General features: G+C 71.4%; 49 protein-coding genes and 1 pseudogene. 20 read left to right on the forward strand and 30 right to left on the reverse strand.

Features of this window, described 5'->3' with window-relative positions:
* Positions 1-4 precede the first annotated feature (4 nt).
* Entirely contained in the window at positions 5-5,419 is a 5,415-nt protein-coding gene (locus tag ABEA43_RS47265; protein WP_345572769.1) for an amino acid adenylation domain-containing protein, read from the forward strand.
* Between the two features lie 58 nt (positions 5,420-5,477).
* Here the strand turns inward: ABEA43_RS47265 and sbnB are convergent, their stop codons facing one another.
* Both sbnB and sbnA read right to left on the reverse strand, forming a co-directional pair.
* Positions 5,478-6,503: a 2,3-diaminopropionate biosynthesis protein SbnB gene (gene sbnB, locus ABEA43_RS47270; protein ID WP_345572642.1), complete on the reverse strand. Its 1,026-nt coding sequence runs from the start codon at positions 6,501-6,503 to the stop codon at positions 5,478-5,480.
* The gene (gene sbnA, locus ABEA43_RS47275; RefSeq protein ID WP_345572643.1) at positions 6,500-7,483 is read right to left on the reverse strand and encodes a 2,3-diaminopropionate biosynthesis protein SbnA; all 984 of its coding nucleotides are present in this window, start codon (positions 7,481-7,483) and stop codon (positions 6,500-6,502) included. The genes sbnB and sbnA overlap by 4 nt, the downstream gene beginning before the upstream one ends.
* A gap of 184 nt (positions 7,484-7,667) precedes the next feature.
* On the opposite strand from sbnA, the gene ABEA43_RS47280 reads away from it, so the two are divergent.
* Complete coding sequence (locus tag ABEA43_RS47280; RefSeq protein WP_345572644.1) at positions 7,668-9,143, forward strand: amino acid adenylation domain-containing protein; 1,476 nt, start codon at positions 7,668-7,670, stop codon at positions 9,141-9,143.
* A gap of 45 nt (positions 9,144-9,188) precedes the next feature.
* Here the strand turns inward: ABEA43_RS47280 and ABEA43_RS47285 are convergent, their stop codons facing one another.
* Together ABEA43_RS47285 and ABEA43_RS47290 are read right to left on the reverse strand one after the other, a co-directional pair.
* Complete coding sequence (locus tag ABEA43_RS47285; RefSeq protein ID WP_345572645.1) at positions 9,189-9,650, reverse strand: cold shock domain-containing protein; 462 nt, start codon at positions 9,648-9,650, stop codon at positions 9,189-9,191.
* A 45-nt stretch (positions 9,651-9,695) separates the two neighbouring features.
* Positions 9,696-11,570 carry an ABC transporter ATP-binding protein gene (locus tag ABEA43_RS47290; protein ID WP_345572646.1) on the reverse strand — a complete coding sequence of 625 codons (1,875 nt, stop codon included), beginning with the start codon at positions 11,568-11,570 and terminating at the stop codon, positions 9,696-9,698.
* A 272-nt stretch (positions 11,571-11,842) separates the two neighbouring features.
* Between ABEA43_RS47290 and ABEA43_RS47295 the strand changes: the two genes are divergently transcribed.
* Positions 11,843-12,055 (forward strand): MbtH family protein, encoded by a 213-nt coding sequence (locus tag ABEA43_RS47295; protein WP_345572647.1) that lies wholly within the window; start codon positions 11,843-11,845, stop codon positions 12,053-12,055.
* A gap of 94 nt (positions 12,056-12,149) precedes the next feature.
* Here the strand turns inward: ABEA43_RS47295 and ABEA43_RS47300 are convergent, their stop codons facing one another.
* Complete coding sequence (locus tag ABEA43_RS47300; protein ID WP_345572648.1) at positions 12,150-12,869, reverse strand: hypothetical protein; 720 nt, start codon at positions 12,867-12,869, stop codon at positions 12,150-12,152.
* A gap of 9 nt (positions 12,870-12,878) precedes the next feature.
* Here ABEA43_RS47300 and ABEA43_RS68715 point away from each other — a divergent pair, with 9 nt between their 5' ends.
* From ABEA43_RS68715 to ABEA43_RS47315, 3 genes are all read left to right on the forward strand, one after another.
* Positions 12,879-13,313: a hypothetical protein gene (locus ABEA43_RS68715; protein WP_345572649.1), complete on the forward strand. Its 435-nt coding sequence runs from the start codon at positions 12,879-12,881 to the stop codon at positions 13,311-13,313.
* A gap of 628 nt (positions 13,314-13,941) precedes the next feature.
* Positions 13,942-15,612 (forward strand): IS1634 family transposase, encoded by a 1,671-nt coding sequence (locus tag ABEA43_RS47310; protein WP_425570525.1) that lies wholly within the window; start codon positions 13,942-13,944, stop codon positions 15,610-15,612.
* A gap of 175 nt (positions 15,613-15,787) precedes the next feature.
* Positions 15,788-16,693 carry a lipase family alpha/beta hydrolase gene (locus ABEA43_RS47315; protein WP_345572651.1) on the forward strand — a complete coding sequence of 302 codons (906 nt, stop codon included), beginning with the start codon at positions 15,788-15,790 and terminating at the stop codon, positions 16,691-16,693.
* Positions 16,694-16,798: 105 nt separating this feature from the next.
* Here ABEA43_RS47315 and ABEA43_RS47320 read toward each other — a convergent pair whose 3' ends face one another.
* From ABEA43_RS47320 to ABEA43_RS47330, 3 genes are all read right to left on the reverse strand, one after another.
* Positions 16,799-21,643 (reverse strand): DUF4132 domain-containing protein, encoded by a 4,845-nt coding sequence (locus ABEA43_RS47320; RefSeq protein ID WP_345572652.1) that lies wholly within the window; start codon positions 21,641-21,643, stop codon positions 16,799-16,801.
* A gap of 241 nt (positions 21,644-21,884) precedes the next feature.
* Positions 21,885-22,385: a hypothetical protein gene (locus tag ABEA43_RS47325; RefSeq protein ID WP_345572653.1), complete on the reverse strand. Its 501-nt coding sequence runs from the start codon at positions 22,383-22,385 to the stop codon at positions 21,885-21,887.
* 137 nt (positions 22,386-22,522) lie between these two features.
* Positions 22,523-23,089, reverse strand: coding sequence for an EF-hand domain-containing protein (locus ABEA43_RS47330; RefSeq protein ID WP_345572654.1), 567 nt, complete (start codon positions 23,087-23,089; stop codon positions 22,523-22,525).
* A 153-nt stretch (positions 23,090-23,242) separates the two neighbouring features.
* Here ABEA43_RS47330 and ABEA43_RS47335 point away from each other — a divergent pair, with 153 nt between their 5' ends.
* Entirely contained in the window at positions 23,243-24,058 is an 816-nt protein-coding gene (locus tag ABEA43_RS47335) for a methyltransferase domain-containing protein (protein ID WP_345572655.1), read from the forward strand.
* A gap of 227 nt (positions 24,059-24,285) precedes the next feature.
* Positions 24,286-24,735, forward strand: coding sequence for a lamin tail domain-containing protein (locus ABEA43_RS47340; protein WP_345572656.1), 450 nt, complete (start codon positions 24,286-24,288; stop codon positions 24,733-24,735).
* A 109-nt stretch (positions 24,736-24,844) separates the two neighbouring features.
* Here the strand turns inward: ABEA43_RS47340 and ABEA43_RS47345 are convergent, their stop codons facing one another.
* A complete protein-coding gene (locus ABEA43_RS47345; RefSeq protein ID WP_345572657.1) occupies positions 24,845-25,987 on the reverse strand; it encodes a sensor histidine kinase in 1,143 nt (380 codons plus the stop codon).
* 3 nt (positions 25,988-25,990) lie between these two features.
* Positions 25,991-26,644, reverse strand: a complete 654-nt coding sequence (locus ABEA43_RS47350) for a response regulator transcription factor (protein WP_345572658.1) — start codon at positions 26,642-26,644, stop codon at positions 25,991-25,993.
* 145 nt (positions 26,645-26,789) lie between these two features.
* Here ABEA43_RS47350 and ABEA43_RS47355 point away from each other — a divergent pair, with 145 nt between their 5' ends.
* The 3 genes from ABEA43_RS47355 (at position 26,790) to ABEA43_RS47365 (ending at position 30,281) form a co-directional block, all read left to right on the forward strand.
* Complete coding sequence (locus ABEA43_RS47355; protein WP_345572659.1) at positions 26,790-28,013, forward strand: serine hydrolase domain-containing protein; 1,224 nt, start codon at positions 26,790-26,792, stop codon at positions 28,011-28,013.
* A gap of 272 nt (positions 28,014-28,285) precedes the next feature.
* A complete protein-coding gene (locus ABEA43_RS47360; protein WP_345572660.1) occupies positions 28,286-28,990 on the forward strand; it encodes a GNAT family N-acetyltransferase in 705 nt (234 codons plus the stop codon).
* 61 nt (positions 28,991-29,051) lie between these two features.
* Positions 29,052-30,281 carry a cysteine desulfurase family protein gene (locus ABEA43_RS47365; protein WP_345572661.1) on the forward strand — a complete coding sequence of 410 codons (1,230 nt, stop codon included), beginning with the start codon at positions 29,052-29,054 and terminating at the stop codon, positions 30,279-30,281.
* A 61-nt stretch (positions 30,282-30,342) separates the two neighbouring features.
* Here the strand turns inward: ABEA43_RS47365 and yicI are convergent, their stop codons facing one another.
* Entirely contained in the window at positions 30,343-32,658 is a 2,316-nt protein-coding gene (gene yicI, locus ABEA43_RS47370; protein WP_345572662.1) for an alpha-xylosidase, read from the reverse strand.
* Between the two features lie 263 nt (positions 32,659-32,921).
* Here yicI and ABEA43_RS47375 point away from each other — a divergent pair, with 263 nt between their 5' ends.
* Together ABEA43_RS47375 and ABEA43_RS47380 are read left to right on the forward strand one after the other, a co-directional pair.
* On the forward strand, positions 32,922-34,013 hold the full coding sequence (locus ABEA43_RS47375; RefSeq protein ID WP_345572663.1) for a HesA/MoeB/ThiF family protein: 1,092 nt from the start codon (positions 32,922-32,924) through the stop codon (positions 34,011-34,013).
* Positions 34,010-35,287 carry a glycosyltransferase gene (locus ABEA43_RS47380; protein WP_345572664.1) on the forward strand — a complete coding sequence of 426 codons (1,278 nt, stop codon included), beginning with the start codon at positions 34,010-34,012 and terminating at the stop codon, positions 35,285-35,287. The genes ABEA43_RS47375 and ABEA43_RS47380 overlap by 4 nt, the downstream gene beginning before the upstream one ends.
* Here ABEA43_RS47380 and ABEA43_RS47385 read toward each other — a convergent pair.
* Positions 35,263-36,039 carry an AfsR/SARP family transcriptional regulator gene (locus ABEA43_RS47385; protein WP_345572665.1) on the reverse strand — a complete coding sequence of 259 codons (777 nt, stop codon included), beginning with the start codon at positions 36,037-36,039 and terminating at the stop codon, positions 35,263-35,265. The genes ABEA43_RS47380 and ABEA43_RS47385 overlap by 25 nt on opposite strands.
* A 153-nt stretch (positions 36,040-36,192) precedes the next feature.
* Here ABEA43_RS47385 and ABEA43_RS47390 point away from each other — a divergent pair, with 153 nt between their 5' ends.
* A complete protein-coding gene (locus ABEA43_RS47390; protein WP_345572666.1) occupies positions 36,193-37,395 on the forward strand; it encodes an MFS transporter in 1,203 nt (400 codons plus the stop codon).
* Positions 37,396-37,407: 12 nt separating this feature from the next.
* On the opposite strand, the gene ABEA43_RS47395 is transcribed toward ABEA43_RS47390, so the two are convergent.
* The 8 genes from ABEA43_RS47395 to ABEA43_RS47430 all read right to left on the reverse strand — a co-directional run bounded on the left by ABEA43_RS47395 (position 37,408) and on the right by ABEA43_RS47430 (position 42,880).
* On the reverse strand, positions 37,408-37,647 hold the full coding sequence (locus ABEA43_RS47395) for a hypothetical protein (RefSeq protein WP_345572667.1): 240 nt from the start codon (positions 37,645-37,647) through the stop codon (positions 37,408-37,410).
* A gap of 168 nt (positions 37,648-37,815) precedes the next feature.
* Complete coding sequence (locus ABEA43_RS47400; protein ID WP_345572668.1) at positions 37,816-38,013, reverse strand: hypothetical protein; 198 nt, start codon at positions 38,011-38,013, stop codon at positions 37,816-37,818.
* Positions 38,014-38,015: 2 nt separating this feature from the next.
* On the reverse strand, positions 38,016-38,600 hold the full coding sequence (locus tag ABEA43_RS47405) for a carboxymuconolactone decarboxylase family protein (RefSeq protein WP_345572669.1): 585 nt from the start codon (positions 38,598-38,600) through the stop codon (positions 38,016-38,018).
* Positions 38,601-38,905: 305 nt separating this feature from the next.
* On the reverse strand, positions 38,906-39,532 hold the full coding sequence (locus tag ABEA43_RS47410) for a hypothetical protein (RefSeq protein WP_345572670.1): 627 nt from the start codon (positions 39,530-39,532) through the stop codon (positions 38,906-38,908).
* Positions 39,529-40,101 carry an RNA polymerase sigma factor gene (locus ABEA43_RS47415; protein ID WP_345572671.1) on the reverse strand — a complete coding sequence of 191 codons (573 nt, stop codon included), beginning with the start codon at positions 40,099-40,101 and terminating at the stop codon, positions 39,529-39,531. Before ABEA43_RS47415 ends, ABEA43_RS47410 begins: the two co-directional genes overlap by 4 nt.
* Positions 40,102-40,226: 125 nt before the next feature.
* Positions 40,227-41,153, reverse strand: coding sequence for a hypothetical protein (locus ABEA43_RS47420; protein WP_345572672.1), 927 nt, complete (start codon positions 41,151-41,153; stop codon positions 40,227-40,229).
* Between the two features lie 59 nt (positions 41,154-41,212).
* Positions 41,213-42,175: an NAD(P)H-dependent flavin oxidoreductase gene (locus ABEA43_RS47425; RefSeq protein ID WP_345572673.1), complete on the reverse strand. Its 963-nt coding sequence runs from the start codon at positions 42,173-42,175 to the stop codon at positions 41,213-41,215.
* 18 nt (positions 42,176-42,193) lie between these two features.
* Entirely contained in the window at positions 42,194-42,880 is a 687-nt protein-coding gene (locus ABEA43_RS47430; RefSeq protein ID WP_345572674.1) for a class I SAM-dependent methyltransferase, read from the reverse strand.
* A 160-nt stretch (positions 42,881-43,040) separates the two neighbouring features.
* Between ABEA43_RS47430 and ABEA43_RS47435 the strand changes: the two genes are divergently transcribed.
* The 4 genes from ABEA43_RS47435 (at position 43,041) to ABEA43_RS47450 (ending at position 44,735) form a co-directional block, all read left to right on the forward strand.
* Positions 43,041-43,313 carry an SDR family NAD(P)-dependent oxidoreductase gene (locus tag ABEA43_RS47435; protein ID WP_345572675.1) on the forward strand — a complete coding sequence of 91 codons (273 nt, stop codon included), beginning with the start codon at positions 43,041-43,043 and terminating at the stop codon, positions 43,311-43,313.
* Positions 43,314-43,369: 56 nt separating this feature from the next.
* Entirely contained in the window at positions 43,370-43,612 is a 243-nt protein-coding gene (locus tag ABEA43_RS47440) for a DUF2188 domain-containing protein (RefSeq protein WP_345572676.1), read from the forward strand.
* Positions 43,613-43,707: 95 nt separating this feature from the next.
* Positions 43,708-44,109 (forward strand): VOC family protein, encoded by a 402-nt coding sequence (locus ABEA43_RS47445; RefSeq protein WP_345572677.1) that lies wholly within the window; start codon positions 43,708-43,710, stop codon positions 44,107-44,109.
* Positions 44,110-44,258: 149 nt separating this feature from the next.
* Entirely contained in the window at positions 44,259-44,735 is a 477-nt protein-coding gene (locus ABEA43_RS47450; RefSeq protein ID WP_345572678.1) for a potassium channel family protein, read from the forward strand.
* A gap of 311 nt (positions 44,736-45,046) precedes the next feature.
* Here the strand turns inward: ABEA43_RS47450 and ABEA43_RS68345 are convergent.
* From ABEA43_RS68345 to ABEA43_RS47475, 5 genes and pseudogenes are all read right to left on the reverse strand, one after another.
* A pseudogene (locus ABEA43_RS68345) lies at positions 45,047-45,286 on the reverse strand (alcohol dehydrogenase catalytic domain-containing protein); the annotation flags it as partial.
* Positions 45,287-45,321: 35 nt separating this feature from the next.
* The gene (locus ABEA43_RS47460; protein WP_345572680.1) at positions 45,322-46,752 is read right to left on the reverse strand and encodes an aldehyde dehydrogenase; all 1,431 of its coding nucleotides are present in this window, start codon (positions 46,750-46,752) and stop codon (positions 45,322-45,324) included.
* Position 46,753: 1 nt separating this feature from the next.
* Positions 46,754-46,954 (reverse strand): tautomerase family protein, encoded by a 201-nt coding sequence (locus ABEA43_RS47465; RefSeq protein WP_345572681.1) that lies wholly within the window; start codon positions 46,952-46,954, stop codon positions 46,754-46,756.
* A 42-nt stretch (positions 46,955-46,996) separates the two neighbouring features.
* Positions 46,997-47,893 carry a VOC family protein gene (locus tag ABEA43_RS47470; RefSeq protein ID WP_345572682.1) on the reverse strand — a complete coding sequence of 299 codons (897 nt, stop codon included), beginning with the start codon at positions 47,891-47,893 and terminating at the stop codon, positions 46,997-46,999.
* Positions 47,890-48,534, reverse strand: coding sequence for a class II aldolase/adducin family protein (locus ABEA43_RS47475; RefSeq protein WP_345572683.1), 645 nt, complete (start codon positions 48,532-48,534; stop codon positions 47,890-47,892). Before ABEA43_RS47475 ends, ABEA43_RS47470 begins: the two co-directional genes overlap by 4 nt.
* A 101-nt stretch (positions 48,535-48,635) precedes the next feature.
* On the opposite strand from ABEA43_RS47475, the gene ABEA43_RS47480 reads away from it, so the two are divergent.
* Positions 48,636-49,214, forward strand: a complete 579-nt coding sequence (locus ABEA43_RS47480) for a PadR family transcriptional regulator (protein WP_345572684.1) — start codon at positions 48,636-48,638, stop codon at positions 49,212-49,214.
* 74 nt (positions 49,215-49,288) lie between these two features.
* On the opposite strand, the gene ABEA43_RS47485 is transcribed toward ABEA43_RS47480, so the two are convergent.
* Genes ABEA43_RS47485 through boxC form a run of 4 tightly spaced genes read right to left on the reverse strand, consistent with a single transcriptional unit; the run spans position 49,289 to position 53,971 of the window.
* Positions 49,289-49,816: a gamma carbonic anhydrase family protein gene (locus tag ABEA43_RS47485; RefSeq protein WP_345572685.1), complete on the reverse strand. Its 528-nt coding sequence runs from the start codon at positions 49,814-49,816 to the stop codon at positions 49,289-49,291.
* 3 nt (positions 49,817-49,819) lie between these two features.
* Positions 49,820-50,680, reverse strand: coding sequence for an amidohydrolase family protein (locus ABEA43_RS47490; protein ID WP_345572686.1), 861 nt, complete (start codon positions 50,678-50,680; stop codon positions 49,820-49,822).
* 40 nt (positions 50,681-50,720) lie between these two features.
* Positions 50,721-52,298 carry a benzoate-CoA ligase family protein gene (locus ABEA43_RS47495; RefSeq protein WP_345572687.1) on the reverse strand — a complete coding sequence of 526 codons (1,578 nt, stop codon included), beginning with the start codon at positions 52,296-52,298 and terminating at the stop codon, positions 50,721-50,723.
* A gap of 2 nt (positions 52,299-52,300) precedes the next feature.
* Positions 52,301-53,971: a 2,3-epoxybenzoyl-CoA dihydrolase gene (gene boxC / locus ABEA43_RS47500; RefSeq protein ID WP_345572688.1), complete on the reverse strand. Its 1,671-nt coding sequence runs from the start codon at positions 53,969-53,971 to the stop codon at positions 52,301-52,303.
* A 117-nt stretch (positions 53,972-54,088) separates the two neighbouring features.
* Between boxC and ABEA43_RS47505 the strand changes: the two genes are divergently transcribed.
* Positions 54,089-55,021, forward strand: coding sequence for a PaaX family transcriptional regulator (locus ABEA43_RS47505; RefSeq protein ID WP_345572689.1), 933 nt, complete (start codon positions 54,089-54,091; stop codon positions 55,019-55,021).
* Here the strand turns inward: ABEA43_RS47505 and boxB are convergent.
* Positions 55,018-56,496 carry a benzoyl-CoA 2,3-epoxidase subunit BoxB gene (gene boxB, locus ABEA43_RS47510; RefSeq protein ID WP_345572690.1) on the reverse strand — a complete coding sequence of 493 codons (1,479 nt, stop codon included), beginning with the start codon at positions 56,494-56,496 and terminating at the stop codon, positions 55,018-55,020. The two genes, ABEA43_RS47505 and boxB, sit on opposite strands and share 4 nt — an antisense overlap.
* Positions 56,497-56,524: the final 28 nt, after the last annotated feature.

The raw sequence follows: 56,524 nt of genomic DNA on the forward strand, positions 1-56,524 counted from the left end.
CCTGCTGGCTGACAGTCGTGCGGTGCTGACGGTTACGAGTGAGGAGATCGCGGAGGAGTTGCCGTCGGGGCGGGCGCGGATGCTGGTGCTGGATGACACGTTCACCAAGCTGCGCCTGTCGGCCGCCCCCGCGATCCGGCCGGAGCGGGTGGTGCATGGCGGTCAGGCGGCGTATGTCATCTACACCTCTGGTTCGACGGGTCGGCCGAAGGGTGTGGTGGTGACGCAGGCGGCGCTGGCCAATTATGTGGCTTCGGTGCCTGGTCGGCTTGGTATGGATGGTGGCCGGTATGCGCTGGTGCAGGGGCAGGCGACCGATCTGGGGAACACGGTGGTGTTCGCCAGCCTGACCACGGGTGGGCAGTTGTACGTGGTGGGTGAGGAGGCGGCCACCGATCCCGTCGCGCTCGCCGGGTTGTTGAGAGATCGGCGCATCGACTTCGTGAAGATGGTTCCTTCGCATCTGGCGGCTTTGGGTGCGTCGGCTGAGTTGCTGCCTGGCCGGTCGTTGGTGCTGGGTGGGGAGGCTGCCGCGCCGGGCTGGGTGGATGAGCTGCTGGCGGTGGCCGAGCAACGCGGCTGTGCGGTGTTCAACCACTACGGCCCGACGGAGACGACGATCGGCGTGGCCACCACCCGCCTGCACGGAGGACAGGTCCCGGTCGGCACACCGGTCGCCAACACCAGCCTCTACATCCTCGACGACCACCTCACCCCCGTGCCGCCGGGTGTCACCGGAGAGCTCTACGTTGCCGGGGCGCAACTGGCCCGTGGTTACCTCGGCCGTGCGGCTCTCACCGCCGAACGGTTCGTGGCGTGTCCGTTCGAGGACGGGCGGATGTATCGCACCGGCGACCGCGCCCGCTGGACGGGTGACGGCCAGGTGGTGTTCGCGGGCCGGGTGGACGATCAGGTGAAGATCCGTGGGTTCCGGGTGGAACCGGGTGAGGTCACCGCCGCGCTGGCCGGCTGCCCAGGCGTCGGCCAGGCCGTTGTGGTGGCCCGCGAGGACACCCCCGGCGACGTACGCCTCGTCGCCTACCTGGTGGCCGACGACCCCGACGACGCCCGCGAACTCCCCGCGCAGGCTCGCCGGTTCGCCGCCGACCGCCTCCCCGACCACCTGGTCCCCTCCGCCTGGGTGGTGCTGGACGCGCTGCCGCTGACCGGCAACGGCAAACTCGACCGCCACGCCCTCCCCGCCCCCGACTACGCCTCCGCCCAGGCGGCGGGCAGCCGGCAGCCGGCCACGGCGCAGGAGGAGATCCTGTGCCTGGCCTTCGCCGAGGTCCTCGGCCTCGGCAGCGTCGGCGTGGACGACGACTTCTTCGCGTTGGGCGGCCACTCCCTGCTCGCCGTCCGCCTGGTCAGCCGCATCCGCGCCCTGCTCGGCGTCGAGATCGAGATCCGCGCCCTGTTCGACACCCCCACGGTGGCCGGGCTGGCGGCGGGGTTGAACGGCGCCGCCAGGGCCCGCGAACCCCTGACCGCAGGCGTCCGCCCCGGCCACATCCCCTTGTCCTACGGCCAGCGGCGCATGTGGATCATCGCGCAGCTCGAAGGCCCGAGCGCCACCTACAACATCCCCGTCGCGGTACGCCTGTCCGGCCGCGTGGACGCCCGGGCCATGGCCGCGGCCTTCCGCGACGTCCTCGACCGGCACGAGGTCCTGCGTACGGTGTTCCCCGCCACCGCCGACGGAGAGCCGTACCAGCGGATCGTCCCCATCGACGACCTCGGCTGGAAGCTCACCACGAGAGAGCTGGCCCCCGCGGACCTGGCGGCGGCGATGGACGAGGCCCGGGCGCACACCTTCGACCTGTCCGCCGAGGCGCCCATCCGGGCCTGGCTGTTCACCACCGGCCCCGAGGAGCACGTGCTCGTCGTGGTGGTCCACCACATCGCCGGCGACGGCTGGTCGTGGGCACCGCTGGCCCGCGACGTCTCCGACGCCTACACCGCCCGCCGCGAAGGCGGCGCGCCACGGTGGGAGCCGCTGCCCGTCCAGTACGCCGACTACGCGCTCTGGCAGCGCGACGTGCTGGGCGACAGCGAGGACCCCGGCAGCCTGATCTCCAGCCAGGTCGCCTACTGGCGCGAGACGCTGGCCGGCCTGCCCGAGGAGCTGGAGCTGCCGTTCGACCGCTCGCGGCCCGAGGTGGCCGGGCACCTGGGACGACGGGTGCCGCTGGAGATCCCGGCCGACGTGCACGCGCGGATCCGGGAGGTCGCCCGCGCCGAGGGCGTGACCATGTTCATGATGGTGCACGGCGCTCTGGCCGTGCTCCTGTCGCGGCTCGGCGGCGGCACCGACATCCCCGTCGGCTCGGCGCTGGCCGGACGTACCGACGAGGCGCTCGACGATCTGGTGGGCTACTTCGTCAACACCTTCGTGCTGCGGACCGACCTGTCCGGCGACCCCACGTTCCGCGAGGTGCTGGCCAGGGTCAGGGAGGCCGGGCTCGGTGCGTTCGCACACCCGGACGTGCCGTTCGAGCGCCTGGTCGAGGAGCTGTCCCCGGCCAGATCACTGGCCAGGCACCCGCTGTTCCAGGTGATGCTGCTGCTGCAGAACACCGCGGGCGCAACCCTCGACCTGCCCGGGCTCGGCGCCGGGCGGCGGGCCGCGTCGGGGGAGCCGGCGGCGGAGGACACGTCGGTGGTCAAGTTCGACCTGGACGTGAGCGTGGGCGAGACGTTCGACGCCGACGGCGCTCCGGCCGGCCTGCGCGGCGCGGTCATCGGCGCGGCGGACCTGTTCGACCGCGCATCGGTCGAGCGCCTCGCCGAACGCCTGGCGCGCGTGCTCGCCGCCCTGGCCGCCGACCCGGACCTGCGGCTCAGCGCGGTGGACGTACTCGAACCCGGTGAACGGCGGCGCGTGCTCACCGGCTGGAACGACACCGCCGTCCCCATGCCGGACACGACGGTCGTGGAGCTGTTCGAGGCGCAGGTCACCCGCACGCCCGGCGCGACGGCCCTGACCTCCGGCGAGGTGGAGCTCACCTACGCCGAGCTGGACGCCCGCGCCAACCAGGTGGCCAGGCACCTGATCGGCAGGGGCGTCGGGCCCGAGTCGGTCGTGGCCGTCGTCTTCGAACGCGGGGCCGACCTGGTGGTGGCGCTCCTCGGTGTGATCAAGGCCGGGGCCGCCTACCTGCCGATCGACCCGGCCTACCCGGCGGCCCGCATCGCGTACGTGATCGCCGACTCCGGCGCGGTGTGCCTGCTGACGGGCCAGGACATGCGCGAACGGCTGCCCGCGTTCGAGATCGGCGACGGCGTGCCCGTCGTCCTGGTCGACGACCCGGCGGTGCGGGCGGAGCCGGGCACGAGACCCGGGGTGGCCCTGCGGCCCGAGCACCCGATGTGGGTGATCTACACCTCCGGCTCCACCGGCCGCCCCAAGGGCGTGCTCGTCGAGCACCGTGCCATCGTCAACTTCCTCGGGGCGATGCGCGGCCTGTTCGCGCCGGCCGCGGACGACCGCCTCCTGGCGGTCAGCACCCACGGCTGTGACATGGCGGGTTTCGAGTTCTACGTGCCGCTGGTGAACGGCGCCCGCGTCGTCCTGGCCGCGCAGGAGCAGGTGCTCGACCCGTGGGCCCTGCGGGCGTTGATCCGGTCCAGCGGCGCCACGATGGTCCACGCGACGCCGAGCCTCTGGCGCGGCCTGCTCGCCGACGCCGGCGACGAGGTGGACTGGACGCGCATCCGCGCGATGATCGGCGCCGAGGCGCTCCCCGCCGACCTGGCGCGCACGCTGCTCGGCAGGACGCCGGCTCTGACGAACCTGTACGGCCCGACCGAGACCACGGTCTGGTCGACCGCCAAGGACCTCGCGGGAGCCGGGGCCGACGTGTCCTCGATCGGCGTCCCCGTCGCCAACACGCAGGTGTACGTGCTGGACGACGCCCTGCAGCCGGTCGCGCCCGGGGTGGCGGGCGAGCTGTACATCGCGGGCGACGGCATGGCCCGCGGCTACCTCGGCCGCCCCGGCCTGACGGCGGGACGCTTCGTGGCCTGCCCGTTCGCCGCGGACGGCACGCGCATGTACCGCACCGGCGACGTGGTGCGCTGGACCGCCGGCGGTGAGCTCCAATATGTCGGCCGCTCCGACGACCAGGTCAAGATCCGCGGCTTCCGGGTGGAGCTGGGCGAGATCGAGACGGTCCTGGCGGCGCTCCCGCACGTGGCGCAGGCCGTCACGCTGGTGCGGGAGGACGTCCCCGGCGACCCGCGGCTGGTGGCCTACGTGGTCCCGGGCGCCGGCGCCGGCGACGGGCTCGCCCAGGCCGTACGCGCCGCCGCCCAGGAACGCCTGCCCGGCTACATGGTGCCCGCGGCCGTCGTGGTGCTCGGCAGGCTGCCGCTGATGCCGAACGGCAAGCTCGACCGCAAGGCGCTCCCGGCCCCCGACGTCACGGTGGAAGAACGCACCACCCACTGGGACGTCTCCTCGATCGCCGCCGGCATGTGCGAGGCGTTCGCCGAGGTCCTCGGCCTCGGCAGCGTCGGCGTGGACGACGACTTCTTCGCCCTCGGCGGCCACTCGCTGCTCGCCGTCCGGCTCGTGGAGCGGCTGCGGCGGCGCGGCGTGACGATCGCGGTCCGCGACCTGTTCGTCGCCCCGACGGTGGCCGAGCTGATGAAGCGGATGACGCTGTCCTCCGTGAGCGACGCGCTCGACGTGCTGCTGCCGATCCGCATCGAGGGCGACCGCGCACCCTTCTTCTGCGTCCACGCCGCCGGCGGCCTGAGCTGGTGCTACATGCCGCTGGCCCGCCACGTCCAGCCCGGTATCCCGCTGTACGGGCTGCAGGCCCGCGGACTGGACGGCACCACGGAGTTCGCCGGGTCCATCAGGGAGATGGCGGCCGACTACATCGAGCAGATCCGCTCCGTGCAGCCGCAGGGCCCGTACCACCTGCTCGGCTGGTCGTACGGAGGAGGCGTCGCGCACGAGATCGCCGTCCAGCTCCGCGCCGCGGGCGCGGACGTCGCCGCCCTGGTCCTGCTCGACCAGTACCCGTGGCAGCCCGACGAGGACGGCGCCGGCGAGCACGCCGACGATCCCGACGCCGTGCTGGACCGCCAGATGGACATCGTGCGCTGGCAGGCGGGCAACGGCTTCGGCGCGGCCACGGAGGAGGAGGTCCGCACGTTCGCCCGCCTCCTGCAGAACCATCGCCGGCTGCGCCGCGGCTTCGTGCACGGGCGGTTCGACGGCGACGTCCTGCTGATCGTCGCCGAGGACGGCAGGGCGGGGGAGGTGCCCGACCCCGAGCTCTGGCGGCCGTACGTGACGGGCGAGATCGCGCTCGCGAGCATCGCCTGCACCCACTACGAGATAGCCAAGCCCGACACCCTGGCCGAGGTGTGGTCCGCGGTGACCGGCTGGCTGCAGCTGGACGCCTGACATAGGAAGGAGCCCGCCCCCGGAGGGGCGGGCTCAGCGTGAGAAGGAGGCGGGCCGGTCAGCCGTGGCGCTTCAGCTCGTGGAAGAAGCCGGGCACCGTCCTGAGATCGCCCGACGCGTTCACCTCGTCGTAGACGTAGCTCGCCACGGCGAGGTCGAGCACCCCCAGGCCGAACGGTGAGAACACGACGGGCCGGCCGGCCGGGGGAGTGACCCTGCCATCGAGCACGTCGCAGAGGGTGCCGTCGACGAATGACCGGCCGCCGCTGAGCTGCTCGGCCAGGTGCGGCGACGTGCCGGCCTTCAAGCAGTGCTCGACGTCGTCGAGGATGTTGCAGGACGACAGGATGATCTCCGGCGAGAGGTCGCGCAGCGAGACGTGCAGCACCAGCGGATTGTGCGCCAGCAGCTCGGGGGCATGGAGATGCGGCTCGCCCGCGATCGTGGCCAGCACGACCAGATCCGACGCGGCGATCAGCGACTCGGCGTCGTCGTGGATCGTGACCCGGTCCTCCCCGGCGAGCGCCAGATAGCCGCCGAAGCCCTCGGCATGCCCCCGGTCCAGGTCGAACACGCCGACGTCGTCGAAAGACAGGCCGTTGGCCGCCAGGTAGGTGTGGATGTAACGGGCGATCAGGCCGGTGCCCACGAAACCGGCGCGGCGCGGGGTGACGCCGCGGGCGGCGGCGAGCGTCGTGGCCGCGAGCGCGGCGGAGGCGGCGGTGCGGGCCGCGCTGATGATGGAGCTCTCCAGGCAGGCCAGCGGGTATCCGTTCGTGGTGTCGTTGAGAATCAGCACGGCCGAGGCCCGCGGGAGGCCGGCCGCCACGTTCTCGGGGAACGACGAGATCCACTTGATGCCGTGGACGTCGACCGGCTGCCCGATCGACGCGGGCAGCGCGATGATGCGCGCGGACGGCCGGTCGGGGAAACGCAGGAAATAGGAGTCCGGGTTGATCGTGCGGCCTTCGCCGTGCAGCCGGTAGGCCGCCTCGACCACGCCCGTGACCTGCTTCTCCTTGCCGTGCAGGACGCCGGCGACCTGCTCTCCTGAGACGACGGCGAACGACGGGACCTGAGTCATGGGTGTGCGCTCCAGTGGAGTCGGTCGGGCGGGTCCGGAGGGCCGAAGTGCTCACGCAGCCAGCCCTCCTCGTAGATCGAGTCGAGGTAGCGCTCGCCGAGGTCGGGGGAGACCGCCACCGCGACCGGCTCCTCGCCCGGGTACTTCTCCTCCAGCCAGCGCGTGGCGCCGCTCACGACGGTGCCCGTCGAGCCGCCGAACAGGAAACCCCGGGCGGCCAGGTCGTGGCAGGCGCGGATCGTGTCCGTCTCCGGCACATGGACGACGTCGTCCACCCAGGACTCGTCGACCAGCTCGGGCCGTACGCTCGTGCCCAGCCCCGGCACCATGCGGCGCTCCGGAAGGCCGCCGAACGTCACCGACCCGACGGCGTCGACGGCCACGACGGTCACCGGCGCGCCGCGTTCCTTGAAGTAGCGGGCGCAGCCCATCAGCGTGCCCGTGGTGCCCGCGCCGACGAACAGCACCTCCAGGCCGGGGAAGCCGCGGGCGATGGCGGGGGCGGTGTGCCGGTAGTGGGCCCGCCAGTTGCCCGGGTTGGCGTACTGGTTGAGCCACACGTGACGGCTGTCGGAAGCGCACAGGTCGCGAACGAACCGGATGCGGTTCTCGAGATAGCCGCCGTTGGGGTCCTGCGCCTCGATCACCGTGACCTCGGCGCCCAGCGCGCGCATCAGCCGCAGCGAGGTGGTGTTGCAGCGTGGATCGGTCACGCACAGGAATCGCAGCCCCTTGTCGGCCGCGACCATCGCCAGCGCGATGCCCAGATTGCCCGACGATGACTCCACCAGCACCGAGTCCGGCCGGAGCAGGCCGTCCCGCTCGGCGGCGGCGACCATTTCCGTGGCCGCCTTCAACTTGACGGAACCCGCGAAGTTGAACCCCTCGCATTTCAAATAGAGCGGCGCCCCCGTCACCGTCCGCAGATCTAGGAAAAGGTCTTCGACATTGAACTCTTGCGGAGTTTTGATAACTGGCACTTCGCCGAATCCCCCAGTTGGACGGGAATGGACGCGACAGAAACGTGTAAGGGGTCCGAAATGAGCCACCGTCTTCTGTCCCCGGCTCTGCACAACCTTGATCGCGGTAGCTCGGATTACCATACTTGAGGGCATCCGGGACCGGCAAGGCGCGGCTATTCCGCGCATTAATCGGAGCGTGTAAATGACATTCGCGGACGGACTGCTCGGCCTCGCCGAGTTGCCTCGGCTTCCCATCTCGCCGCCGGAGATCGAACGGGCCCGCGAGCTGGCGATGAGCCGCCCCCACGAGGTGGACCTCTCCGACGCCGTGATCACGCTGGTGGAACGCACGGCCGTCGCCGGCGACCGGCCCGCGGTCGCGGACGAGCTGCGTCGCCTCACCTACGCCGAGCTCGCCGTGGAGGCGCGTCGCCTCGCCACTCTGCTGGAACACGAGGGCGCGGGGCCCGGCACGGTCGTCGCGGTGGGCGGCGAACGGAACGTCGCGGTCGTGGCGGCGTTCCTGGCGATCGAGCTCATCGGCGCGATCTACGTGCCGGCGGACGGCACCTGGCCGGCCGCGCGGGTGGCGGAGGTCCTCGCGCGGGCCGGCGCCGTGCTGCTGCTGGACACCGCCCGCGAGACGGCGACGCCCGCACTCGCCGAGGGCGCGCGGTCCGCCGGCGTGCGCCTCGTGCGCGCGGCCGAGGCCGGCCGGCACGAGCCGTGGCGGGGTGCGGTCCGGCTCGACGGTCCTGACCAGCCGCGGTACCTGCTGTTCACCTCCGGCTCCACCGGCCGGCCGAAGGGCGCGGTGGTCGAGCACCAGGGCATGCTCAACCATCTCCACGCCAAGGTCGTCGATCTGGGCCTGACCGAGCGCGACGTGGTGGCGCAGACCGCGCCGCTCGGGTTCGACATCTCCATCTGGCAGCTGCTCTGCCCGCTCATCGTCGGCGGCCAGGTCAGCGTCGTCAGTGACGCGACGGCGTACGACTCGGTGGCGTTCGCGCGGCTCGTCCGCAGTCAGGGCGTCACGATCGTCGAGCTGGTCCCCACGATGGTGCGCCTGCTGCTCGACGACCTGGCCGCCGCCCCCGAGACGGGCCCGCTGGACGGCCTGCGGTGGATGCTCGCCACCGGCGAGGAGCTGCCCACGGAGGTGGCGCGCCGCTGGTTGCGCGAGATGCCGCACGCCGGGCTGGTCAACGCCTATGGGCCGACCGAATGCTCCGACGACGTCACCCACCACACGGTCACGGCGGCCGACCTCGGCCTGCTGCGCCTGCCGATCGGCACCCCGATCATCAACGCCCGGCTGTACGTCCTGCGCCACCAGGACGACGGCTGGCACGCCTGCGAGCCGGGCGAGACCGGCGAGCTGTTCGTCGGCGGCGTCTGCGTGGGCCGCGGCTACGCCGGCGACCACGATCGCACCCGCGAGGCCTTCTTCGGCGATCCCTTCGAGGCCGGGCCCACCGGCCGCCTCTACCGGACCGGTGACGCGGTGCGGGCCCTGCCGCAGGGCGCGTTGCAATACCTCGGCCGGGTCGACCGGCAGGTCAAGATCGCGGGTGTGCGGATGGAGCTGGGCGAGATCGAGGCCGTCTTCCAGCGCCATCCCAGCGTCGGCGCGGTGGCCGTCGTCGTGCACGACTTCGCCCGCCCGGCCGGGTGAACGTGAAGAGGGCGGACGCCGGCGTCCGCCCTCTTCACGCGTGTGTCAGCCTTCAGCCCAGCCGTGGTTCTTGGCGGACTGGAGCAGCCCGGCACGAACCTGCAGGATCTGGTCGCCGGTGAGCGACGGAGCCTCCGCGAGCAGGATCTCTGTGACCTCTCTGAGGTACTCGTCCGCGTCGAGCACATCGCACATGGAATCTTCGTCCGCCGCCGAGGCCAGGCCCACGGTCGTGGGAGCGACGGCCACGGCCGCCGCGGTGACGCCCTCGGGCAGCCGCACCCGCGACGCCTTCGGCCCTCTGTCGCCCTCTTCTACCTCGAACACGACCGTCAGCCCCGCCCGCACCTGGGACTCCGGCAACAGCATGTCATTGACGTGCAGGAACACGTCCTCTCCACCATCATCGGGTGCGATGAACCCATAGCCTCTCGCCCCGTCGAACTTCACCACTCGACCAGAAACCACTACAACCCCCAAACGACTCCGGGCCCCTTGCCCGGACACCTCGATGCCGAAGATAGATCCGCCTCCGCCCTCAGGGCGAGTCCGTCATCGGCTGCCGGCCGCCTGCTGAGCGAACTGCGTGCGGTAGAGATCGGCGTACAGGCCGCCGTTCAGCAGCAACTCCTCGTGAGTGCCGCGTTCGCGGACGCGGCCCGCGTCCACCACGAGGATATGGTCCGCGCCGCGGATCGTGGACAGCCGATGAGCGATCACCAGCGAGGTCCGCCCGGCCAGCGCGGTCTCCAGCGCCCGCTGGATCGCCGCCTCCGACTCCGAGTCCAGGTGCGCGGTCGCCTCGTCCAGCACGACGATCGGCGGCGCCTTGAGCAGCAGCCTGGCCAGAGCCACCCGCTGCTTCTCGCCGCCGGACAGGCGGTGGCCGCGCTCGCCGACCACGGTGTCCAGGCCGTCCGGCAGCGCCCGGATCGTGTCCCAGATCAGCGCCGCCTCGCACGCCTCGATCAGCTCCCGTTCGCTCGCGCCGCGCCTGGCGTGCTCCAGGTTGGCCCGCAGGGTGTCGTGGAACAGGTGCGCGTCCTGGGTGACCACGCCGACCGCGTCGCGCAGCGACTGCAGCGCCAGGTCGCGGACGTCCTGGCCGCCGATGCGCACGCTGCCCTCGGTGGCGTCGTAGAGGCGGGGGACGAGCTGGGTGATCGTCGTCTTCCCCGCGCCCGACGGTCCGACCAGCGCCGTCAGCTTCCCGGCCGGGGCCCGGAAACTGACCTCGCGCAGCGTCCACGCCTCGCTCGCCCGATCCGGTACGCGCGCCGCGGCGGCCTCCAGCGAGGCGAGCGACACCTCGTCCGCGCCCGGGTAGCGGAAGCCGACCCGGTCGAAGAGGATGTCCGGTGCCACGGGGCCCGACTCCTCCGGCCCGTCCAGGGGCCGCGCGCCGGGACTCTCGGTGATGTGCGGCTCCAGGTCGAGCACCTCGAGTACCCGGTCGAAGCTCACCAATGCCGTCAGAGCCGTCGCCTGCATCGAGGCCAGCAGGTTGATCGGGCCGTAGAGCCGCATCAGCAGGGCCACCATGGCCACCAGGGAGCCGAGTTCGAGCGAGCCGCCGATGGTCAGCACCCCGCCCAGGCCGTAGACGACGGCCGTGGTGAGCGCCGTGAGCACGGTGACGACGATGCCGAAGATCCGCCCGTACACGACGCGCAGGATGGAGACGTCGCGTACGCGGGCGGTCTTCCTGGCGAACGTGTCCAGGTCGTCGTCCGGGTGGCCGTACAGCTTCGACAGCAGCGCCCCCGAGACGTTGAAGCGCTCGTGCATCATCGAGCTCATGCCGGCGTCCAGCTCCATCGACTCCCGCGCGAGCCGCTCCTGCCGCCGCGCGATCAGCCGGGCCGGCAGCAGGAAGAACGGGATCATCAGCAGCGCCGCAAGGGTGATCTGCCAGGACAGGTACAGCATCGCCACGATGATGAGCACGAGCGTGAGCAGGGTCGACACCGACTGCGAGAGCAGGGTCGTCACCGCCTGCCGGGCCCCGATCACGTCGGTGTTGAGCCTGCTGACCAGCGCCCCGGTCTGCGTGCGGGTGAAGAACGCCAGAGGCTGGCGCTGGATGTGGGCGAACACCTTGGTCCGCAGATCGTAGACCAGGCCCTCGCCGATCCGGCCCGAGCACCACGCCCCCACGTACGCCGCCGCCGCCTCGACCAGGGAGAGCCCGGCCACCAGCAGGCACAGCCACACCACCGTGCCGATCCGCCGGGGCAGGATGCCGTCATCGATGATCGCCTTGAGGATCAGCGGGCCGGTGGCCGTGATGACCGCGACCATGATGGTGGCCAGCATCAGCAGGACCAGGAACCAGCGGTAACGCAGGGCGTACGGGAGGATCCGCCGTACCGTGCCGGGCTTCACCCGCTGCCGGGTGATGGAGTCGTCGAACCGCAGTCCCGTCACCCTCTTCGCCGCTCGTCTCGCCGCCAAAGGACACCTGCCTCGCTGTCGATGGGAAACCCTCGGGTGATCGGCGCCGGCTCAGGGCGCGCGGCCAACTGCCGCATCGGCGCAGTTGAACGGGGGAGCGCCGAAGTTGACTGGCGCACGGCGCCTGCGTTCATAGTTGATCCCAGCGGGGCCGAGCGACGCATCACGCGGCCACCGAACGCCGGACCGGAGTCGTGCGGACGTCCGTTCCCCGGCGCCACCCACACCCGAGAAAGGACAACGTGGTGACGAATCCGTTCGACGACCCGGATGCCCAGTACCTGGTTCTGGTGAACGACGAGGGACAACACTCCCTCTGGCCCATCTTCGTGGCGGTGCCGGAGGGCTGGAAGACGGTCTTCGGGCAGGCCGGACGCCAGGAGTGCCTCGACTACATCGAGAAGTCCTGGACCGACATGCGTCCCAAGAGCCTGATCGAAGCGATGGAAAAGAAGTAACGACCCGCTCCGCGACGTCGCCGACGCCCTTGAGGTGGTCGGCGACGTCGGCGTTTGCCGGCGCGCTCTGTTCACCGACGGCGCCCGGCCGCCGTTACTGGCCGACCGCCTTCCAGGCCAGAGACTGATCACGCTCGTCGAGCTGCTCCGCGAACTCCTGCCAGGTGACGGAGTACTGGCGGGCCAGCTCGACCACCAGCGCCTCCCAGTGGGGCGGGACCGCGGCGATGAGCTCGGACCAGCACTCCATCGCCATCGCGGTCTGCTGCAGCAGCCGCAGCAACTGGCGGCCCTCCTCCTTCAGGCGCAGGGAGGGGTCGCGCAGCAGCTTGTCCAGGATCAGAGAGGGCTCCGCCCGGACCGGATGCGCCACCGTGCCCTGCTCCGAGCGCCGCCGCCCGACCTGGTCGGACACGGGGCCGCCGTGGGAGGGCGCCGGGGGGACGCCCATCGGCTCGGCGCTCGCCAGCCGCGCCATCGTGGGCGGCTCGTTCGACAGCATACGTTTACGGACGTCGCTCGCCGTGGCCGGAGAGATCCCGGCGAGCCGTGCCACCTCACGCAACGAGGCGTCGGGATTGCGGGCGATGACCTCGGCCGCGCGTAACCGGCCGCTGTCGCCGCTGAGCGGGCGGACCCTGCCGTCGCGCCCGATGCGGGCGTTCAACTGCGGCAGCGAGTCGGTTGAACGGCGCCGGATGGAGGCCACGGCCTTCGCCCCGAGCCCCGAGGCGCGGGCGATGGCGCGGTCGGACATGTGCGGATGGGAGGCGACGATACGGGTCGCGGCGGCGCGCCGGTCGGTCTGGGACAACGGAAGACCGTGGGCGATGTTCGCCTGCACAGCGCGGAGAAAGGCCTCTTCCTCGGTGCCGTCGAAGAATTCGACGTCAATGGTCTCCTGCCCCCGTATCAGGGCGGCGAGCAGGCGGTGCATTCCGTCGATAACGCGCCTGCCGGAGCGGCGGACGAGGATGGGGGGAAGAGGGCCGTCGATTTCGGCCAGCCGTGCGACGTGCTCTTGATCCTGCCCCTGCAAACGGGGCGACTCGCCAGGCATGAGCGAAGCGATGGGAACGGAAACGATCTTCGGCTCACGGGATTCGGGAAGCGCGGCCATCCCGGATGGGCGGGCGCTTATGGGGTCCAGAATCGGGCCAACTCCGACTTCGTCCAATTGCAAAACTTTCACCCCGTCACTGAAACAAAGCTTTCCCCGCGAATTTTCCGCTGCAGGATGGGACGCATTTCCACATGACCGTGCTGTCGCCTTTTAAAGGAGTGATGCCGGCCTGATGTCGTTTGACATCGGAGATGGAGCGAGGCTTCCCGTTCGCCACTCTCACCTGCGTTTTCAACGGGATGCGACCGATCGATCACACGCAGGAGGGGTGAAGTGGCCGGCCAGAAGGACCGCCGGAAAGGGCCGAGTGCTCATGGTCTACCATCATCCACATAGTGGGTCAGTATGCCAAGTCTGATGAGTTGAGATCCCTGTCAAATGATTCGGTGCGGTATATAGGCGGTTCATTTCTCTGGTAAGACCGCGTCCCGGATCGCCGTCAAGGCGATCGATGCGGCTCGGGCGCCGGTGAATCCCCTGATCAACCGCTCTCCGGCGGGTCCGGCGAGAGCTCTGCCTAGATACACGCTGGTTGACTCTTGATCTATCAGGTTCGATCGAGTCGCTGACCTGCGGTTGCGTCTGTATCGGCATTTCGGGGTGGCGTGCTCGCGCCGGGGCGCCCAGGGCTCCGCATGGTGTCCGGCTGAAGAAAGGACGCCTGACGTTGGATCGTTCCTGGACCGGTCACAGCTAATGGGACAAATCGGTCACGCGAGGACTTTATATTAATTCTATGCGGGGCAGCATTAGGTTCTGACCCATGTACTTACGGTCGACCCCTCGGCGGAATAAGGACGGTTCTGTAGTCCGCTACCTGCAGTTGGCGCACAACGCGTGGGACCCGGCGACGAAGCGCTCGAAGGTGCAGGTCATCTACAACTTCGGCCGGGATGACGCCTCCAGCCGGGAGGCGCTGGTACGGCTCGTCGCCTCGGCGATCAAGTCCCTCGACCCCGACCAGATCCTCGCGGCGGCGGCCGACGGGCTGGAGTTCGTGGACTCGCGCCCGCTCGGCGGGGTCTGGGTGCTCGACGGGTTGTGGCGGGAGCTGGAGATTGACAAGACGTTCCAGCGGATGCGGGTGGACGGTGGGCTGGACGCCTCGGCGGAGCGAGTGTTGTTCGCCTTGGTCGCCAACCGGGCGCTGGCGAGCTCGCCGGACCTCTCAGCCGCTCGATGGGTGAACGAGGACGTCTTCATCGAAGATCTGCCGGCCACCACCGAGGACGCCTGCCACCGGGTGGCCGGCTGGTTGTGCGAGGTGTCGCACAAGCTGGAGGAAGAGGTCTTCCACCGGGTCGTCGATCGCCTTGACCTGGAGGTCGACCTGCTGTTCTTCGAGTCCTCCCGCGAAGGTCCCCGGCCCGCTCGCGGCTCCTCCCAGGATGCGGGCGGCTCCGAGAAGCTCAAGGGCGCGGGGAAGTCCGGCTTCTCGTGCGTCGGCCCGCCCCGTACCGGTCACGAACCCCGCGAGAGCGTCATCGGCATGGCCGCCACCCGCACGGGCGTCCCGCTGCGGGTCTGGTCCTGGCCCGGCTGCACGGACGACGCGGAGATGATCCGGCAGGCCAAGGACGAGATGAAGGGCTGGACCCTGTCCAGGGTCATCTGGACGGCCGACCGAGCATGCCCGGCCGCCGCCAACCGGTTCGCGCTGCATCAGGACGACGACCACCACTACATCATCGGCGAGAAACTGCGCTCCGGCACGGCCGAGGCCGATGCCGCCCTGTCCCGTCAGGGCCGTTACCAGCGCGTCGCGGCGAATCTGCGGGTCAAGGAGGTTCACATCGCGGTGGACGAACGCTTCGTGATCTGCTGCGACGCCAAGACCGCGCAGCAGGACGCGGAGACGCGCGCAGGTCTGGTGGAGGAGCTCGCCGAGCTGATCGACGACACCGACAGGCTGTCGTTCGCCGAACGCACCGACCTGCACATGGAGATTTCGGCCAGGCCCGAGATGTACCGCTATTTGCGTGTAACGACGAGTGGGTTGCTGCGCATCGACGTCAAGGCCGTCAAAACCGAGGAGAACCTCGACGGCAAATACCTGGTCCGCACCACTGACCTGGAGCTGCCGGCCGAGGAGATCGCGCTCGGCTACATGCATCTCCGCACGCTCGAGAGCGGCTGGCGCGATCTGCTCGCCGACCTGCGGCCGATCTGGAGCCGGGGCGAGACGAGCGTCCGCGCCCACCTGATGCTCACGTGGCTCGCCACCCTTCTCGTCCGCATCGCCGAGAACCGTACCGGCCTGCCGTGGCCGCGGCTGCAGCGCGAGCTCGACCGCATCAAGCTCGGCACCTTCGCCGCCCGCGCCGGCATCCTGCGGCAACGTACCGAGATCACCGAGGAACAGCGCGATCTCCTCGCGGCGCTGGCCCTCACCCCACCGCCGCGCATCCTGCAGATCATCCCCGCGAGCCGCTGACTCCGCACGAGGGCCGCTCCCGCCGCCGGCGGGAGCGGCCCCCTTCCGTTGAGTCGGCGGGACCCCGAATGGTGGTCGATTCACAGATGATCGTCTGCGCGCTAGCCTGCGTTCGACCTCACGGAAACGGAGAGCGTGGATGCGCAGATTAGCCAGATCCGGTTTAGCTCTGTCCATGGTCGGAGCCGCAGTCGCGGCCGTTCTGATCGCCACCGCACCGGCCGCGTCGGCCGCGCCCGCGCGTGGCGACGGGCACCGGGTCACCGTCATGGTCCACGGGTTCGACCGTGAGGCCGACATCAGTTGCTCCGGCGCCTGGAACAGCGCCGAGAAGCTGCTGAACGCGAACGGCTGGGGCGACGTGGTCACCTTCGGCTACTACAACAAGGCCACCAACTGCGACCTCAGACTCCGAGGGACCACCGACACGCGCATCCAGGAGGTCGGCCGCCAGCTCGCGTGGACCGTCTACTACCTGTACTCCAGCCACGACGTGGCCATCGACGTCGTGACGCACTCCATGGGCGGCCTGGTCGCGAAGGCGGCCATCGAAGGCGTCAACCGGTACGGCGTGGGCAAGCCGCCGCCCGACATGAGCGGGCTGACGGTCGACCGGGACAACCTCGGCGCGACCGTGTGGCCCAGGGACTGGCCCCCATTCCTGTACATCGAGGACATGGTCACGTTCGCCACGCCCCACCGGGGCATCGGCAGCGCGGTGGTGACCGCGTGCGCCCTCACCCACGAGCAGTGCAGCGACATGCGTCCGGGCAGCGGCTTCATCAGCTGGCTGGGAAAGCAGCCGCCCTCCCAGATGGGCACGGACTACACCTTCCTCGGCTCAAGCAACGACGACACGGTCAGCTCCGACTCCGCGACGAACAACCGCACCGCCCACCACTGGGCGCTCTACGGCTCGAACGCGGACGGTGGCACCCTGAGTCACACCTCCATCCGCAACACCTCGACCGGCGACTGGCAGGCGTCGTACGGCGGGGAGTTCAGCGACGAGGGTGAGGGCTCGTACCCGGCGCCGCTCCCGCGGATGTTGGACGGCCTGTTCGACCAGCGGGCCAAGTAGCGCAGAACGGCGATCGGCTCGCCTCGGCGAGCGGTTCGCCGCCCTGCGGAGTCGGCCGAGTTTCCTGCTGGATCGCCTGCCACCACCCGCACACCTCCGGGAACGTCACTCCAGCCGGGCCGCGGCCTCCAGCGGCTCGGGCGAACGGAGGAAGCGCAGGTCCGCCATGACCAGGGCGGCATCGGTGGCGCCGCCGCGGCGCAGGGCCGGGGCCAGCGCGTCCAGGTCGGACCAGCGGGACGGGCGGAGGCGGACGCGGTAGCCGTCTCCGTCGGGCTCCAGGATGAGGGCTTCGCCGATGGCGAGCCCGCTCTCCGGGAGGTGGGCCGCGGTCGCCCCGGCGGCTCGTTCCAGGGCGGTGACCGAGGTGACCCTGGCGGCGACGGGCAGGGTCGTGTCCGGGCCGGTGACGTGTCCGTGCAGGTCACGCAGGCGGGCGGCGGCGGTCGTACGGGCGGGGTGGTCCTTGGGCAGGCGGTCGGCCAGGAGCCTCGCGGCGCGGGCGACGTGACCCAGCGGCGGCACGGACGGACGCTCGCCGAGCAGGGCGATCAGCGCCTCCAGGGCGTCCTCGGCGCCGGAGGCGAGGGTGACCCACTGCCCGGTGGTGAGCGGGGTGAGCCTGGGGTGGCGTTCCGTCCAGTACGCGACCGCCCGGTCCAGGCCGGGGCCCGTACGCCAGAGGTCGGCGGGGTCGTCGGGCATGAGCAGCTCGACGACTTCGAGGGCCTCGTCGGTGGTGGTGAGCGCCTCCAGGGAGAGCGCGGCGATGTGCAGCTCGATCTCGGTCAGGCCGAGGTCGCGGGCGCGGGCGGCGTCGCCGTCGCGGAAGGCGGCGACGCGGCCCCGCGCCCAGCCGTCCGGCCAGGAGAGCGTGCGAGCCGACGTGGACAGCAGGATCAGGCACTGGGCCGGTGACAGGCCGCTGGCCGCGGCGAACGCCCGTACGGTCGACTCGCGGTCGACGGCTGGCGGGCCGTTCTCGGCGATCAGGCCGAGCGCCCGCCGGAGCCGGTCCTGGTCGCCCCAGCCGCGGCAGGTCCGCAGCTCGACGACGCGGTTGCGGGTGAACAGCAGCGGGTCGGGGCCGTCCGGGGTGCAGAGGAGCGCCGTGACCGCGTACCCGTGCCCCACCTGCTCGTGGTCGGCGACGGTGGCGGCCATGATGGGGCCGCGGCCCCCGCGGATCTGCCCGAGGTCGTACTCAGGGCGCAGCCGGGCGACGTGCCAGGTGCCGTCGGTACGGAGGAGCTCGGGGACGGCGGCCAGCTCCAGAAGTCGCGCGCGCCCGCCGCCGTCGCCCCACGCGGCCTCCAGGACGGCGGCGCCGAGGCGGCCCAGCGTGTTCTCGATCTCCTTGACGGCGGGGGCGTCGAACATCGCGATCTTCTTGTCGTACGGCACATCGACGGCGGTGCGGGCGAAGTGGGCGATCCTCTCGTACGCGGACTCAGGCCCCGGATCGTCCGGCTCGGGGGACTTCTCGGACGGGACGGCGGGCGCCGCGGAGTCGGGCGCCGGACGCAGGTGGGGCGGCGGGGTCAGCGCCAGGCGTTCCAGCAGGGCGAACGCGCGCTCGCGGCATTCGACGGCCGTCCACACCAGGAACGTGACGCCCTTCATGAGCGACTCGTCGGTGATCTCCGGCAGGAGCGGGCGGAGCCGTCCCGCCAGCTCGTCGCGGGCGGCGGCCCTCTCCCGGTACTCGCTCTCGGGGTTCAGCACCCGCATGATGCCGGCGGCGAGCGCGGCGTCCGCGACGTCGATCAGGGCCTGCGCCTTCTTCTCGTCCACGGCGCGCAGCGCCCTGGATCCTTCGGGGTCGCGCGGCCGCAGCGCCGACCACCGGCCGGGCGGCGCGACCAGGCGGGTCCCGGACGCGTAGCGGTGGTGCTCGACCGTGCCGATGTTCTCGGCGCCGTGGTGCTCGGGCACCCTGCCCCAGCCGCGGACGTAGCGGCCGATGGTCCGCCCGGCCGGGTCCCGCAGCTCGATGATCCGGCCCCGGCCGCGCCACACGGTGGCCTCGGCGCCACCGGGGAAGACGACCCGTTCGCCGTCGGCCGGTACGACGTGGCGGGCGGCGGGGTGCGCGCTGCCGTGCGGGCAGTGCGGGCCGCCGTGGTCCAGCACCGTCACCCGGCCGTTCACGGCGATCAGGCAGCGGTCGTAGAGGTCGCGCGCCTCGGTCCGTTCGTGGGACCGGCTGGAGATGTGCTCGTACGTGCCGAAGCCATGGGACGGGCCGGCTCCGTCCGGTGTGACGACGGAGGCGCGGAACTTGTGCTCCCAGAGCCGGCCGGACTCGATCAGGAGCAGGTCGGTGCCGCTCTCTTCCAGGTAGTCGACGATGGTGTTGACGTGGCCGGGGACGAAGGCGGGCAACTCCAGCTCGTCGAGGACGCCGCCGCTCAGCGTGGTGGCGAGGGCGCGGGCCGGGTCCGTCCCGGTCGCGATCGTCCGGACGCTGTCCAGGAGGGGGCCGGGGACTCCGGCGACGGTGAACCGTTCGGCGTCGCACAGGGCGGCGTGCGCGTCCGGAAGCCCTTGATCGGGGACCCGCCCGGCATGCTCGGCCAGGATGGCGGCGACCAGCCGCGCCGTTCCCGGTGTCGCGGTCAGGGCCCGTACGGTCTCGGGGGCGGTCTGTTTCGGGACGGCGGGCTCGGTGACGTTGAGCAGGTTGGTCACGTTGCCCGCGATCGCGTCGCGCAGCAGCGGAGCCCAGTCCGGGTCGGCGGCGACGGCGGCCAGGTCGGTGCCCGCTCCGGCGGCGAGCCGGTCGTACAGCTTGAACGTGTGCAGCAGCCGGGGCCGCGCGAGCGGGACGCCGCACTCCAGGAGGAGATCGAGGAGCGGGAGGTCGGCGGCGGTCTCCTCCCACCGGTTGACCTCGTCCTCGTCCACTCCCAGCACCGCCTCGTGGTCGTCGCAGGTGAGGCCCTCCGCGCGCAGCCGCGTACCGGCGTCGTGCAGGAGGTCGCCGAGACCGGCGACGGGGAGCGCGAGCCCCGCGTACCGCTTCAGGAAGCGGCCGAGCCAGTCCTTCGCCGCCGCCCCCGTGATGAACGGAGCGGTCAGGCCCGCGCCCGCGAGGTTGCCGAGCAAGAGCGACACCGCCGCGCTCTTCGCCTTCGGGGTGTCCTTGGCGGGCAGCGGCAGGATGCCGAGGAGCGCGCGGCCGATGCCCGCGTCCGCCCGTGCCATCGGGCCGAGCAACGCGAGGACGAACCTCCAGAGGGCCTGCGGCGCCGACTCCATGCAGCCGCTCTGCAGCAGGGCCCGTACGGCGCGTTCGTCCTCGGGCCCGCCGAGCGTGTGCCCGGCGGCCTTCGCCAGCGCCACCCAGCCGTCGGCCAGGGCCAGCGCGCCGTCCGCGCCGTCCGGGACTTCCTCGCACCACTCGGTGAGCAGGCTGCGGTGCCAGCGGTACGCGCCGGGGGCGGGGTGGCGGGCGGCGAGCCGCTTGCCGTGCTTCTTGAACGTGGCCGTTCCTGCGGCGTCCGGTCCCGCGGCGAGATGCGCCGCGACGAGCGCGGCCTCGTCGACCGGCAGCGCGTGCGCGACCTCGGCGGCGCGGGCCTTGTCGAAGAAGGCGGCGGCGAAGCCGGCGCTGCCCACGGCGGCCAGGATCCGCGCGCACTCCTCGTAGAACGGCGGCAGCAGCTCGGGCGCGTGCGTCTCCAGATCGTCGCCGGTACGAGTGAGCGCGGTGCGCGCGAGACCGGGCTTGCGGGCGGCCAGATCGCGGGCGGCTCGCAGGTCGTTGTGCGCGACCAGGATGCGGGCGCGGTGCGCCGGATATCCGCGCAGGGCGGAGGCGAGGAAGCCGAGCGGGCCCGCGTGCACGGTGCCGACGCCGGTCTCCGCCACCGGGTCCAGGTCGTACAGCGACTTCTCGGCCTTGTCGCCGTCGACGGCCGCGCGCCGGACGAGCTCGACGGCCGGCTCGTCCAGGACGGAGTGCTCGTAGCGGACGGCGACGCACGTGTCCTCGCCGGAGCCGGCCGGCGTGCCCGGCAGCACCGCCCCGGCGCGCAGCAGCACGTCGCGCGCCGGGCCGGTGCTGCCGGAGTGCGCCACGGTGCCGGGCTCGCCTTGGTAGGCGTCGCAGTAGTGGGAGTAAGCCTCGGCTGCCTCCACCACCGGATCCGTCTCGTCCACGGTACGGTCCGCGTACAGGGCCATGAGAATGCGGACGCCCTCGGACCAGGCGATGTCGCCGATCTCCCGGCCGCCCGCGGTGAAGCTCAGCCACGCCATGTAGGCCGGGCTCATCGGCCCGCTCCAGTCCAGGTCGATCTCGATGCCGAGCGGCTCGGGCGCGTGCACGGTGAACCGCGCCCTGTCCCCCTTGATGCGCCCGCCCAGCGCGTGCACGCGGCGCTCGAACGCGGCGCCGCTCTCGTACCGGGCGTCCAGGTAGCTGAAGGTGTCGACCACGCCGAACGTACGGTCCATGCTCGCGGGCCGCGTCCACACCTCGCGGCCTACCTGCTCGACGACCTGCGTGAGGTGCCGTCCCCGCCAGATGGGCAGCTCGTCGCCGAGCAGCAGCGGGTGCGGGATCGCGAAGGCGTCCGCGCCCGTCCACGCGCCCTCGCACAGGAGCGCGCAGCGGCCGAGGTCGGGCGCGCCATTGACAGTCGGGGCGATGACCAGGTCGGTGAGCGTTTCACGCCACACCGGGTCGTCCCACACGGCCGCGAACACCGCGGCCGGCACGGGCAGCGACCGCACCATCCAGGACTCGACCCGGTCGTGCACCGCCCGCGCGTGCTCGCCGAGCCGGTCGCAGAGTGCGGCGAGCCGTACCGCGGCCGGATCCTTCCTCACGCTGGCGGGCACCTTGGCCAGCACGTGACCCGCGGCCGTCCGGCAGGCGAGCACCGGCCGCCGCGTCCCCTCGACGGTGAGCTCGTGGCCCGTCGCGATCCCGATCCATCCCATGGCACGCCATTCTTGATCATGCCTACGACATTCTGCGGGAAACGGATGATTTACGCGCCGGCCGCGTGCGGGCCGGTCGCGTCGATGGCGCACAGCCGGACAAATGGGCCGGTCAATCCTGGTCGCCCTCGACCGTCACGGCCTCGTCGGCCAAATGACGGAAGGGCCGAGGACGGGAAGCTCGCTCACGACCTCTCCCATCGGGTCGTCCCGAGGGCGCGCCGGGCCATCGACCCGCAGGTCAGGTGGTGATGCCCGACGGGATCAGGGCAGGATTGAAGGTCTCCCAGACGAGCATGAACGGGGTGGCGGCGGCGCGGATGAGGTAGACCTTGGACGCGGCCTCAAGCCCTGTGGCGTCCCAGCGGGTCAAGCCCGTGGCGTGCAGCCGGCGGCTGTGATCGATGTCATGGGCGATGAGACCGAGCCCGACGGGCCGGACGGGATCGCTCACCACCCGTCGCAGAAGGGCGTCGTCGCTGAAGGCGATCACCTCGTTGCGGGAGACCGGCGTGTCTCGCTGATCAAGCAGGAGCGAGCGCCGGACGATGGCGGTGGCCCCGTCGGCAAGACCCAGCAGCGCCCGCGGGCCGGCGGGCAGGTGGGCGGCAGGCTGATGGGACAGACTCCGCAGGCTTGCCTTGACCGGGCCGCCGGTCAGCGCCTGGAGCAGGAGTGTGGTCGAACCGTCGCCGGCCAGAAGCACGCGGGTCAGCGCACTGGCGAACTGGCCGATCGGCACCGGCCGCATTCGCGTGGGGAGGCAGGGCGGGCCACCGTATGCCGGCAACGGGTCGCCCCATGGCTCCCGTATGGCGGAAGCATTCTCCTCGTCGGCAAGAGTGTGGCTCGTGCGAACCGGTGCCGACCGCGTCGAGGTCATGCCGACCGGTGTCCGACCAGCAGCTGTCCGGGGGTGTCCGCCGTGGCGCTGAGGTAGAAGTCTCTGATCGCCGCCTTCCAGGCTTCGGTGGCGATGGCGCCGTCGAAGCTCAGCTCGGCGTAGATCCGCTCGACGTGCGGTTCGGCGAAACCGATCGCCGTCATGCAGGCCAGGAAGTCGGCTCGTTCGACCTGGCCGTCCTCGTTCCAGTCGGCCAGGGAGGCGAGGGCGCGGACGTAGGGCTGGGCATAGTGGTCGAAATGAGCATCATCGGGGATGGCCGCCGCGTAATCCTCGAAGGTCACGACGCCGTCGCCGCTGCCCGTCATGGTGACCAGCCCTTGCCAATAGATCCGGCAGCCCTGCAGGAGATCGGTGGCCTTCGCCGAGATCAGGTGCGGGTCTGGGCGGGGGAAGCGGGCCGGACTGGCCGCAAGCGCGTCGATGACGCGTTGGGCCAGCAGGCCGAAGTCCTCCACCTGCAGGCGGCCATCGCCGTCGGAGTCCAAGAGGGAGAAACGAGTCCGCAGCCGGGCCAGGCGCGATGGATGGTCCTCGGGCATCTCTTGCCTCCCTGTGGTGCTGCAGGACAGGGCGCGTGGGCGGGGTTTGCCCACGACTCCAGGCGCACCATAAGTAAAGCTACTACTACTCTGAGTAATGGCAAACGTGGAATGGGACAAGGTTGCCACCACCGTCAAAGAGAGGGGACACGAGTGCCTCGGCCAGCGCGGACATCACCCGGCCCCGCCTACCTCCTCGGCGCGTCGGCCGGCGAACATCAGCGGCTGCTGGCCCAAGGCGCCCTCCTGCGTGACGCCGCGCGTCAGCTGCTGGACCGTCTGCCGCTGGCCGAACGGGCGCACGCCATCGACGTGGGATGCGGGCCCCTGGGCATCCTGGACCTCCTCAGCGACAAGGTCGGCCCTCGCGGCACCGTCGTCGGCCTCGACAACAACGCCCGCATGGCCGCCTGGGCCAGCGAATCCGTCGCCGCCCTCGGCCTGGCCAACGTCACCACCACGCTGGGGAGCCTCCCTTGCGAGGCGGAGCCGCGGTTCGACCTGACGCACTGCCGGCTCGTGCTCATCAACAACGCCGCCCCGGAGGCGATCGTGGCCTCGATGGCGGCCGCCACCCGCCCCGGGGGGTGGATCGCCCTTCAGGAGTTCGACTGGGCCACCTGGCACTGCGAGCCTCCCCACCCCGCCTGGGACGGGCTCAAACTCCTGCTCGCCTCCGTGTTCGGCGGCGACGTGCACATCGGAGCCCGGCTGCCGACCCTGCTCCGAGCAGCCGGCTGCCGGGAGATCCAGACCACGGCGCACGCCTTCTACTGGCGGCCGGGAGACCTTTATCAGACGCTGCTGCTGTACTTCGCCGACCTCTTCGCCGAACGGATCCGCGCCCGTGGCGTCGACCCGCACACCCTGACCAGCCTGACGCACGAGCTCGGCCGGCATCTCGCCCGCCCGACCACCACGGTGCGCGAAAGCCTGCTGGTGCAAGCCTGGGGGCGCAAAGCCGGTTGACCGGGTGCGGGCGGCGGATCCTGCCTGCCGTCTCCGCTTGCCTTTCAGCTCGGGCGGGGCGTTCGCCACGGTGGGAGGGGGTAGCCGACTGCCGGGCCGAGGCGATCAGGAAGATCATCAGCCGTCAGCCGTACCGTCGTCAGCCATTCACCCGCCGGACGGAGAGAGCTTCTACCGTGCCCACGCGCGAAGACCCACACGCGTGCACCTACTCAGAAAGTCTCCCCATGCAACTTCCAGGGTTCATCGCCGACCGGCTGCGATCGGCGCTCGTCCTCTTGACCGCACTGGCCGCCGTGGCGGCGATGCTCGTCGCCATCCAGATCTCTCCCGCGGACGCATCGGCCACCGGCCCGGATGCCGTCCGTCACGCGAACCGCGGCGGGCCGGTGGTCTGGTCGCACCGAGGCGCCTCGAAGAACGCGCCGGAGGAGACCACCGCGGCGTACGGCTACACCCTGCGCGAGTTCGGCAACGCCCTCCTGCGGGTGGGCGACGGCGCCGTCATCGAGCCGGGCAGCCTCTACAAGGTCTACGTCGGCCCTGGCACGGACCGGCCGCATGCGCACTTCAACGGGCTGACCGCGGGGGTGCTCGCCAACACGGTCACCGACCACGTCTATCTGTACGACGCCGGCCGGGTGATGCAGGACCTGTACTCCTACATCGCCTCCTGACCGAGCAGTCGTTGCCTCCGCCGGCAGCCGTGGTGCTCTGGGATCACGGCGGGGGCAACCTCATGTTCCGAGCCGGGAAGTAACCCACTACCCGGCAGTTGGAGCCGCGTCATGCCGCTCGGAAGCTGATCCGGACCCGTAGACCGCCCTCCGGGAGGGCCTGGGCGTCGAGCCGGGCGTCGTGGGCGGCGGCGATGGCTGCCACGATGGACAGCCCCAGCCCCGACCCGCCTTCCTGGCCGGTCCGCGTCGTGAGAAGTCTGCGAAAGGGCTCGAACAGGGAACCGACCTGATCGGCGGGGATGGCCGGCCCGCTGTTGCTCACCCACAGTGTCGGCCGCCCGGCGTCGAGCCCTGTCCGGACCCGCACCCAGCCTCCTTCGGCGGTGTTGTGACGTACGGCGTTGTCCACCAGGTTCGCCGCCAGCCGTTCGACGAGGATTGGATCGCCCGACATGCAGGCCTCGTCCAGGTGCGTCTCCAGCCGTAGCCCGCGCGCGGCGGCGTGCTCGCGGGCGGAGTCGAGGGCGGTGGCGGCGGCCTCGGCCAGGTCGAGGCCGTGGAGCTGATCCAGCCCTCGCTGGCTGCGGGCGAGGGTGAGGAGCGCTTCGATCACCCGCTCCTGGCTCTGGTTGCCGGCCAGGACCCGTTCGCAGACGGCCCGCAGGTCCTGGGCGCTCACGCCGGGGTCCGCGAGGGTGATCTCCAGGAGGCTTCGCTCGAAGGTCAGCGGCGTGCGCAACTCGTGAGAGGCGTTGGCCACGAACGCCCGTTGTGCTGTGAACGCGGCCTCAAGGCGGTCGAGCAGCCCGTCGATCGTGTCCGCCAGGTCCTTGATCTCGTCATCGGGCCCCCGGGCATCCAGGCGCCGATGCAGGTTGCGCGCGGTGATGTCCCGCGCGGTCGTGATGATCGTCCGCAGGGGCCGCAGCACCCGCCCCGCGACCGCCCAGCCGAGCCCGGCGGACACGAACGTCATCAGTACCAGCGCCAGCGCCGACGCCGTCAGGAACTGTCTCATGTCCTCGGCCCGCTGCTGCGCCGGCCCGTACTGAAGGTCCGGCATCGGCGGTGTGATCGTGCCTCGCAGGTCGGGCCGCGCCGGCGGTTCCACCTGAACGAAGGGCAGCACGTGGTCCATGAGCACGTAGGTGATGCCGAGCAGCAGCGCCCCCGTCCCGAGGACGAGCCCGCCGTACAGCAGCGTCAGCCGCAGCCGTACGGTCCACCGCGTGCTGAACAACGTGCGCACCCGTCAGAGCCGGTAGCCGGCGTGCGGGACCGTCTCGACCAGCGGTGGTTCGCCCAGTTTGCGGCGCAGGCGACTGACGGTCACCTTGACGGTGGCGGTGAACGGGTCCGCGGCCTCGTCCCATGCGCGTTCCAGCAGTTCCTCGGCCGAGACCACCCGGCCTTGGGCGGTCAGGAGAAGCTCCAGGACGGCGAACTCCTTGGGGCTCAGCTCCAGCCGGCGGCCGTCGCGCGTGGCGAGGCGGCGCCCGGGGTCGAGGCGGAGCTCGCCGTGCACCAGGATCGGGGGGACGGCGGGTTGCGCGCGCCTGGCGAGGGCCCGGACGCGGGCCACGAGTTCGGCGAAGGCGAAGGGTTTGGGCAGGTAGTCGTCGGCGCCGGCGCTCAACCCGTCGACCCTGTCCTCGATGGTGGCGGCCGCGGTGAGCATCAGCACCCGCGCCGGATACCGCTCCGCCATCAACGTCCGGCACACCTCGTCGCCGTGCAGAGCCGGCAGGTCACGATCGAGCACGACGACCTCGTAGCGGTTGACGGAGGTACGTTGCAACGCCTGCGCGCCGTCGTAGGCCACGTCGACCGCCATGCCCTCGCGGCGTAGCCCGCCCGCCAGCAGGTCGGCGAGCTCGCGGTGATCCTCCACCACCAGCACTCTCATCGCGCATCCCCCAAGATCAGCACCGGCTCCAGTATCCCGGGTGAGGGGTTACACCGAGGTAAAGGCGGCCGTTCCCGCCGCGTAACCGGCATTGCGGTTGAGTGCCTCCAGGTAACCGGCCATCGATCCTTTCAGGAGGGGCTCCATGCCCACCAGCAGCCGATACATAGAACGGCTTTCGGCGGTCGCGGCAGCCGCCGCAATCGTGGTGACGGCGTCCGCGGCGGCCGCCCCGCACTGCGAAGACGTCTGCCTGGCCGCGCCCGTACGGCCCGCCGAGCCGGAGGCGGACAGCGCGACCTTGGACCGGCTGCGCGACGACGTGCGAGCCGTGCGTACGACGGGAGTGGTGGGGGTGCTCGGCGAGGTGGACACGGGATCGGGACGGTTGCCCGCGCGCAGCGGGGTCGCCGGCCTGACTGCCAAGAAGGCCATGCCGCTGAACGGCTACTTCCGGATCGGCAGCACCACCAAGACCTTCGTCGCCACAGTGGTGCTGCAACTGGTGGGCGAGGGCGAATTGTCGCTGGACGACACCGTGGACACGTGGCTGCCGGGCGTCGTACGCGGCAACGGCAACGACGGACGCGAGATCACCGTGCGGCAGCTTCTGCAGCACACCAGCGGCATCCCCGAATACCTGCGGCCGGCCACGTCCGCGGAGCGATGGCGCCAGGCGCGGCTGCGGACCTGGCGGCCCGACCAGCTCGTCGCCCTGGCGATGGAGAACAAGCCGTCGTTCGAGCCCGGCGCGAGGTGGGGCTACTCCAACACCAACTACGTGCTCGCCGGCATGATCATCCGAAAGGTGACCGGGCGCACCTGGGGCGAGGAGATCGAGCGGCGCATCCTGACCCCGCTGGCCCTGCGGCACACCGGAATCCCCGGCGCCGATCCGTACCTGCCGAACCCGCACGCCAAGGCCTACACCCGGTTCACGCCGGACGGCCCGCTGACGGACGTCACCACGCACAACCAGACCCTGGGCGACGCGGCCGGGGCGATGATCAGCACCACCGGTGACCTCAACCGGTTCTTCCGCGCCCTGCTGAGCGGCAGGCTTCTGGCGCCGGCGCAGCTGGCCGCCATGAAGAAGACCGTCCCGGCCAAGGCGCTCCAGGACATGGGCGTCGCCGGCGCCGCCTACGGCCTCGGGCTCATGTACCGGCCGCTGGGCTGCGGCGGCGGCTACTGGGGCCACGGCGGTGACGAGGCCGGCTTCAGCACCAGGGTAGGTGCCGTCCCCGGTGGCGGACGCAGCGTGGCGGTCGAGGTCACCTCCCGCTCTCCCGCCGACCTCGAAGCCTTGCTGCACACCGATCGCGCCCTGACGACGCTGGTCGACCACGCCCTCTGCGGCACCAGCTGAACAACCAGGACAGGCCGGCCTTCCGCCGGGACGAGCCGCCGGTGGACTTCAACCTTGTAGCGACCGGAATGCGAATTCACTTCACGCTAAGAGTGATCGCGCGGTCGTGCTGAGCAACGGCGGCGTGCTGCTTGACCGGCGGTAGGGTCGATGAGCGAGATCACCTTGGCCTGGAGAGAGCTACCGGGCGGCTTGTTAGGATGACCGGCTGGACCTGATCGCTGTCCAGCGGGGCCAGCGTCAACCCCGTACGACACGAGAGGCACAGCACCATGGCGAGCCGGGACGCCACCGCACTCGATGATCCGGTGGGCGCATCACTGCGCGGTCACCACGCCCACCTTGCTCGCAGGCTCGGCAAGGCCGCCACCTACCAGCCGGGGGTCGCGACCTTCTCCGCGGTGACCGCCGACCCGGATCCGCAGGAGTGGGCCGACCTCGCCCGGCTGCTCGGCCGAGGCGAGTTCGCCGACATGTTCAGCTGTGCGGCGACACCGCCGCCGGACTGGGAGCCGGTCTTCGTCCTCGAAGGCCGGCAGATGATCTGGACCGGCGGCAACCGGCCCGGCCGCCTTCCCGCCGGGACCGTCACCGGCCTGGTGGAGCTGGGCGCGGACCACGTACCCGAGATGCTCGACCTCGTCGCGCGGGCCCAGCCGGGGCCGTTCTGGTCGCGTACCCGCGAACTCGGCACCTACCTCGGCGTCCGCGACAACGGCACTCTGGTCGCGATGGCGGGTGAGCGCCTGCGGCCACCGGGATGGACCGAGATCAGCGCCGTCTGCACCGCTCCTGAGGCGCGCGGGCAAGGACACGCCGCCCACCTGGTCGGCGCGCTCGTCGCGCGGATCCTGGCCCGCGGCGAACGTCCCTTCCTGCACGTGGCGGAGGCGAACACCGGTGCGATCGCCCTGTACGAGCGGCTCGGCTTCGAGACCCGCAGGCCCGTGACGTTCCGGGGCTTCCGCACGCCGTGACGGCCTGCGGCGTCCCGCGCGGGCAGCAAGAACGACAGGTGCCCGGGTGTTTCATGGATGAATGAAAGATTGGCTGATCGACGCAACCCCCGCCCAGGCCGGAGCGTCGGCGCATCCGGGACTGGCCGGCGGCCCGGTCTACCTGGACTACAACGCCACCACCCCCGTGGACCCACGGGTGGCCGAGGCGATGCTGCCGTACCTGACGAACCTGTTCGGCAACCCCTCCAGCAGCCACTCCTACGGCGAGCAGCCCGGCGCGGCAGTGGAGCGGGCCCGCGCTCAGGTCGCCGCGCTGATCGGCGCCCGCCCAAGAGAGGTCGTGTTCACCGCCTCCGGCTCGGAGGCCGACCTGCTCGCCCTGCGCGGCGCGGTCATCGCCTCCGGCCATCCGCGCCCGCACGTGATCACCCAGGCCACCGAGCATCCGGCCGTGCTGGAAACGTGCCGCGCGCTGGAGCGCCTGCACGGCGCTCGGGTGACGACGCTGCCGGTGGACGGCGCCGGGCTCCTCGACCCGGCCGTCCTGGAGGCCGCCCTCACCGACGAGACGGTGCTGGTGTCGGTGATGGCCGCCAACAACGAGACCGGCGCTCTGCAGCCCATCGCCGACCTCGCCGCCCTGGCCCGCACCCGTGGCGCGCTGTTCCACTGCGACGCCGCCCAGGCCGCCGGGAAGATCCCGCTCGACGTTCAGGCACTGGACCTGCTGACCGTGGTCGGGCACAAGATGTACGCGCCCAAGGGCATCGGCGCGCTGTACGTACGCGACGGCGTGGCCCTGGAGCCGGTCGTCTACGGCGGCGGGCAGGAGCGCGGCCTGCGCGCCGGCACCGAGAACGTCGCCCTGGCCGTCGCCCTCGGCATCGCCGCCGGCCTGGCCGCGCACGACCTCGCCACAGGCGCGCCCGCCCGCATCGCGCACCTGCGGGATGACCTGCAACGGCGCCTGACGACGGCGCTGCAGGGCCGCGTCCACCTCAACGGTCCCGCCGAGCATCGCCTGCCGAACACGCTGAACATCAGCATCGACGGCGTCCTCGGCCACGACCTGCTCGCCGCCACGCCCTCGGTGGCGGCCTCCACCGGGTCGGCCTGCCACAGCGGCACCCACACCCCGTCCCCCGTGCTGTCGGCCATGGGCCATGACGCCGCCAGAGCGCTGAGTGCGCTGCGGCTGTCGCTGGGCCGCTGGAGCACCGAAGCCGACATCGAGACGGCGGCAGCCGCACTGATCAACGCTGCCCGGATCCGGGAACAGGGGCCGGCCGCACCGGGCCCAGAAGCATGAGCGACCCCTCCGCGCGACGACCGCCCACCCGCAGCGTGCACGCCTCTGCGCAGCGAGCCGATCACCGTACGGCGGTCAAACGGTTGCCCGTCGCCTGGAGAAGCGTGCCGTGCTCGTGCGGCTCCATCGTGCCCCCGAGCACCGACGCCACCTTGCGCACACCGACGAGCAGCAGCCGCCATTCCCCGGGGGCGCCGTGGCGTTCCGCGTGGACGGCGCCGCCCCGCCGCGTCACCGTGAAGGTGCTGCAGGGCCTCCCATCGGGCGAGGGGACGGTGACCGTGACGGTGCGGCCCTCCGCCAGTTCGTACGCCCGCAGGGTGACGCCCGTCCCGTAGTCGTAGTCAGGCCGGTCGCCGATGGCTCCGACCGGGATCACCGCCCCGGGCCGGACCAGCAGCGGCACGCTGTCGAAGGCGTGGGTCTCCCGCACCCACCGGCCGCCGCGCGTCGGCTCTCCTGTGCGGAAGCTCGTCCACGTGCCCTCGGGCACGTAGTACGCCACGTGCCCGCCGTGCGTCAGCACGGGGGCGACCAGCAGGTCGGGGCCGAGCATGTACTGCCGCTCAAGGTGCGTGCAGGAGGGGTCGCCGGGGAACTCGATCGGCATGGCCCGCATCATCGGCACGCCGCCGGTGCAGGCCTCGCGCGCCACCTCGTACAGGTAGGGCATCAGCCGGCACTTCAGCTCGGTGAACGTGCGCAGCACGCGTACCGACTCCTCGTCGAACAGCCACGGCACCCGGTAGGAGTCGTGCCCGTGCAGCCGGCTGTGCGAGGACAGCAGCCCGAACGCGATCCACCGCTTGAACAGCTCGGGCTCCGGCGTGCCGATGAAGCCGCCGATGTCGTGGCTCCAGAAGCCGAACCCGGACATGCCGAGCGACAGCCCGCCGCGCAGGTTCTCCGCCATCGCCTCGAACGTGCACTCGCAGTCACCGCCCCAGTGAACAGGGAAGCGCTGTCCACCGGCGGTGGCCGCGCGCGCGAACACGACGGCCCCGCCCGCACCGAACCGGCTGCGCAGCAGCTCGAAGACGCACTCGTTGAACAGGTACGAGTAGTAGTTGTGCATCCGCTCGGGGTCGGAGCCGTCGAAGTAGGCGACGTCGGTCGGGATGCGCTCGCCGAAGTCGGTCTTGAAACAGTCGACGCCCATGTCGAGCAGCGCGTCGAGCTTGGCCGTCCACCAGTCGCGAGCGGCGGGGTTGGTGAAGTCGACCACGGCCAGCCCCGGCTGCCACAGGTCCCACTGCCACACCTCCTGGTCCGGCCTCTTGAGGAAGTAGCCCTTCGCCTTGCCCTCGGCGAACAGGGGAGAGCGCTGCGCGACGTACGGGTTGATCCACAGGCAGATCCGCAGCCCCCGCTCCTTGAGCCGGGCGAGCATGCCGCGCGGGTCAGGAAAGGTGCGCGGGTCCCACGCGAAATCGCACCACTGGAATTCCCGCATCCAGAAGCAGTCGAAATGGAACACCGACACCGGCAGGTCGCGTTCGCGCATTCCTTCCACAAACCCCGTGACGGTCTCCTCGTCGTAGGAGGTGGTGAAGGACGTGGACAGCCACAGGCCGAAGGACCAGGCGGGTGGCAGCGCCGGCCGCCCGGTGAGCGCGGTGAACTTGCGCAGGATCTCCTTCGGCGTCGGCCCATGGATGACGAAATATTGCAGCGACTGGTCGCGGACGCTGAACTGCACGCGAGAAACGGCCTCCGAGGCCACCTCGAACGACACCTTGCCCGGGTGGTTGACGAAGACTCCGTAGCCGGCGTTCGTCAGGTAGAAAGGCACGCACTTGTACGACTGCTCGGTGCTGGTGCCGCCGTCGGCATTCCAGCTGTCGACGCTCTGCCCGTTCTTCACCATGGGGCCGAAACGTTCGCCGAGCCCGTAGACGAAATGGTCGGCGCCGAGGTCGAGCTGTTCTCTTATGTAATGCGACCCGTCGCCGGTCTCGATGAAAGCCGTGGACTTCGCCCGGCTCGCGGTGAGCACCCGGTCACCGGCGCGGAATTCCACCCGCCACGGCGCGCTCCGGCTCACGTGCGCGGAGAGTGCGCCTGACGCGAGGACGGCCTTCTCCTCCGTCTCATGGACGATGCCTTTCATTCCAGCAAAGGCGGTCACCGGGAATTCGGGTCCGCGCGGGTCGCCTCCGTCCAGGTGCGTGATCGTGACGGCGATGACGTCCGCCATCGGCGCGGTGAACGTCAGCGTCACCAGCGGGCCGGCGAGCAGATCCGTGCGGTCGCGAATCGGCCACACGGTGCCATAGACGCTCAAAGAGCCGGGGCCGCTCTCCACGTCGAGCACGTCGACGGGGGACTGAGATCGGACGCCGGGCAGCATCATCCAATAGCCGTCGGTGAATTTCATCGGCCAGATCATAAGCACGATGACCAGCGACGCGGACGCCGCCGCCAGCGGCACGCCATTCGTGCGCCAGAATCGCCGCCCAGAATGGAGCCCAGAATAGGGGCCGCTGAATGCCCCTTACCACAGGGAAGGAGCGGACCGCATGGTGAAGGTCAGCGAAGAGACCCTGCGCGTCGGCAGCGTCATCGCCTCCGGCGGCGGGAACTGAGGTCAGGCCGCGCGGCCCGTTGACGCGGGCCGCGCTCGACGCGGGAAGGAGGTCAATGCCCGACGACCCGCAGTGGCGGCCGCGCGTGCGAGACAGCGTCATCGTGCAGCGTGACGGTGACGAGCTGCTGTTCATCTTCAGCGCGAGCCGGACGGTGAAACGATTCGCCGTGAACGAGGTGGCGCTGCGGCTGCTGCCGCTCCTCGACGGCAGCCGCACGCTGACCGACCTGTACGAGCTGGCTTCGCCCGAGGAGCTGCGGCCGATCCTCGACGTCCTGCGCGAGGAGCGCATTCTCAGCGGCAGCAGCGACATCGCCGCCGACGCCGCCGACGCGCTCGGATCCGCGCCGGCCGAGCGCTACGACCGCCAGCTCCGCCTTTTCCAGGACTTCTGCGACGAAGGCCTGTCGGACCTCCCCAGCGGTGTGGACCTGCAGCGGGCGCTCGGCGCGGCCACCGTCGCCGTGTGCGGCGCCGGCGGCCTGGGCGGCTGGGTCCTGCACGCGCTCGCCGCCGCTGGGGCCGGCACGATCCGCGTGTGCGACTTCGACCGCGTCGAGCCGTCCAACCTGACGCGCCAGGTGCTCTTCACGACCGCCGACGTCGGCCGGCCCAAGACCGAGGCCGCCGCCGAGCGCATGCGCGCCGTCAACCCCGGCATCGCCGTCGAGCCCGTCGAGCGGAAGATCACCTGCCCGGAGGACCTGGCGGACGTCGTCGCGGGCGCCGACCTGCTGGTCAACTGCGCCGACCAGCCCGACCCGATCGCGCTCGCCGCCATCGTCTCCGCCGCCTGTCAGCCCAGCGTCCCGCACATCATGGGCGCCTCGTACGCCTACCACGTCGGCATCCTCGGCACCACGATCATTCCCGGGCGGACGCCCTGCTGGGAATGCGTTCGCGCCGAGACCCTCGCCGACCACGGGCGGGACCGCGCGGTCACGTACATCGCCAGGCGGGAGCGGGCCGGTGTCACCGGCCCGCAGAGCGGCATGGTCGGCAACCTCCTGGCGTGGGAGGCGATCCGCGTGCTCACCGGGCTGCCGCCCGCCCTGGCCGGCCGGTGGGCCGAGTTCGACTACTGGCCGCTGAGCGTGCACGAACGCCCCATCCCCAGACGGCCTGATTGCCCGGTGTGCGGATGAGGGTCCTGATCCCCGCCGAGGGCACCCGCGGCGAGCTGCAGCCTTGCCTGGCGCTGGCCAAGGCCCTGGACGAGGCCGGGCACGAGGCCACAGTGGCGGCTTTCAGCAGGTCCAGCGAGTACGCGCGAGACTACGGCCCCTACCTGGTCGCGCTCGGGGAGCACGGGCCGATCACGCCGATGAACGACATCGGTCCCAAGATCACTCGCGGCGGGGTCCGCGGCATGCTCGCCAGAGTAGAGCTGGCCCGCGTGCTGCGGCCCGCCCTCCTCCACGTGCTCGACGAGCTGTGGGAGGTCGCCGCCAAGGGCACCGACCTGGTGCTCTGCCTGCCCGGCATCATGGGCGGACACCACCTCGCCGAACGCCTCGGCGTGCCGGGAGTCGCCATGATGCTGGCGCCCTTGTACGTGGCGCGTTCCGACCTGCCCAATCCGCTGCTGCGCCGCCGGGTGCCCAGAAGGCTCAACCGCGGCACGTACGCGTTGTCGCGGGGGCTGGCCCTGCCGTACCAGAGCACCATCGACGCCTGGCGCGAACGCACGCTCGGCCTGCCGCACCGGCCCCGGCAACGCGACCCGCTGCGCCGTCCCGACGGCGGTCCCGCTCCCGTGCTCAACGCCTACAGCCGCCACGTCGTTCCCGCCGCCCCCGACGCGGGCCCGCACGTGTGCACGACCGGCTTCTGGGTGCCCGGCGTCCCAGCGGGCTGGCGGCCGCCGCCGGACCTCGGCGCGTTCATCGCCGGCGGCGAGCCGCCGGTTTACGTCGGGTTCGGCAGCATGTACGGACATCGCCCCGACCAGGCCTGGCACACCGTGCTCACCGCCCTGCGCCGGCTACGCGTGCGCGCTGTCGTGTCGACCGGCTGGGGCGGGCTGCAGACCCGGGGAGCGGCCCAGGACGACGTCCACGTCGTCGGCGACGTACCGCACGCATGGTTGTTCCCCCGCATGGCGGCCGTCGTGCACCACGGCGGCGCGGGCACCACGGCGACCGCGCTCGCCGCCGGAGTCCCGCAGGTCGTCTGCCCGTTCTTCTTCGACCAGCCGTTCTGGGGCGAGCGCATGCACCGCCTGGGTGTCGCGCCGCGCCCGGTGCCGATGCGGTCGCTCACCGCCCCGGCCCTGGCGAACGCCATCGGCGCCGCACTCACCGCCGGCCCTGTTCAGCGGGCCGCGCACCTGGGCGAACTCGTACGGGCCGAGAACGGCGCCGCCGCCGCGGTGGCCCTGCTCGAACGCCTGGCTCAGCGCGGCGGATCCAGCACGTAACGCCCCGTCAGGATCTTCTGGTGCACCCGCTGGAGCCCCGGCCCCGGCTCCAGCCCGAACTCCCGCACGAACATCGCCCGCGCCCTCCGATACGTGGCGACCGCGTCCACTTGACGGCCTGTGACGTAGAGGGCCTGCATGAGCTGTTCCCACAGCCGCTCGCGCAGCGGATGCTGCTCCACCAGCGTGCGGAGCTCGCCGACCAGCCCTGTGTGCCGCCCCAGCCGCAAGTCGATCTCGATCCGGCTCTCCAGCGAGGCCAGGCGCAGCTCGTCGAGCCTGATCGCCTCCGCCCTGATCATCGGCGTCGGTGGAACGCTCGCGAACGCCGGTCCGCGCCACAGCGTCAGAGCCTCGCTCAGCAGCAGCGACGCCTGCTCGAGATTCCCGCCGGCCTCGGCGTCGCGGGCGCGCGCCGCCAGCGCCTCGAACCTGCTGGAATCGATCTGCTCGGCCGCGACCTGGAGGGCATAACCGGCTACCCGCCCTTCGAGCAGCCGCTTGCCGTCGCCCGACACCACCGACAGCGTCCGGCGCAGCCGCAGGATGAGCGAGTGCAGCGTGTTGCGCGCGGTCGCGGGCGCGGCCCCTTCCCACAGCTCCTCGACGAGCCGGTCCGTGGACACCTCCTGGCCGGCCCGGATCAGCATGACGGCGAGCAGCGCCCGTTGCTTGGCGGCGCGCACGACCACTGAACGGCTGTCACCCTGCGCGGCCAGCGGCCCGAGAACGCCGAAGGTTGGCGAATTCATGCTGATTCCTCAGCGGGGAGGCGGGGTTTTCTTCATCAAAGCACGCATAAACCATTCCCGCAAGATCGAACAGGTCCTTGACGATAAGTTATGTTAGTGTTAACATAAATAACTCTCGAAACGCTTCGATTTATTTAATCCTGGGCGTAGTTCGTGCGATCCGCATTAGCGCTTTTAGGCAAGCGGCAATTCTTTTTGCTCTGGGGCGGCCAGACCGTGTCCGCCCTGGGTGACGCCATGGTGATCACCGCGCTCACGTTCGCGGTGCTGGGGATGTCCGATTCTCCGGGCTCTCTCGGGCTGGTCCTGACCGTCATGCACGTGGCCAGGACCGGCAGCTATCTCGTCGGCGGGGTGCTGGGCGACCGCTTCTCCCGGCGTCTGGTCATGATCGTCTCGGACTCGGCCAGAATGCTGACACAGGCCGTCGCCGCACTGCTGCTGATCACCGGCCAGGCGACGTTGTGGTGGCTGGTTCTGCTCGGAGCGGTTTACGGAGGGCTGGCGGGGCTGTTCCGCCCGTCGTCGGCCGGGCTGGTCGCGCAGGTGGCCGAGCCCGGCCGCCTGCAGGAGGCGAACGCGCTGCTCGGCGTGTCCAGGGAGGTCGTCACCATCGCCGGTCCCGCGCTGGCGGCCGTGCTGGTGGTCACCACGGGGCCGGGATGGGTGTTCGCGGCCGACGCGGGAACCTTCGCCGTCGGCATCGCCGCGCTGTCCCGCATGCGGCTGGACGAGCTCCCGATCGAGCGAGGCGGCGGCTTCTGGCACGACGTGTCGAGCGGGCTGCGCGAAGCGTTCCGGCACAGCTGGTACCGGGTCAGCCTCTCCGTGCAGCCGCTGTGGAACTTCGCCAACGCCGTCTTCACGGTCCTCGGTCCCGCCATCGCGTTGCACAGCCTCGGCGGCGTGCTCGACTGGGGGCTCATCAACACCGCCGGCGCGGCCGGCGCCGTCGTCGGCGGGATGCTGGCGCTCAAGGTGGTGTTCCGGCGCCCGCTGGTGGCCGCGAGCGCCGGGCGGCTGGGGCTCGGCGTGCTGCTCGCCGCGATGGCCGTCCCGCTCTCGACCGGGCCGGTCGCTGCGGCGGCGCTCGTCAGCGGGCTCGGGTGGGCGGTCCACGACATCGCCTGGATGGCCACCGTGCAGCGCCGGATACCCGGCAACGCGGTGTCCAGGGCGGTGTCGTACGAGTGGACGGCCGGCCAGCTCATGACCACGGCCGGGTTCGCGCTCGCGGGCCCGCTGAGCGCCGCGTTCGGGATGTCTGGGGTGCTCCTCGCCCTGGCGGGCTTGGTGACGGCCACGTCGCTGCTGCTCCCCGCCCTTCCCGCCGTCTTCAGCGTGAAGGACGGATGACCGGTGCGGTCCTCAGGCCCCGTTGCCGCTGGTGCGGCGGAGATCGCCCGCCGGCGCCCGCGTGACGGCGGTGGCGTCGAGCGTGACGACCAGATCGGGCCCGCCGGACAGCCGCTGCGCCAGGTCCCGCAGCCACCCGTCCACCTCCGGCGTCTGTACGGCGCCCAGCTCGGCGAACACGTCGCCCATCCCGTACGGCCTGCGCGGCATCCGCTCGATCGGCGCCACCCGAGCTCGACCTGCCGCTTCCACGGCTCCTCTGCGCCGTAGCCGGGCCGCGGCACCGTAGCCGCGAGGTCGCTCCTCAGCCGATGCGAGGAAGACACGGGACCGATCCCGCTCGCCCCCGGACACAGACGGTCCCACACGGCGTCGAGGTCATCGCCGAGCGGAGTGGACCAGGCCACGCCTCGATGCCCGTCAGCCACGTGGACGGCGCCATGACCTCAAGGCCGCCTGCATCTTGTGGAGCTCTTTCGTACCGAGGAGCCTTCCGAGCGCCAGCAGCCCACCGGAGACGAGCAGCAGGCTGAATCCCCAGGCGAGCCCGCCGAGAACGGCGCTCACCACCACCCCGGCCATGGCCAGGACGACGACGACGGCGATGACGATACGCATGGCTAGTCCTCGATCGGGCGGCCGAAGGTGACGGCCTCCAGTACGGACCGCGGTGCCGAGGCGCGGAGGGCGGCGTCGGGACGTGCGCCGAGCGCGTCGTTGACGGTCGAGAACGCGATCCGCAGCGCCACGAACACGGTGACCGCGAAGATCTGGCCGTCGTCGAACCCCGCCTCCCGCAACACGCGCACGTCCGCCTGGCCGATCCCGTGGGGATCGCGTGCCACCGTCCGCGCCCAGTGCGCCAGCGCCCGCTCGCCGGGCGTCAACCCGTCGTCGTCGCCCCGCAGCACCCCCGATGCCGTACGGGCGTCGGCGACCTCGGCCAGCTTGCCTCCCCAGGCCAGCGAGCAGTACGAGTCCCCGAAGGCCGACGCGCAGGCGGTCACCAGGATGCCGCGCGTGCGCAGGTCGAGCCGGCCCGCTTCGACGGTCTGCTGCACCAGGTCGAACAGCCCCGTCTTGGTGTCCGGTTGGTAGGCCCACAGCCGGGTGAGATTCATGACGTGGCCGCGCTCGGCCAGGTCCTCGTCGAACAGCCGCTGCGCCTCCGGCGTCATCTCCGGAGGCTCAAGGAATCCGCTCATAGGTGTTCTCCCCTCTCTCGAAGGGAGCATCGTCGAGCGTGCTTGCCAAACGATTGCCAGCCGCTGATAGCCGAAGGTGGAGGGCCGCCTCCACGCGAGCACGGTGCCGCCCAGCTCCGCTGTCGCGTCCGCCGTGCCCGGGTCACGCACCACGCGTCGCACGGCGGCGTGCATGGCGCCCGCCATCAGCTCGAAAGGTCAGGTCGAGCAACGACGGGCGCGTCGAGGTGCGTTGCGACACCGTTCCCGCCTCCATCGGGCCCCGCAGTGAGGGCGTGCCCGTCACGCTCCGCGCCGGCTGACGCTCAGCCGCCGAGGCCGCCGAGGGCGGCGGGGACGCACGGTTTCACGGGCGAGCCGGCCTTGGCCAGCCAGGAGCCCATGCGCCAGAGCACCTCGGCGTTCTCGCCGTCGCTGAACTCCAGCACGAGCGTCTCGTGCGGCCTGATGTACTCCGGGAAGATCTGGAACGCGCCCGGGCCCCCCCGGATGGCCTTGAACGAACGCGCCCTGGCCACCTGCTTGCGCAGCTCTTCCGGGCCGACGGGAGGCCCGCCGTAGGACTCGTCCACGCCGGTGAATCGAGGGGCGACGCAGTGCGTACCCGGTGCCAGGAACGTCACGTCGGCGTTGATGCCCGCCTTGCCCAGCTCGGCCTCCAGGCCCTCGGGATCGCGCAGCTCGCTGAGGGTCACCGTGAGCGTGCCGTCGGGGCTCTTGGACACCGCGTACGCCGAGGTCCCGGTGCCGGCGACCAGGGCGGTGGCGGCGACGCCCGCCGCGACGCCCGCCGCGATCGCCAGCCGGGGCACCGTGACGACGCGGCGCCGGGGGTGCATCCCGTCGAGCAGCCGCCGTCGCGCCCCGGAGAGATCCTCCGGGGTGGCCGGCGGGATGCTCGCCCACATGGTCTTGAGATCGTCCATGGTCATGTCGCGCGTTCTCCTTGGTCCAGGGTCTGACGGATCTGGGCGCGGGCCCGGTTGAGCCGTGAGGCGACGGTGCCCAGCGGGATGGCGAGGGCGTCGGCGACCTCCTGGTAGCTCAGCTCGGCCCAGGCGATGAGCAGCAGCACGTCGCGATCGGCCCGGGTGAGCTTCAGCAGGGCCCGCGCCAGCGGCCGGTTGACGGCCAGGGTGTTGACCCCGTTCTCGACCTGGCCGCCCGGTATCTCCGCCGGGTGCACGCCGCTGCGGATGTAGGCGCGATAGAGGCTCGTCTCGGCGCGCCGTCGTTTGCCGATCACGTTGGAGGCGATCCCGTACAGCCACGGGCATGCGTCGGGGCGGCCCCTGTCGTAATCGCCCCGGCGCTGGAAGGCGGTCAGAAAGGTGTCGGCGACGACGTCCTCGGCCTCGCCCGGTCCCAGCCGCCTGGTGGCGTAGTGGTGCAGCCGGGGCGCATGCCGGTCGAACAGGACGGCGAAGACCTCCGGCTCGTTCAGCGACCTCTCGATGAGGGTCGCGTCATCGAGCTCGACGACTTCGCGGGAACTTGTCATGCATGTCGGCCTTTCTTGGCGTATGCGGTTATCTGTAATTACCGCGCCGAGCCGAAATGCTTCACGGACTTCCGTCATCCGCTGCTCGCCCGCCGCCTGGCCTTCCGGGGCAGGGGCGCCGCCGGTCAGGAGCGGCGCGGATCGTAGCCCTGGAACTCGACCAGGCGGATGCGGCTGCGCGGCAGCAGGGGGAGCCCGCTGCCGGAGTCCAGCACCACGCGGCGGCCCAGGGGCTCGCGCAGCGTGATGTCGATCTGATCGGTCTTCCCCATCGCGTTGCAGAACTTCACGTCGTCGTCCCGGCGGACGTCGACGTCCACGACCACCGCTTCCGGCGTCTCGTGGACCCGCGAGCCGTACGTCGTGTCACAAGTGCCGTGCAGGTAGCTCACCCGGAGCTCGGCCGGCGCGCGGACCTCGTACGTGATCATCGACTGGACCCCGCCGTCCAGCGGCTGCGGCGGCCCGCCCATCGCGGCCGGGGCCACGGCGACCCGCCGGAACGGCTCCCGCACATCCTTCACGGTGAACTCCCACGTCGGCACCCGCACGTCCCCCCGGCTGCTGGGCATCGTGGCCTCGCCCCGCGCCACCGCGATCACCCGTAGCCGCCGGCAGCCTTTGGCCGGGCACTCCTCATCGGCGAAGGACCTGGGCTTGCTGAGCCCCGCGTAGGCGGCGGTGGCCGCCAGGACCGGCACGCTCAGCGTGCCTCCGTCCGCCCAGCGCAGCTCGGCCGGGGCAGGCGTCTCGGCCGGGAGCTCGGTCTCCAGCTTCCAGGCGCTGTTGATCAGGCTCCGGCCCACCCAGTGAGGCGTACGTTCCCAGGCAAGCTCCATGGTCAGGTTCCGCAGCGGGACGAATCCCTCGATCCAGGCTGTGCGCTCCGGTGAGTTCTGCCAGTGTTCGGCGACCGCGCGGGCGCGGTGGGCGAACTCGTCGGCAGCGACCGGTGCTCGGGCGGAACCGCAGGCCGCCGCCAGCACGAGGAGCGCCGCGGCTGGGAATATCCGCATATTTCGGTAGACGTGCTGGCTGATCTCCAGGTTCACTTGCCGCTTTGGGGGCGGGTCAGTGCCTTTCCGCTCGGGTCAGGGCCTTCCCGCTCGGGTCAGTGCCTTCCCGCTCGGGCGAGTGCCTCCTCCGCCTGCGCCGCGATCGTTCCGACGAGATCGGCCGCGGAGGGGAGGTCGTTGATGAGATCGACGGCCTCGCCGGCCCACACCGGCAGCGCGGGGATCTCGCCGCGCGCCACGCCCTCCTGGTAGTCCTGCTTGGCCCGGGGATCGGCGGCGAGCTCGGCTTCCCGGCCGCGCCATCGATCAAGGAAGGGGTGGCCGAGGGTGCGGGCGGTGTACTGCGCCGGCCACCGGGAGCCCCGGGCGATGTCCAGTACCCGGCTGCGTTCGGTGTCCTCGCCGCGTCCCTCGATGATCGCCTCGGCGACCGAGGGGGCCACCAGAGCCTCGGTCGTGGCCTGGAAGCGGGTGCCGAGGAGCGCCCCGGCCGCCCCCAGGGCCAGGACGGCGGCCACGCCGCGGCCATCGGCGATCCCGCCGGCCGCCAGCACCGGCACCGGTGCCACCAGGTCCACCACGACCGGCACGAACGGCAGCGTCGAACGCCCGCGCCGAGCGCCATGCCCGCCGCTTTCGGCGCCCTGCGCCACGATGACGTCCGCTCCGACGTCCACCGCCCGCCGAGCCTCCTCCAGGTCGGTGACCTGGATGATCAGCGCCGTACCGGCCCGGCGGACGCGTTCGGCGAACGGCCCCGGGTCGCCGAAGGACAACATCACCGCCCGGGGGCTGTGCTCCAGCGCGAGCTCAACGGTCTCGACGTCGATCGCCCAGGACTGGAAACCGATCCCCCACGCCTTTCCGGCGCCTTCGGCCACGATCGGCAGCTCGCGGGCCAGCCACTCCCGGTCCCCGGTGCCGCCGCCCAGCATCCCGAGCCCGCCGCCGCGAGACACCGCCGCCGCCAGCGCCCCGCCGGCCGACCCGCCCATCGGCGCCAGCACGATGGGGTGCCGCACACCGAAATACTTCGTGAATGCCGTCGACAACGCCATGACCACCATCATCGGCCCTTATCGCGGCGCACGTGGATCCGCGTCCCAGATCATGACATGCGGGCCCACGTCCTGGAAGCGGGCGGTGGGGAAGACCTCCCGGTAGATCCGCTCGAACTGCTCCCGGCTGAGGTAGCGGTCGCTGACCCGGTGGTCCAGCCACGCCCCGGTGGACAGCCGGAAGATCTCGCCCGCCTCCGCCGGGCCCCGCCGTACGAGATCGCGAAGAAGCCTGCGTACCTCGCCTCCATAGAGCCACCAGCGGGGGTTGGCGGGACGCGGCGAGACGGTGTCGGCGAGCACGGCCCGCCCGCCCGGTGCGATCAGCGACTTGATGTGGCGCAAGGCGGCCCGCAGGTCCGGGACGTGGTGCAGGGTCGCGACACTGAGCACGAAGTCGTAGCGGTCCGTCGCCTCGACGTTGAGAAGGTCCGCCCGCCGGTAGCTGATGTTGTCCCGGGCGCGTCTGGCCCGCGCCAGCTCGATCATCGGGCCGGAGAGGTCGACGGCGTCGACGTGCGCGAACCGCTCCGCGAGGACCACCGCGTGCCGCCCGGCGCCGCAGCCCAGGTCCAGTGCCCGCCCGCCGCCGGCGGTCAGCACCGTCGGCAGCCACCTCCCCGGACCGCCGCCCCGAAGCTCGTGCAATCGCTCGTACTGCTCGGCGATCCGGTCGAAGGACTGCGCGTCGGTACGGTCGGGCATCTGATCTCCTGTCAGCCGTCGTTCCGGCGGCGGTAGTCGCGGGGGGACGCGCCGGTCACCCGGCGCCGCCCGGCGCTGGGCGGCCGACGGCATCACCGCGAACGCCCTCGAACCCGGCTACATCCACACCAACCTGCAGCGGCACGTCGACGATGCCACCATGCGGGAGCTGGGTGCGATGGACGACGAGGGGAACCTCCTGACCCCGGACTTCTTCAAGACTCCGGAGCAGGGCGCCGCGACCTCGGTGCTGCTCGCCGGGTCCCCGCCGCTGGACGGTGTGACCGGCCGGTTCTTCTCGGACAACCAGGAGGCCGAGGCGGTGCGGGGCGGCCCGGACGCGACCGCCGGCGTCGCCGCCTGGTCGCTCGACCCGTCCGCCGCCGACCGCCTCTGGGACTACGGCACGGCGGCCTGGCATCCCCGTGACTGATCGAACGACGACTGGGTAGGCGACGGGCTTTCACGCCATCCAGGAAAGGATCGATCATGGCGGGCCAGGCGAACAGCCGAGACGTCGTACAGCGGCCTGATGGCAGCTGGGCGGTCACCAAGCCCGGCGCCGAGCGCGCGCTCTACACGGCGCCCACACAGGCCGACGCGGTGCGGCGGGCCGGTGAGCTGCTGAGCCGGGACGGTGGCGGTGAGCTGCGCATCCACGGCACCGACGGTCAGGTACGCGACCAGCGGACCATCGCCCCGGGCAACGACCCCAACCCGCCCAAAGGCTGACGGGCGGCCGTGATTCCGCACACGGGCCTGAAGGCCGCGCAGAAGTTCGACAGGCAGGTCCGCGTGGACACGTTCGGCAGAAGGGAACCGTCACGATGCCGCCCCGTCTTCAACTGACCGCGGTGACGGTCGGGACGTCGCAACCGCGGGAGCTCGCCCGTTTCTACGCCCAACTGCTCGCCTGGCCCGTGACGGAGGAGCAGGGTCCGGGCCCGGGCGAGCCCGCGGAGGCGGGGTGGGCGCAGATCCGGCCCCCGCGGGGCGAGCCCGGTCCCGGCGTCGGCTTCGAATACGAGCGGTCGTACGCCCGGCCGGTGTGGCCGAGCGAGCCGGGCAAGCAGAACGCGTCACAGCATCTCGACATCAAGGTCGACGACCTGCCCGCAGCCGTCGAGTGGGCGCTGGCCTGCGGGGCGGTCCTGGCCGGGCTTCAGCCGCAGGACGACGTCCGGGTGATGCTGGATCCCGACGGGCATCCCTTCTGTCTCTTCCTTTGAGCGGGGATCGGCGCGGCCTGCCGTGACGCGTGTTATGTTCCGGGAGTAACACGCCCTCTCGTTCACTCTTGGTCGATCGCAGACCGTCGCCCGCGCTGGGTGCGAGATGCTTGAGGAACGCTGATCGCATGTGCCCTTCCCGGACCGGCATGCTGGCATGGCTGAGGACGGCCGGCGCCATCGTCGTGATCATCGGCCTCTACTTCGTCGCGCCGATGCCCTGGGCACGTTCGGAAGCCGACCAGCCCGGACTGCGTGCCGCCGTGTGCCTGGCGGGGCTGGTCGTCCTGACCTGGCTGCTCACGCGTCAGGTCAGGCGTGCGCTGCAGCCCGAACGGCTCTTCGCGGAGCGGCTGGAAGTCCTGCTGATCATCGTCAGCCTCGTGGTGGTCTTCTTCGCGGCGACCTACTTCCTGATAGCCGATCAGTTCGCCGGCCTCCGTACGCGGCTGGACGCGCTGTACTTCTCGGTGACGACGCTGGGCACGCTCGGGTACGGCGACATCGTCCCCATCGGGCAGGGGGCCAGGGTCGCGGTCATGGTCCAAGTGGTCTTCGACCTGATCATCGTGACCTCGGCCTTGACGATCGTCGTCGGCGGCATGCGGCGCCCCGGGAAGTCGTGAGGCCTTTGTCAAGGTGACGCCATCCGACCGCTGAATCTCCCTATGTAGCGCCTTGTGGCCATTCTGCTGGGGCACGCAGCGAACGGGGAAGCCTGGCGATCCCGCTGAACATCGGCTACGCCCAGATCGCCGGCCTGCCACCGGTGGTCGGCCTCCTCACCGCGTCGCCACGCCGAGGAGCGGGGCTATCCCCTGGACGCCAACCGGGAGCTCCGCGCCTTCGGCCTGGCCGACGTCGCCGCCGGCCTCACCCAGTCGATGACCACCGGCTCCAGCGCCTCCCGCACGGCGGCCATGGACGCCACCTGCTGCCCCGGCCGCAGGGTGCCGCCGGGCGCCACGGCGTCGACCACCCCCGCGGCCTCGATGCCGGGCACACGCGGGAACGTCATCCCCTCGGCGAGGCCGATGCGGGTGTGCAGCTCGGACCGGTTGAGGCCGAATGCCTCGACCCGGACGCGGCCCCAGCCGGGCTTGGGGCGCGGCAGGGGCCGCTCGGCCAGCTCCAGGTTCTCGACCGGACCGGGCTCGCGGAGCACGACGGCCCGCATGTACTCACTCGTCGCCTGCTTCAAGATCCCCGGGGTCAGCTGATCTGCATGACGACGGCTTTCGGCTCGGTGAAGAACTCGCGGCTGAACGTGCCGCCCTCGCGGCCGACGCCCGAGTCGCCGGCCCCGCCGAAGGGGGCGCGCAGGTCGCGGATGAAGAAGCAGTTCACCCAGACCGTTCCGGCGCGCAGGCGGGCGGAGACGCGGTGGGCGCGGGACAGGTTCTCGGTGAACAGCATGGCGTTGAGGCCGTAGCGGGTGCCGTTCATCAGGGCCACGACCTCGTCCTCGGTGTCGAACGGGGTGACCGTGACGACCGGGCCGAAGATCTCCTCGCGCTGGTGGCGGCCGGTGGCGGGCATGCCGGTGATGACCGTGGGGCGGACGAACCAGCCGTCGCCCAGACCGCCGGAATGGACGGTGCCGCCCTCGTCGGCGACGGACTCGACGTAGCCGCGGACTTTGCGGTGATGGGTCTCCGACGCCAGCGGGCCGAGCTCGGTGCTCTCCAGCTTGGGGTCGCCCAGGCGCATGGCCTCCGCCGCGGCGGTGAAGCGGGCCAGGAACTCCTCGAAGATCGGGCGCTGGACGTACAGGCGCGAACCGGCCAGGCAGACCTGGCCGGCGTTGGTGAAGATCGCCCTGATGGACCAGCTCACGGCGTTGCCGAGGTCGGCGTCGGCGAAGACGGCGTTGGCGCCCTTGCCGCCGAGCTCCAGGCTGACCGGCACCAGATGCCGGGCGGCGGCGGCCGAGATGACCCGGCCGGTCGCGGACTCGCCGGTGAAGGTGATGCGGTCGATGCCGGGGTGCTCGGTGAGCGCCTGGCCGGCGGAGTCCGGGCCGTACCCGTGGACGACGTTGAGCACGCCGGGCGGCAGGCCCGCCTCCAGCGCCAGCCGGGCGAGGATGGTGGCGGAGGCGGGGGTGTCTTCGGCGGGTTTGAGCACGACCGTGTTGCCCCAGGCCAGCGCGGGTGCGATCTTCCAAGTCTCCAGCATGAGCGGGAAGTTCCACGGCGCGACGGCGGCGGCCACGCCCACGGGGTCGTAGCGGGTGTAGGCGTGGTGGCCGGAGTCCATGGGCAGGGTCTCGGCGGGTGTCAGGCGGGCGTGGTCGGCGAAGAAGCGGAAGTTGTCGGCGGCGCGGGGCACGTCGTTGCCACGGCTCTGGGTGATCGGCTTGCCCATGTCGCGGGTGTCGGCCAGGCCGAGCAGGTCGGCGTTGGCGAGGATGAGGTCGGCCAGGCGGTGCAGCAGCCGCCCGCGTTCCGCGCGGCCCATGCGTGGCCAAGGGCCCTCGTCGAAGGCGCGCCGGGCCGCCGTCACGGCCAGGTCCACCTCGGCCGTGCCGCCGAGCGCGACCTCGGCCCACGGCTCGCGGGTGTAGGGATCGACGCTGGCGAACGTCTCGCCGCCGGCGGACTTCACTTCCGCGCCGTCGATCACGTGTCCGAAGAACTCCATGTCACCCTCCTCGGGAGTCTCGTTCGGCGAGCGTCTCGTCGCCTGCCGCCCAGTGCGTGCGCGGCACCTCGCGTACGATCACCCGGATGCTCTGGGCCGGCGAGCCGATCGACCGCTCGACGGCGGCGTGCACCTCGTGGATGAGCGCCCGGATCGCGGCCGGATCACGGCCTGCGGACAGCGTCACCTCGACCAGCGGCATGTCACACCCCCGCCGGGGAGCTGAGTTCACTCATGGTCTCGATCACTTTCCTGTGCTCCCGAGCGGGCGGCGGATCTGGGGCTGGGTGTGGACGCGGCGTGTCGGCCCCTGCCACATGTCGATGGAGCCGATCTCGGCGGGATCGAAGTAGCGGGGCCGCCAGGCGTCCTCGTCGGTGATGAGCCGCACGCCCCAGGAGTACTCGTACGTGATGCCCTCGGGGCCCTTGAAGTAGACGAAGACGGCCGTGGACTGCGGATGACGGCCGGGGCCCATCTCGATCTCGACGCCGTTCGCCTCCAGGAAGTGCCAGTTGCGCATCACGTCGTCGAGCGAGCCGACCTGGAAGTTGATGTGGCACAGGCCGGGCTGGCTGCCCTGGAAGACGGCCAGCTTGTGGTGGACCGGGTCGATGCGCATGAGGCAGGCCCAGTCGCCGATCCAGTCGGAGACGCGGGCGTTGAAGTGGCCGTTCCAGAAGCGATACGCCTCGCGCACGTCGGGTGCGTCCAGGCACAGGTGGCCGAACTCGGTGATGCCGGCCTCGCGTCCGTAGCGCACCGGCGCGGTCAGCGTGACCTGGTCGATCACCAGCTCGATGCGGTTGCCGAACGGGTCGTCGAAGGACAGGAAGTCCCGGACCCGGCGCGAGCGGGCGGCCGCCGCGTCGCCCCTGGCGACGGTGACACCGGCCTTCTCCAGCTCGGTCTCGGCGTCGGCCAGCGCGTCCTCGTCGCGCAGCGTGAAGCCGGAGCTGATCACCCCGGACTCGCCCTCGACCAGGGCCAGGCAGTGGTGGCGCGGGTCCGCGCGCAGGTAGGCGACGCCGTCCTCCTGGGCGGTCAGCTCCATGCCGACGACGTCCACGGCGAACCGCACGGCGGTGTCCAGGTCGGCGGCGCCCGAGCGGACGTAGGCGATGTCGGTTAACTCGATCATGAAAGCTCCCGGAGATAGGACCAGATGCGGCCGCACAGCTCGGACCGCACGGCCCGCCATGCTTCCTGCTCGGCGGGTGTGATGGGGACGGGGGTGCCGGCAGCGGCGCCGGTGGCGTTCATGCGGGCGGAGGCCTCCAGCACCCACATGAGGGCGACGGCCTCACCGACCGTCGCGCCGACGGTCACCGCGCCGTTGCCCCGCATGATCAGGGCGGGGGCGTCACCCAGGCGCTCGGCCAGCGCCCGCCCGCGCGCGCGGTCGCGCACCAGCACGGCGTCGCCGAGGACGGGAACCTCCGGCCCGAGGAACGCGCCCTGCCCGTGCAGCGGCACGATCGGCACCCCGGCCGAGGCCAGGGCCGTGGCGGTGGGCGGCTGCGCCCGGCAGATCGCGCCCACGCCGGGCCGGGCGCGGGCGATCTCCACGTGGATCCACGCCTCGCGCGGCGTGCCCGGCGGCAGGTCGGTCGCGTCCAGCGGGACCTCGGCGCACCGGGTGCCCGCGCGGAGCGTCCCCAGCGGCACCGGCGGCGTCATGAGCAGCAGGTCGCCCGCCGTCCGCACCGACACGTGCCCGAACGCGGTGACCAGCCCGGCCGCCGCCAGCGCTCGCCCCGCGTCCGCCAGCTCTGCGTTCACGCCGCAACCTCCCTTGCCGGTACGCCCGTAAGACAGGCAGGACGATACATGTATCTCCATACATGTTCTAGGGGAGCCGTGCGTCTCCCTATGCTGAACGCATGTCGCTTCAGCACGCACTGCTCGGCGTCCTGGAGGCGCGCCCGATGAACGGGTACGAGCTGACCCGCTTCTTCGAGGCGGCCCCGCGCTGGGTGTGGTCCGCGCCGCACAGCCAGATCTATCCGGCGCTCCGGCAGATGGAGCAGGCCGGGCTCATCGAGGGCCGGCAGGAGATCCGCGGCACCAAGCTGAGGCGGATGGTCTATTCGATCACCGAGCGCGGGCTCGGCGAGCTGCGCACCTGGCTGAGCGCCGACCACGCCGCGGCGCCGGCGAGGGACGCGTTCTTCCTGCAGGCGCTCTTCTTCGACATGATCGATCCGGATCAGGCGGCCGCGGTGCTGAAGACCCACATCGCCGAGCAGGAGCAGCTGATCGCCGAATGGCGCGCCCACCGGGAAGCGCTGCTCGCCAAGGACACCGACCTGCTCAAGGAGCGGCTGAAGAGCCGGCCGCCGGCCGAGCACGACCGGATCGCCAAGCTGAAGGCGCACGTCTTCGCCGGGCAGATCGCCGTCGCCCAGGCCCGCGCCGACTGGGCCCGCGAAGGCCTGCGGCTGCTCGCCGAAAGCACCTGACCGGCCGCGCGCCCTGTCTGTAGATTTTATTCTACAGATCTAATGCTCAACGCAACTGATACGTAGCGTTACTGTCACCCGTCGAGTCTGCGCAGTTCGTGGCGGTAGCGCTTGGCGTTCGTCAGGTATTCGGCCACGCCGTAGCCGATCCAGTCGCTGTGCGCGGTGCCGTCGATCGGCCTGAGGCAGGCGGGGACGCCGAGGGCCAGGTGGCCGCGCGGGACCTCCAGCCCTTCGGGGACGAGCGCCTGCGCGCCGACCACCGACTCCGTGCGGACGACGGCGCGGTTGAGCACCACCGAGCCGGAGCCGATGAGGCAGCGGTCCTCGACGGTGCAGCCTTCGAGGTGGGCGTTGTGGCCGACGACGCAGTCACCGCCGATCAGGGTGGGCCACCGCTCGGTGGTGTGGACGACCGTGCCGTCCTGGATGGAGGTGCGCTCGCCGACCTCGATGCGGCCGAAGTCGCCGCGCAGGACGGCGGCCGGCCAGACCGAGGACTCGGCGCCGATGACGACGCTGCCGATGACGACCGCGTCCGGATGGACGTAGGCGTCCGGGTGGATCGCCGGCACCTGGTCACCGAGGGCGTAGACGGGCATGGCTCACCTTTCCCGGGACAGGCCCGCGTACACCTTCATGGCGTTCCCGGCGAGCACGGCTCCGGCGACGTCGTCCGGCAGCAGCTCGGCGACGGCGCGGGCGTTGGCGGCGGTGCCGGGGACACCGGGCCAGTCGGTGCCGAAGATCCATTTCCGGGCCAGGCGGGCCAGGTCGAAGCGGGCGTAGTACTCGGGCAGCCGCTTGGGCGGCAGGCCGGACAGCTCCAGCCAGACGGTGTCGCTGGACAGGGCGAGGAAGGCGGCGGCGTCGTACCACCAGCCGCGCCCGCCGTGGGCGAGCACCACGTTCAGGCCGGGGAAGTCGCGCACGACCGGGATGAGGTAGACCGGGTCGGCGTTCTCGTTGGCCGAGCCGGGGAAGGAGCTCGTGCCGCAGTGCACGACGAGCGGGACGCCGCGCTCCTCCAGCACGTGGTAGGCCGGGTAGAGGGCGCGGTCGTCGCAGCGGAAGCCGCCGTGCACGGGGTGCAGCTTGAGCGCCGCCGCGCCCGCGTCGAGCTGGCGGCGCACCTCGGCGGCGAGGGGGAAGTGCAGGTGCGGGTTGACGTTGGCGACCGGCCGGAACCTGGCCGGGTTGTGCTCGACGATCGGCAGCAGGTCCTCGAACGCCTGCGTGCCGGTCGCCTTCGGGCTGTACTCGCAGAACAGCAGCGCGACGTCCACGCCCTGGGCGGCGAACAGCGCGTCCAGCCGGTCCGGGCGGGGCCGGCCCGCGGCGTCCCAGACGTCCTCCAGCACGCCGTCCTGGCCGAAGTCGCGGGCCCAGCGCAGCCAGGCGGGCTTGAGCGTGCCGAGCAGCGGCACGTGGACGTGCGCGTCGATGAGGGGCATGTCGTCGAGCATGTCCCTCACCTGCCCGCGACCATGGGGTGGCCGAACACGATCATGCGGGCAGCCCTTCGCCCGAGAGGTCCGCGACGATCGCGCGTACCTTGAAGCGCTGGATCTTGCCGGTCGCGGTCTTGGGCAGCTGGTCGAGGAAGATCACCTGGCGGGGGCGCTTGAAGGCGGCCAGACCGTCGCGGCACCACTGGACGAGCTCCTCGGCGGTGACGCCGCCCTGGACGACGACGCACGCGACCGGCTTGTCGAGCCCGTGCTCGTCGGCCAGGCCCACCACGGCGGCCTCCTCGACCTGCGGATGCTCCAGCAGGCGGCTCTCGACCTCCACCGGCGAGACCCAGATGCCGCCCGCCTTGAGCAGGTCGTTGCTCCGGCCCAGGCAGGTGTAGTAGCCGTCGGGGGAGCGGACGTAGGTGTCGCCGGTGTTGAGCCACTCGCCGGCGAACACCGCGCGGCTGGCGTCGGTCCGCCGCCAGTAGCCCAGGGCGATGGACGCTCCCCGTACGTGCAGGGATCCGGGCTGCCCGTCGGGCACGCAGGCTCCCGCCACGTCGCGCAGCTCGATGTCGTAGCCGGGGACCGGCCGGCCCGTGGTGCCGGGGCGCACCTCGCCGGGCTTGTTGGACAGGAAGATGTGCAGCGCCTCGGTGGAGCCGATGCCGTCGATGACCTCGACGCCGAAGCGCTGGGTGAACCGCTCCTGGAGCGGCGCGGGCAGGGCCTCTCCCGCCGAGGCGCCCAGCCGTACCGAGGCGAAGGAGTCCTCGGGCAGGCCGGCGGCGAGCAGGGCGGCGTAGAAGGTGGGGACGCCGAAGAACAACGTCGGCCGGTCGGCGGCCAGGCGCGCGGCGGTCACGGCGGGGGTGGGACGGCGCGGCTCCAGCACCGTCGCCGCGCCCGCCGACAGGGGGAAGAACATCGAGTTGCCGATGCCGTAGGCGAAGAAGAGCTTGGCGATGGAGAAGCAGACGTCGCCGGGCCGGATGCCGAGCACCTGGTCGCCGTAGGTCTCGCACACGTGCCGGATGTTGGCGTGGCGGTGCATGGCGCCCTTGGGGACGCCGGTGGTGCCCGAGGTGTAGAGCCACAGCGCCCAGGAGTCCTCCGCCGTGGCGGCGGGCTCGCGCAGCGCGTACGGCGCCCGCTCGCCCTGCGTGAGGAGGTCCTGCCAGGTCAGCGAGGTGATGCCGGCGGGGGCGGGCAGCGGCGCGGGACCGTCGGACACCAGGTGCCGCACCTCGGGCGCCATGGTGAGCGCCTCCTGGAGCTGAAGGCCGTATTCGGGGCTCGCCACCACCGCGCAGGCGCCGGAGTCGGCGATGATCGTGCCGAGCTCCTTCGCGCTCAGCATGGTGGAGACCGGCACGGCGACGAACCCGGCGCAGAAGGCCGCGAGGATGCCGCTGAACATGGGCACGTCGTCGTTGGTGACGAACAGCACCCGGTCGTCACGCCGCAGGCCCAGCCCGCGCAGGCCCGCGGTGAGCACGCCGACGAGCTCCGACAGCGCGGCGTAGGTGAGGGTCGTCCCCGCGCGTACCGCGACCCGGTCGCCGCGGCCTTCGCGCACGTGGCGATGGGCGAGCCAGACCCCGGCGTTGAACTCTGGACCGCTCATGCTCACACCCGCTCACGGTCGTAGTCGCCCTTGCGGCCGGTGCCGTAGCGGCGCAGCGCGCCGTCGGGGCCGGAGGCGTTCGGCCGGATGAAGATCCAGTTCTGCCAGGCGGTGAGCCGGCCGAAGATCTTGGTCTCCAGGGTCTCCGGGCCGACGAAGCGGTGGTTGGCCTCCATGCCGGTCAGCGCGTCCGGCGACAGCGAGGCGCGTTCCTCCAGGACGATGCGCAGCTCCTCCTCGAAGTCGATGTCGTCCAGGGCCATGGTGACCAGGCCGGCCTCCGTCGCGGCGGCCGCGTCCAGCGGCTCGCCGAACCTGGCGCGGACGGCGGCCAGGTCCTCGTCCTTGCCCCAGAAGCGGGAGGCCAGCCGGGACAGGCCGTTGCCCATCGGGTAGTCGCCGTCGTTGGACGGGCTGACGACGACTGCGGCGGGGACGGCGTCGTCGTCGCGGTCCTCGTAGACGCCCTCCAGCATGTACTGCCGGTCGGCGGCCAGGGCCAGCTCGGCCAGTAGCCCGGCGAAGGCGGTGCCCGGCTCGATGACGGCGATGATGCTGCGGCTGGTGACGTCGAGCCGTTTGAGCGTGCGCTTGTAGTAGTGGCGCACCTCGTTGGCGAACCAGTCGTCCATCGTGTGGAGCTGGGTGTCGTAGGCCAGCACCCGCTCGGGGTCGCCCACGGCGCGCACGACCCAGATGCCGAGGCCGAGCTCGTTGGTACGCAGGTGGAGGATCAGGTCGTCCAGCGCCCGCGTCATGGCGAGGGGCCAGTAGCCGGCTCCCTGGCCGGCGGGGCTGCCGGGCGGGGCGTCGTGCGGGCCGGACACTGTGATCTCGACCCGGTGGTTCGCCCGGTCGAGCCGGGCGGACACGTACGGGTAGACGATGGTGTCGCCGTCGTCCTTGCGGTCGAGCGGCGTCAGGGGCACGCCCGCCGCGTCGGAGGGCCGCCGGGAGGTCCGCGCCGCCTGCTCCGCTCGCCTGGCGACCTCCCCGGCCAGGGCGTTGCGCGGGACGGACGCGTCCACGAGCCCCCACTCGACCGCCGTGCCGCCGCGGAAGCCCTCGGACTTGGTGGCGAACAGGTCGGCCCGGTCCTTGCGCACATGCCGCTTGTCCACGACGCGGGTCAGGCCGCCGGTGCCCGGCAGCACGCCGAGCAGCGGCACCTCGGGCAGGGAGACGGCCGAGGAGCCGTCGTCGACCAGGACGATCTGGTCGCAGGCCAGCGCCAGCTCGTAGCCGCCGCCGGCGGCGGTGCCGTTGAGCGCGGCGATCCAGGTCTGGCCGGAGTGCTCGGTGGCGTCCTCGATGCCGCCCCTGGTCTCGTTGGTGAACTTGCAGAAGTTCACCTTCCAGGCGTGCGAGGACTGGGCGAGCATGCGGATGTTGGCGCCGGCGCAGAACATCCGGTCCAGGCCGCCGGTCATCACGACCGCCTTGACCTGCGGGTGCTCGAAGCGGAGCCGCTGGACGAGGTCGTACAGCTCGATGTCGACGCCGAGGTCGTAGGAGTTCATCTTGAGCTCGTAGCCGGGGACGAGGCCGCCGTGCTCGTCCACGCGCAGCGTGACGGTGGCCACCGCGCCGTCCACCTCCAGCGTCCAGTGGCGGTAGCGGTCCGGTGCGGTCGCGAAGCGGACTATCGGCGGGGTTTCGTCGGTGGCAGTCAATGCGTGCTCCGTTGAACGAGAGAGTTCTGTCTCAATATTCGACGAATCTGAGAAGAGACGTCAATAGTTCGTAGTATTTAATGCGGTAGCTGCGACTTCAGGGAAGGGGGCGCCCCGATGGTTTTCGTGAAGGCGTTCCCGGCCTGGCAGAATGCGCGTCATCAGAGCGTCGAAGAACGGGAGGGCGACGTGGCCCCGGGCCCAGACATCGAGCCGGCGGCACGCCAGCGTGAGAAGACCTCGGCCAGCGCCCGCTCGATGCTGCTGACGGTGCTGGGCGAGTTCGTGCTCCCGCGCGGGGGCGAGGCCTGGACGGGCAGCCTGATCGACGCGCTGGGCGCGCTCGGCGTGGAGGAGAAGTCCGCCCGCCAGGCGCTGTCCCGCTCCGCCGCCGAGGGGCTGCTGGAGTCCGTACGCCATGGCCGCAAGGTGCGCTGGAACCTGACCGAGGCCGGTGACCGGCTGCTGCGCGAGGGGACCGAGCGCATCTACGGCTTCATGCGCGGCCCCCACACCTGGGACGGGCGCTGGCTCGTCCTCACGGCCGGCGTGCCGGAGAGCCAGCGGCGGCTGCGTCACCGCCTGCGCACCAAGCTCACCTGGCTCGGGCTCGGCTCGCCCGCGCCCGCGCTCTGGGTCATCCCCGACGCCTCGAAGGAGGCCGCCGTCCGCGAGGTCATCCGCGAGCTCGACCTCACCGACCGGGCCTACGCCTGGACCGGTCCTTCGGCGGAGATCGGTGACACCGCCAAGCTGATCAACGCCGCATGGGATCTCGACGACGTCGAGAAACGCTACGTCGGCTTCATCGACGGCTTCGACGGCCGGGCGGCGGGCTCGGACCGGGAGGCGTTCGTCCACCAGGTCCTGATGATCCAGGAGTGGCGGCACTTCCCGTTCCTCGATCCCGACCTGCCGGCCGAGCTGCTCGACCACGACTGGCCGGGCCCCCGGGCGGCGTCCGTCTTCCATGACCTGCACAGCCGGTGGCATCGGCGCGCCCAGGCCGAGTGGGACAGGATGGAGGAGGAGGCCGCCACACGGCACTAGAGGAGCCCTTCGTCGGCCAGGTGCACATAGTCGAACTCGACCGGCTGGTCGTTGATGCCGGTCTTCGGCGGGGCGATCCAGCCGGCGAACTTGCCGTACTCGTACTCGGGGATCATCAGGGAGGCGACCTGCGCGCGGTCCTCGGGGGTGGGCAGCCATCCGGTGGCGCGGGCCTGCCAGGCGGCCTCGTCCACGACCTCGCCCTGCGGGGTGACGTGGTGGCCGGCGTACACGCCGACCCTGCGGTTGAAGCCCTCGTGCGGCAGGTACAGCCGCTCGTCCACGCCGGCCTCCTCCAGCGCCCGGTTCCAGCGGCGTACGCCGTTGGCGCAGTCGGCCGCGTACTCGTCGCGCAGGTCGAGGTTGAGCGCGCTGAGCATCGGGACCGTCTTGGACGTGATGCGGCCGTCCTCGATGTGGTTCAGCTCGCGGGTGCCCGCCAGCAGCACGTGGTCGTCCTTGCGCCGCGTCTCCATCCAGCGGCCCTTCAGCCCTGAGGTGAAGTAGTTGCCGGCGTTCGTGGACTGCTCGGAGCCGAACAGGTCCATCGACACGGCGTACTGGAAGTTCAGGTACTTCTGCACGATGTCCAGGGGGATGCCGCCGTGCGGCAGGACGTCGGCGGTGCCGTGCCGCCGCATCAGCTCGGCGGTGCGCTGCACCACCCGGTCGACGCCGGTGGTGCCCACGAACATGTGGTGGGCCTCCTCCTTGAGCATGAACTCGCAGGTGCGCGCCAGCGGGTCGAAGGCCGACTCCTTCAGGGTGCCGAGCTGGTACTTGCCGTCCCGGTCGGTGAAGTAGGTGAACATGAAGAACTGCAGCCAGTCGGTGGTCTGCTCGTTGAAGGCCCCGAGGATGCGCGGCGCGTCGAGGTCGCCGGAGTTGCGCTTGAGCAGTTGCTCGGCCTCCTCGCGGCCCTCCCTGCCGAAGTAGGCGTGCAGCAGGTACACCATCGCCCACAGATGGCGGCCTTCCTCCACGTTGACCTGGAAGAGGTTGCGCAGGTCGTAGATGCTCGGCGCGGTGTCGCCGAGGACGCGCTGCTGCTCGACCGAGGCGGGCTCGGTGTCGCCCTGCACGACGATGAGCCGCATGAGGTCGGCCCGGTGCTCGCCGGGCACCTCCTGCCAGGCGGGCTCGCCCTTGTGCTTGCCGAAGCCGACCTTGCGGTCGGGGTCGCGCTCGGCCAGGAAGATGCCCCAGCGGTACTCGTCCATGGGGACGTGGGCGAAGTGCGCCCACCCGTCGCGGCCCACGGCGATCGCGGTGCGCAGGTAGACGTCCTTGGTCGGCAGGGCCGGGCCGAGCTGCTTCCACCAGTCCAGGAACTTGGGCTGCCAGCCTTCGAGGGCGCGCTGCAGCCGGCGGTCGCCGGCCAGGTCGACGTTGTTGGGGATGCGCTCGCTGTAGTCCACCCGGCTGAGCGGGCCGCTGGGGGAGGGGGCGGCACCGGTACGGGGGTCGGTGGTCATGGCTGCTCCTCGCTGCTGATCGTGTCGA

This window comes from Nonomuraea rosea (assembly GCF_039539705.1).
In the GTDB taxonomy this organism is placed as follows: Bacteria; Actinomycetota; Actinomycetes; order Streptosporangiales; family Streptosporangiaceae; genus Nonomuraea; species Nonomuraea rosea.

Excerpts from the sequence above, each read along its gene's own strand:
- ABEA43_RS47310 (WP_425570525.1), top strand. The coding sequence starts at position 13,942 with ATGTACTTACGGTCGACCCCTCGGCGGAATAAGGACGGTTCTGTAGTC.
- ABEA43_RS47340 (WP_345572656.1), top strand. The coding sequence starts at position 24,286 with ATGCAACTTCCAGGGTTCATCGCCGACCGGCTGCGATCGGCGCTCGTC.
- ABEA43_RS47315 (WP_345572651.1), top strand. The coding sequence starts at position 15,788 with ATGGTCGGAGCCGCAGTCGCGGCCGTTCTGATCGCCACCGCACCGGCC.
- ABEA43_RS47330 (WP_345572654.1), bottom strand. The coding sequence starts at position 23,089 with ATGCCCGAGGACCATCCATCGCGCCTGGCCCGGCTGCGGACTCGTTTC.
- sbnB (WP_345572642.1), bottom strand. The coding sequence starts at position 6,503 with ATGACTCAGGTCCCGTCGTTCGCCGTCGTCTCAGGAGAGCAGGTCGCC.
- ABEA43_RS47400 (WP_345572668.1), bottom strand. The coding sequence starts at position 38,013 with ATGCGTATCGTCATCGCCGTCGTCGTCGTCCTGGCCATGGCCGGGGTG.
- ABEA43_RS47465 (WP_345572681.1), bottom strand. The coding sequence starts at position 46,954 with ATGCCGCTGGTCGAGGTGACGCTGTCCGCAGGCCGTGATCCGGCCGCG.
- ABEA43_RS47425 (WP_345572673.1), bottom strand. The coding sequence starts at position 42,175 with ATGGCGTTGTCGACGGCATTCACGAAGTATTTCGGTGTGCGGCACCCC.
- ABEA43_RS47350 (WP_345572658.1), bottom strand. The coding sequence starts at position 26,644 with ATGAGAGTGCTGGTGGTGGAGGATCACCGCGAGCTCGCCGACCTGCTG.
- ABEA43_RS47505 (WP_345572689.1), top strand. The coding sequence starts at position 54,089 with ATGGTTTTCGTGAAGGCGTTCCCGGCCTGGCAGAATGCGCGTCATCAG.
- ABEA43_RS47480 (WP_345572684.1), top strand. The coding sequence starts at position 48,636 with ATGTCGCTTCAGCACGCACTGCTCGGCGTCCTGGAGGCGCGCCCGATG.
- yicI (WP_345572662.1), bottom strand. The coding sequence starts at position 32,658 with ATGAAATTCACCGACGGCTATTGGATGATGCTGCCCGGCGTCCGATCT.
- ABEA43_RS47375 (WP_345572663.1), top strand. The coding sequence starts at position 32,922 with ATGCCCGACGACCCGCAGTGGCGGCCGCGCGTGCGAGACAGCGTCATC.
- ABEA43_RS47360 (WP_345572660.1), top strand. The coding sequence starts at position 28,286 with ATGGCGAGCCGGGACGCCACCGCACTCGATGATCCGGTGGGCGCATCA.
- ABEA43_RS47435 (WP_345572675.1), top strand. The coding sequence starts at position 43,041 with ATGCGGGAGCTGGGTGCGATGGACGACGAGGGGAACCTCCTGACCCCG.
- ABEA43_RS47380 (WP_345572664.1), top strand. The coding sequence starts at position 34,010 with ATGAGGGTCCTGATCCCCGCCGAGGGCACCCGCGGCGAGCTGCAGCCT.
- ABEA43_RS47410 (WP_345572670.1), bottom strand. The coding sequence starts at position 39,532 with ATGACCATGGACGATCTCAAGACCATGTGGGCGAGCATCCCGCCGGCC.
- ABEA43_RS47495 (WP_345572687.1), bottom strand. The coding sequence starts at position 52,298 with ATGAGCGGTCCAGAGTTCAACGCCGGGGTCTGGCTCGCCCATCGCCAC.
- ABEA43_RS47460 (WP_345572680.1), bottom strand. The coding sequence starts at position 46,752 with ATGGAGTTCTTCGGACACGTGATCGACGGCGCGGAAGTGAAGTCCGCC.
- ABEA43_RS47450 (WP_345572678.1), top strand. The coding sequence starts at position 44,259 with ATGCTGGCATGGCTGAGGACGGCCGGCGCCATCGTCGTGATCATCGGC.
- ABEA43_RS47365 (WP_345572661.1), top strand. The coding sequence starts at position 29,052 with ATGAAAGATTGGCTGATCGACGCAACCCCCGCCCAGGCCGGAGCGTCG.
- ABEA43_RS47470 (WP_345572682.1), bottom strand. The coding sequence starts at position 47,893 with ATGATCGAGTTAACCGACATCGCCTACGTCCGCTCGGGCGCCGCCGAC.
- ABEA43_RS47385 (WP_345572665.1), bottom strand. The coding sequence starts at position 36,039 with ATGAATTCGCCAACCTTCGGCGTTCTCGGGCCGCTGGCCGCGCAGGGT.
- ABEA43_RS47445 (WP_345572677.1), top strand. The coding sequence starts at position 43,708 with ATGCCGCCCCGTCTTCAACTGACCGCGGTGACGGTCGGGACGTCGCAA.
- ABEA43_RS47405 (WP_345572669.1), bottom strand. The coding sequence starts at position 38,600 with ATGAGCGGATTCCTTGAGCCTCCGGAGATGACGCCGGAGGCGCAGCGG.
- ABEA43_RS47280 (WP_345572644.1), top strand. The coding sequence starts at position 7,668 with ATGACATTCGCGGACGGACTGCTCGGCCTCGCCGAGTTGCCTCGGCTT.
- ABEA43_RS47490 (WP_345572686.1), bottom strand. The coding sequence starts at position 50,680 with ATGCTCGACGACATGCCCCTCATCGACGCGCACGTCCACGTGCCGCTG.
- ABEA43_RS47440 (WP_345572676.1), top strand. The coding sequence starts at position 43,370 with ATGGCGGGCCAGGCGAACAGCCGAGACGTCGTACAGCGGCCTGATGGC.
- ABEA43_RS47355 (WP_345572659.1), top strand. The coding sequence starts at position 26,790 with ATGCCCACCAGCAGCCGATACATAGAACGGCTTTCGGCGGTCGCGGCA.
- ABEA43_RS47430 (WP_345572674.1), bottom strand. The coding sequence starts at position 42,880 with ATGCCCGACCGTACCGACGCGCAGTCCTTCGACCGGATCGCCGAGCAG.
- ABEA43_RS47320 (WP_345572652.1), bottom strand. The coding sequence starts at position 21,643 with ATGGGATGGATCGGGATCGCGACGGGCCACGAGCTCACCGTCGAGGGG.
- ABEA43_RS47485 (WP_345572685.1), bottom strand. The coding sequence starts at position 49,816 with ATGCCCGTCTACGCCCTCGGTGACCAGGTGCCGGCGATCCACCCGGAC.
- boxB (WP_345572690.1), bottom strand. The coding sequence starts at position 56,496 with ATGACCACCGACCCCCGTACCGGTGCCGCCCCCTCCCCCAGCGGCCCG.
- ABEA43_RS47415 (WP_345572671.1), bottom strand. The coding sequence starts at position 40,101 with ATGACAAGTTCCCGCGAAGTCGTCGAGCTCGATGACGCGACCCTCATC.